A 54,053-nucleotide genomic window follows, 5' to 3' on the forward strand; every position below is an offset into this window, starting at 1 on the left:
CCAAGCGGCTCGAGCACGATCCTTCTCCCCAGAGTTGTCGGAACCGACCATATACAGAGCGCGTCGACAAAGAGCACTCAATAGGTGGTTCCGGATTATTTCTGAAGGGGTAGTTGTGATCAAGAAGTTACTGGCGGTAGTCGGTGCCGTCCTGTTCCTCGCGACAGTGGCCAGCCTGCCCGCGTCCGCTTCACTTGCGTCCGGTAGTCAGCCCGGCTGCATCGGTATGACCTGCTGGTAGACGTTGGTCCGGGCCGGGTTGGACGTCCCGTAGACTGCGGGTGTGGCTCGTGGCGATGGTCGGCTGACTCATGAATTGGATCCGCAGGACCTTGGACCGCAGGATGCCTGCGGGGTGTTCGGGGTCTGGGCACCAGGCGAAGAGGTTGCCAAGCTCACCTATTTCGGTCTCTACGCCCTGCAGCACCGGGGGCAGGAGTCGGCCGGGATCGCGGTCAGCAACGGCTCGCAGATTCTGGTCTACAAGGACATGGGCCTGGTCAGCCAGGCCTTCGACGAGGCGACCCTCGCGTCACTGCGAGGACATATCGCCATCGGTCACTGCCGCTACTCGACCACCGGGTCGAGCGTCTGGGCGAACGCGCAGCCGACCTTCCGGTCCACCGCGACCGGGTCGATCGCGCTCGGTCACAACGGCAACCTGACCAACACCGGTGAACTGGCCGCCAGTCTGAGCGGTGAGGGCGAGCTCGATCTCGGCCTGAACGTCGAGGTCGAGCACGCGAGGGCGAACGCCAAGCACAGCGCCTCGTCGGACACCGACATCCTCACCTCGATGCTGGCCGGCTACCCGGAGCTCACCATCGAAGAGGCCGCGGCGAAGGTGCTGCCGAAGGTCAAGGGCGCCTACAGCCTGATCTTCATGGACGAGAACACTCTGTACGCCGCTCGCGACCCGCAAGGCATCCGTCCGTTGGTGCTGGGCCGGCTGGAGCGCGGCTGGGTGATCGCCAGTGAGACCGCGGCCCTCGACATCGTCGGCGCCTCGTTCATCCGTGAGGTCGAGCCGGGCGAGATCGTCGCGGTCGACGCCGACGGGCTCCGCTCGACCAAGTTCGCCGAGCCGGACCCGAAGGGCTGCCTGTTCGAGTTCGTCTACCTGGCCCGTCCGGACACCCAGATCTCCGGCCAGCGGATCTACTCCACCCGCGTCGAGATCGGCCGCCGGCTCGCTCGTGAGTACCCGGCCGACGCCGACCTGGTCATCGCGACTCCCGAGTCCGGCACGCCCGGAGCTATCGGGTACGCCGAAGAGTCCGGCATCCCGTACGGGTCGGGCCTGGTCAAGAACGCGTACGTCGGCCGCACCTTCATCCAGCCGAGCCAGACCATCCGCCAGCTCGGGATCCGGCTCAAGCTGAACCCACTGCGTGAGGTCATCGAGGGCAAACGTCTGGTCGTGGTCGACGACACGATCGTGCGCGGCAACACCCAGCGTGCGGTGATCCGGATGCTGCGGGAGGCGGGCGCCAAGGAGATCCACGTCCGGATCACCGCCCCGCCGGTGAAGTGGCCGTGCTTCTACGGCATCGACTTCGCCAGCCGCGCCGAGCTGATCGCCAACGGCCTGAACACCGAGGAGATCTGCCGCTCGCTCGGCGCCGACTCGCTCGGCTACATCAGCCTGGACGGCCTGATCGATGCGACCACGGTGCCGAAGGACCGGCTCTGCCGGGCCTGCTTCGACGGGATCTACCCGGTCGAGCTGCCGGATCCGGAGCTGCTCGGCAAGCACCTGCTCGAGGAGCCGATGAGCACCGACGTCGACGGCCTGGCCACGGTCTCCGGCGGTGCAGGCGCCGCGGATGCGCTCAGCCGGCCGTAGTCACCGGCGTACGTCGTACATAGGGAGAAGAACGTGACCGAAGGCGCCAGCTATGCCGCCGCCGGAGTCGACATCGAGGCCGGAGACCGGGCCGTCGAGCTGATGAAGGAGTGGGTGGCCAAGGCGACCCGCCCGGAGGTCGTCGGCGGGCTCGGCGGGTTCGCCGGGCTGTTCGACGCGACCGCGCTGACGTCGTACCGGCGGCCGCTGCTGGCGACCTCGACGGACGGGATCGGGACCAAGGTCGCGATCGCGCAGAAGCTGGACAAGCACGACACGATCGGGTTCGACCTGGTCGGGATGGTCGTCGACGACCTGGTCGTCTGCGGTGCCGAGCCGCTGTTCATGACCGACTACATCTGCACCGGCAAGGTGGTCCCGGAGACGATCGCGCAGATCGTGAAGGGCATCGCCGAGGCCTGCGTCGAGGCCGGTACGGCGCTCGTCGGCGGAGAGACCGCGGAACACCCAGGCCTGCTGGAGGCGGACGAGTACGACGTCGCCGGCGCCGCGACCGGTGTGGTCGAGGCCGACGAGGTGCTCGGCTCGGACCGGGTCCGCGCGGGAGACGTCGTCGTGGCGATGGCCTCGTCGGGCCTGCACTCGAACGGGTACTCCCTGGTCCGGCACGTGTTCTTCGAGCGGGCCAGGTGGACGCTCGACCGCGAGGTGCCGGAGCTCGGCACGACGCTGGGCGAGGTGCTGCTGACGCCGACCCGGGTCTACGCCAAGCACTGCCTGGAGCTGATCCAGGAGCTGAACGGCGACGACGGCCGGCCGCTGCACGCGATGTCGCACATCACCGGCGGTGGGTTCGCGGCGAACCTGGCTCGCGTCATCCCGAACGAACTGTCGGTCCGGATCGACCGCTCGACCTGGACGCCGGCACCGATCTTCGGTCTCGTCGGCCTGCTCGGCGATGTCGCGCTGCCGGAGCTGGAGAAGACGCTGAACATGGGCGCGGGCATGGTCGCCGTACTCGATCCGTCTGCCGCCGACGCGGCGATCGCGGCGCTCGCAGCCCGAGACATCCCCGCATGGGTCTGCGGTGAGGTCACCAACACGGCCGGCGGCACGGTCGTCCTCGACGGCGACTACGCCAAGTAGTCCAGAGCCTCGCAGCAGAAGCCTGCCCAGCCACCTGAACTGGGCAGGCTTCAGCGTATCGGCGGCACTGGTGTGGTGGAGCTCGTCGGGCGCACAGTCAACTGCTCAGGCACTCCAGGGGAGTGCTGAGCAGTCAGCCGAGCTGGTGTTGCTTACCGACGGGGGTGGTAGTCGTCGGCGTCGTCTCCGTCGCCGTCGTTCTCGCCGTTCGCAGAACGGTCGCCACCCTGGTCACCGGACAGCTCACGCTTGAGCTGATCCAAGTCGGTGTCCCAGGTGCGGTACTTCAGGTCGCGAGCGACCTTCGTCTGCTTGGCCTTTGCACGGCCGCGCCCCATAGCGTCGACCCCCTCGCACAAGTCAACCGGGTACGCAGCGTGGCGCCCACGGATCAGTCGTCAGTAATCGTGGTTAAAGGATACCCGGAGCAGAGGATCGACACACGCACCGGCCCCCTGGGTGGAACGTCGAGAGGTCCGATCACCGTGCCGAACGGGTCCGACGGGGTGGACCGGTCCCCTCAAACCGGTCCACCCCACCGCGTCCAGCCCCGATCTGATCAGGGTTACTTGACCTCGCGACGTGAGCTTGCCCACAGTCCGACGATGGTCGGCAGGACGATCCAGACCCCGACCGCGGTCAGCGTCTCGGGCACCATCCCGTGCAGGTCACGCTCCGCGATCCGGCCGAGTGCGCCGAACACGTCCAGGTAGTTCGCGTTGTCCTTGAACAACGCCGGCCCGGCCAGCGACCAGGCGGTCGGAGCGATGAAGAAGACCAGGATCGCAACCGCGGTCTGGGCGATCACGGCACCGAAGGCGGCTGCCATCACCACGTTCAGCGCGACGGTCAGGTAGGCCCCGGCGAGCTGTCCGCCGAGGTCGGCGTACGACATGGACCGATCGGCGAGTACGCCGGTCAGCGCCGTACCGGCGAAAGCGAGTGCGACGACTCCGGTCATCACGACGACGCTCAGCACGATCGCGGAGGCGAACTTGGCGAACTGGACCCGGATCCGGCGCGGCGACAGCGTGAACGTGGTCAGCGCGGTCCGCTGGGTCCACTCACTCGTCATCGCCATCACGCCGATGACGGGCAGGAGCAGCATGACGCCCGTGGAGGCGGCGCCGAGGAAGCCGTCGAAGCCGGCCCCCTGCTTCGGCAGGTGGGTGCCCTGCCAGGCGATGGCGGCGGCCGCGAGCAACAGGATCGCCGCGATCAGGACCCGGCCGCTGCGGGTGTTCAGGGACTTGCGCAGTTCGATGGTGACGAGTTTCAGGAAGGACTGCCCGCGGGCGGGCGGCAATGCGGTCGCCACCTCGGCCCGGTGCTTGGCCGGCGCGGCCGGTGCGATGTCTGTGACGGTCATGAGGATGTGCTCCTGGAAGTCTGTAGGGGTGATCAGGCCGCTGCGGCGGTCGGGCTGGTGAGCTGGAAGAACAGGTCCTCCAGGCCGGCGCCGTCGCTCTCGCGGAGTTCGAGCAGAATCTGGCCGGCGGCCGCGGCGGCGCGGCCGACCTGCTCGGCGGTGGCGTCGACGCGCAGCGAGCCGTCGGCGAGTGGCTCGAGGTCGAGGCCGGCCGCGGTCAGGACCTGGTTCAGGCCGATCGGGTCGAGGCCTCGGACCAACGTGCCGGTCCCGGCCAGCAGTTCGTCGAGCGAACCGTCGGCGACGATCCGGCCGCCACCGATGACGACCAGGCGGTCGACCGTGGCCTGCACCTCACCCAGCAGATGGCTGGACAGGATCACGGTGCCGCCGCGGGACGCGAAGTCCTGCAGCAGGCCGCGCATCCACCGGATGCCTTCCGGGTCCATGCCGTTGGCCGGCTCGTCCAGGATCAGTACGGCGGGATCGCCGAGCAGCGCGCTGGCGATACCGAGCCGCTGCCGCATGCCGAGCGAGTACTGCCCGACCCGGCGCTTCGCGGCCGGGGTGAGGCCGACGGCCTCGAGCATCTCGTCGGCGCGGCTCTTCGGGACACCGAGCAGGCTGGCGTTCAGCAGCAGCGTCTCCCGGCCGGTCCGGCCCGGGTGCTGCGCGGCGGCGTCCAGCATGACTCCGACGACCCGGCCCGGGTTCGGCAGGTCGGCGTACCGCTTGCCGGTGATGGTCGCGGTGCCGGAGGTGGGCGGCGTGAGGCCCGTCAGCATCCGCAGCGTGGTCGACTTGCCGGCGCCGTTCGGGCCGAGGAAGCCGGTGATGCTGCCGGGCTGGACGGTGAAGGAGACATCGGAGACGGCCGTGGTGCCGCCGTAACGCTTGGTCAGATTCTCGACGGTGATCATGACAACGAGTCAACCGTCACCGACCCCGGTCGCACATCGGACGACCGGCTGCTCCGACCCCCTACGAAAGTCGTCAGGGAGGACCCCCGAACCTAACCGCAAGGGGGACGTGATCGCGTCCATCGTCCAACTACGCTGACAGAATGCGACGATTGCGCCGGTGGTACGCCTGGTGGGTCAGGCATGCCCCGCGCCTGCGCGACGTCCTGTACGTCGCTTTCAGCCTGCTCAGCATTGTCGCCCAGGCGGCCACCGGCAACGGCTGGGGCCCGAAGGACTGGTGGATCCTGGGCGCCGGTGTGGTCGCGTCGCTCGTCCTGTTCTGGCGCCGGCGCTTCCCGGTGACCGTCACCGTGATCACCGTCCTGGCGTTGCTGTCCGCAACCATCTTCGTCCCGATGGGCCTCGCGCTACTGACCCTGGCGATCCGTCGCCGCGACCTCGTCCTCGCCGCCCTCAGCCTGTCCGCGTACGTCGCCTACATCCTCAGCACGGTCCTGACCAGTGACGGACAGTTCTGGGTCACCGTGTTCACCGGGCCGTTCCTGATCGGGACCTGGGTCGCGATCGGTGCCTATATCGGGGCCCGGCGCGATCTGATGGTGTCGCTGCGAGACCGGGCCGAGCGGGCCGAGGCGGAGCGGGAGTTGCGCAGCGAGCAGGCCCGGCTTGGTGAACGGGCCCGGATCGCCCAGGAGATGCACGACGTGCTCGCGCACAAGGTCTCGCTGATCGCCCTGCACGCCGGTGGACTCGAGGTGAACCCGGCCGTCGGTCCCGACAAGGTCGAGGGGTCGGCCAAGCTGATCCGGGAGACCGCGCGGCAGGCGATGGAGGACCTGCGCGAGGTTCTCGGCGTACTGCGTTCTGATGTCAGTGTCGACGGGGCCGACCTGGCGCCCGTACCGCAGGCCGCGGATCTCGAGCGACTGGTCACGGCCTCGCGGGATGCCGGGGTGACCGTGGCGGGCGAGTTCGTGCTGCCTGACGACGTACCCGTCTCGCTCGGGCGGACCATCTACCGCGTCGTCCAGGAGTCACTGACGAACGTGCACAAGCATGCGCGCGGAGCATCGACCGAGGTCAGGGTGCACGGCGCCCGGGGTGACGGCGTGACGGTCACGGTGACGAACGTGCGGCCGGTGGCTGCTGGTTCATTGCTCCCAGGTGCAGGCGCCGGGCTGGTCGGCCTGCGGGAGCGTGTGCAGCTGGTCGGTGGCCGGCTGACGACCGGGCCGACGGCGGAAGGCGGCTGGCAGGTCGAAGCCTGGCTGCCCTGGGAAGAAAATCGGCGAACCGCCGAGCCTGTGTTCGTGGATGAAGGGGAACTATGACCCGGCTGCTGATCGTGGACGACGAGGCGCTGGTGCGGGCCGGGCTGAAGATGATCCTGGAGTCCGACGAGGAGCTCGAGGTGGTCGCCGAGGCCGATGACGGCGCCGAGGCCGCGGCCAAGGTGAAGGAGCATCGGCCGGACGTCGTACTGATGGACATCCGGATGCCCCGGCTCGACGGCCTCGCCGCCACCCGTGAGGTGCAGGCGTTGCCCGATCCGCCGAAGATCGTCGTACTGACGACGTTCGACCTGGACGACTACGTGTTCCGGGCGCTGCAGGCGGGCGCGAGTGGGTTCCTGCTGAAGGACACGCCACCGCGCGAGTTGGTGCAGGCGATCAAGGTCGTGGCGGCCGGGGACGCGATGCTGTCACCGGCGGTGACCCGGCGGCTGATCGGGCACTTCGCCGCGGACCCGCGGGCAGACCGGCGGCGGCTGGCGCAGGAGCGGATCAGCAAGCTCACCGACCGGGAGAAGGAGGTCCTTGTCGCGGTCGGCCGCGGGCTGCAGAACTCCGACATCGGCAAAGCGCTGTTCATGAGCGAGGCGACCGTGAAGGCGCACGTGTCCCGCGCGCTGGTGAAGCTCGATGCGACCAACCGCGTGCAGGTCGCGATCCTGGCCTACGAAGCGGGCCTCCTGGACGCATGAGAAACCGACCCGGGGCCGTCGGAGGGGTGGGGACGACGGCCCGGGCCGGTTTCTGAGTCAGCGAGCCTGGGGGGAGAGACCGCTGACGAACCGGCGCGCCCTGGGACGGGCGCTCACCGGTAGGACTCAGACGCGGCCGAAGGCCACGCTGCTGGTCCAGATCTTCGCCTTGGCGACCGGACGACCCGGCTTCGAGGCGTGCCACAACATGTTCCCGCCGGCGTAGATGCCGACGTGGTACACGCCGCCGCCACCGCTCTTGAAGAACACGAGATCGCCGGGCTTGGCGGTCTTACGGGTGATGTGCTTGGTCGCGCTGTACTGCGACCGCGCCGTACGGGGCAGCTTCTTGCCGGCCTTCTTGTAGACGTAGCCGGTGTAGCCGGAGCAGTCGAACCCACGGGTGGTGGTGCCGCCGTACCGGTACGGCGTGCCCTTGAGCTTCGCCGCTTCCTTCAGCACCTTGGCGCGGAAGGTGGTGGTGCCGGAGCTCGCGGCGACGCCGCGGTTCCCGTAGAGCACCTTGTGCTTGGCGGCCCAGGTGAGCCGGCCCCAGGTGTTCTTGTCCATATAGCCGGTCGCGCGCAGACCCCACGAGGTCTGGAACTTCTTCAGCACGCGGACGGTGCTGTTGCCGAAGTAACCGTCCGGACCCAGGTGCAGAGCCTTCTGCACGTACTTGACGGTCGGGCCGGAGTCGCGGAACCGGAGTAGCGGCCGGCTCGGGATGCTCATGTGGCCGCGCGCCTGCGCTGCCGTCATGGTCGTCGCCGAGGCGGTGGCCGGCGTCGTGGCGACGCTCAGTGCGGCGCCACCTCCGACGGCGAGGCCGACCGAGAGGACGGCCGCCGCGGCCCGCGGGGTAGCGGGCTTGGTGGTCTTGCGGTGCTTCGCCAGGGTCCGGCCGGTAGGCCGGGAGGTACTGGACTCGCTGTGGCTGACGGCGCGCGAAAGCGACGTCCGCCGGGCAGTGACGGGCATGGTTGTCTCCCGACGCCTGTGAAGTTAGCTGTCGGGTTCGGGCTGGGATTCATAGCCCGGTCCGCTCCCGCGGACTTCACCCCAGGGTTTCGACCACTCACGGTCGAAGCCCAACTTCCTGGGTCCCCCACTCCTGCCAAAGTTGTTCGAGGGGAGCAGGCGGGCCTTGGCAGGACTCGGCGTTGACCCGACTGCGGTTCGTGGTTATTTACCGAACCGCCGACGACTGTATAACAGAACGATCACGACGCAAACCCTCAGATCCACAGGGACCCTCCCAAAAGGCCCTGGAGGGCTCTCTGACGGGTCAAGGGCCTGGGGTGAACACCAGGTGTCCTGAGCGCGTCTGAGCGGGGCGCAGGCGGCAGAGCAGCGTTCTGATGTGACGCCGGTCACATTTGAAGATTGCTTTCTGTGACAGTCGGCACAGTGGGTATTCAGGGCGCATTCCGGGCGCACTTGTAGCGCACTCAGTGCGCACTCGGAGCGCCCCGAAGGCGCGGTGGATTCAGCTGGTTCCGACCAGCTCGCGGAAGCGTTCCAGGCCGACGTTCCCGCCCGACAGGACGACTCCCACGCGCTCGGGCAGCCCGTGGATCCGTCCGGCCAGCAGTGCCGCCAGTGCGCACGCCCCACTCGGCTCGAGCACGATCTTCAGCCGCTCGAACGCGAACGCCATCGCGGTCAGGATCTCCTCGTCGCTGACCAGCTCGAAGCTCTCCACCAGCCGCCGGTTCACCCCGAAGGTCAGCTCGCCGGGCGTGGAGATCGCTTGTCCGTCCGCGATCGTCCGGGGTACGTCGATCTCCACCCGCTCGCCCGCGGCCAGCGACCGGGCGTGGTCGTCCCCGGCGGCCGGCTCGACGCCAATCATCCGGATCCCCGGCGACATCAGCGTCGCCGCCGTTGCGCAGCCGGCCATCAGCCCGCCGCCCCCGACCGGGACCAGCAATGCCCCGAGATGGCCGACCTCCTCGATCAGCTCCAGCGCGACCGTGCCCTGCCCGGCCATCACGTCGTAATGGTCGTACGGCGGAATCAGTGTGAGCCCCCGCTCGGTCGCCAGCTCCTTGGCCAGCGCGGCCCGGTCCTGGGTGTAGCGGTCGTAGCTGACCACCTCGGCGCCGTACCCGCGGGTGGCGGCGAGCTTCGTCGGTGGAGCATCCGACGGCATCAGGATGACTGCCTTCGTGCCGGCGATCCGGGCGGCCAGGGCGACGGCCTGGGCGTGATTACCCGAGGAGTAGGCCGCGACGCCGTACCCGAGCTGTTCCGGGGTGAGCCGGCTGATCGCGTTGAAAGCGCCGCGGAACTTGAACGCACCGATCCGCTGGAAGTTCTCCGCCTTGAGGAAGACCTTCGCGCCGACCCGCTCGTCCAGGGTCCGTGACGTGAGCACCGGCGTACGGTGCGCGACGCCGGCGATGCGGTCCGCGGCGGACCGGACGTCTGTGAGACTCAGCTCTGCCATGAGCTGACGTTATCTGCTCGGCGCGATCTGCTTCGGTGCGATCTGCTTCGGCGCGATGTCAAGATCGCCCGGGCGGCTCCGTACTGATGGACGAGAGGCGCCCACACCGGGCACCCCGGGCGAAGGAGACATCAAATGAAGTACCTGCTGGTCCTCAACATCAACCCCGACGTGCTGGCCGCGCTGAGCGAGGCGGAGCAGCAGGCCATCGGCGCCGGCCACGGGAAGTTCATGGAGACGATCAAGGCGTCGGGCGAGTTCCACAGCACGGTCGCGCTGAAGCTGCCGGACCAGAGTGCGGTGGTGAAGGTCCGCAACGGCGTACCGGCGGTGACGGACGGGCCGTTCGTGGAGTCGAAGGAGTTCCTCGGCGGCTACTACCTGATCGAGGCGGCCACTCCGGAGCGCGCCTACGAGCTGGCCGCGATGATCCCCGACGCGGGTATCGAAGGGCTCGGCGTCGAGGTCCGGCCGGTGGAGTTCTCCGACGGCCTCTGACGGTCCCGACTGTTCTGACGGCCTCTGACGGTCCTGACTGTTCTGACGGGTTCTGACAAGCAGAAGGGGTTCTCCACAGGTGTGGAGAACCCCTTGTTTTGCTGAGGTATCAGTCAGTCTGGTCGTCGACCTTCGCGTCGGGCGCGTTCTTCTTGATCGACTCGATGCCGTTCTCGGCCGCGGCCTTCGTCTTGTAGCTCTCGCTGCTGGTCGCGATCACTTCGCCGTTCCCGGCCTTCAGCCGGAACCGGAACTCGCCGGACTTGTCCTTGTACAGCTCGAACTTCCCCGCCATCGGTATACCTCCACCTGGATTGGTATGACTGCGCTTCGGAGCGTAGCGCCGTCAGCCCGCCGGGACCTCGCGCACCACGCCGGGTGGGCCGGACCAGCCAGGCCACGGCCCGGGTGGCGGGCCGTCCCCGTCGGGCCGCTCCTCTTCCACTGTCTTGTACGGCGTCAATCCGCGCGCCTGGTAGTTCTTGAGGGCGGCAGGCCCGTCGAGGGTGTTCGTGTTCACCCAGACCCGGGTGATCGGGTCCACGCCGGCGTGACGCTCGTGGAGGGTCCACGCGTTCCGTAGGCCGACTGTCAGCAGGTGACCGCCGATGCCGCGGCCGATGAACCCGCGCAGCAGTCCGAAGTTCTCGATCTCCACCTCGTCGTTCAGGCCGCGTATGGCGATGTAACCGGCCGGCACACCGCCCACCCACGGCACGTACGTCTCGAAGCCGGGCCGGCTCAGCCACTCGACCCACTGGTCCCAGTTCCAGCCGAGCTTGCCGATCCAGTGCCAGTGCCCGCCGACAGCGGTATAGAAGTACCGCGCGAACTCTGGGGAGACCTCTTCGACCAGTCTGACCTCTACCGGCTGCTCCTTCGCTGGAACGAGCTCGTCCGGGCTGTGCTGCTGCAGATAGGTGATGACGCTGATTGCCAAGCCGCTACTCCTTGTCCAGTACGCCGCAGATGCCGGCGACGACCAGTTCGATCCCCAAGGTGTAGTAGCGGTCGTTCGACGACGGACAGACCAGGGTGTCCGCAGCGGCGGTGATCAGCGGGTACTTCCGCGGTGGGAGGGCGCCGAGCGCCGCACGCTTCATCCGCAACGAATCCTCGCGCGTGTCCGGGTCATTGGCTTCCCGGGTGATCGGATCCGTGGTCACCAGCGTGATCAGCGTGCAGATCGACTGCCGGCCCACCTCGGCCGCGTCGTCGACCGAGAACCCGCCCTCGGTCAGCAGTTCCATCGTCCGCTCGGCCATGTCCAGTCCGGCCTCGGACACCAGGATGCGGAACAGGGTGAGGTCGGCCAGTCGCGGGTGCCCGCGTAGCGCGGTCACGAACGCGGTCAGCACCTTGTGCAGCTGCTTGTCCCACGGCTCGTCGGTCCGCTCCGGCAGCACGACGTCGGCCAGCAAGCGGTCCCCGAGCGCGGCCAGCAGGTCGTCCTTGTCCTTGAAATGCCGGTACAGCGCCATCGGCGTGACCTCGTGCTGAGCGGCCAGCCGCCGGAACGTGACGGCGGCCGGACCCTCCTCGTCCGCGATGGCCAGCGCGCTGTCGACGACCTTCTCCGGATCCAGGCGGCGGGCGGTCTCTTTGGTGATCACGTTGACAAGTTTACACCGTAGACTTACCGTCTACTACGTAAGCTTACGACGTATACATACGGCGTAGACTCTTCTTCCAGCGAGGTAGACATGCGACGCAGTCCTTGGGCCACCCTGGCGGTGCTGGCCCTGGCGCAGTTCATCGTGGTGCTCGACGTGACGATCGTGAACGTCGCGCTGCCCAACATCCAGGCGGACCTGAACTTCTCCGCCGATTCCCTGCAGTGGGTGATCAACGCCTACACGCTGCTCTTCGGCGGCTTCCTGCTCCTCGGTGGCCGGATGGCCGACCTGCTCGGGCCGCGGCGCGTGTTCGTGGCCGGCCTGGTCCTGTTCGGCGTGACGTCGCTCGTGGCGGGGCTGTCCAACTCACCGGAGTTCCTCATCGGTGCACGCGCCGTACAGGGTCTTGGTGGTGCACTGTTGTCACCCGCCGCGCTGGCGATCCTGACAATGACGTTCGCGCACGGCCGGGAGCGGAACATCGCCATGGGCGTGTGGGGTGGTCTCGCAGGTCTCGGTGGGACGCTCGGTGTGGTCGCCGGCGGCGTACTGGTCGATTCACTCAGCTGGCAGTGGGTGTTCTTCGTCAACGTGCCGATCGTGATCGCACTGGTTGCCGTGGTCCCGGTGTTCGTTCGCGACGTACGGCACTCGACTGGTCGGCGTACGTTCGACACCCTGGGCGCAGTGCTCGGTACGGCGGGCCTGATGGCGATCGTGTACGGCGTCGTGCGGTCGGAGCCGTCGGGATGGGGATCGGCTGAGGTTATCGGCGTACTGGTTGCCGGAGTGGTCCTGCTGAGTGCGTTCATCGTGGTCGAGCGGCGGTCTGCTGCTCCGCTGGTACCGATGCGGCTGTTCCGGTCGCGTGCCTTGAGTGTTTCGGGTGCAGCGCTCGGTCTGAACGGTGCTGCGTTCCTCTCCATGTTCTTTCTGACTGCTATCTACCTGCAGCAGGTCCGCGGGGACAGCGCGCTCGAGGCGGGTGTGCACTTCCTGCCGATGGGCGGTGCGGCGATCCTCGGCGCGGTCCTGGCCTCACAGCTCGTGCAGCGCCTTGGTACTCGGACAGTGCAGCTGGGTGGCGCCGTACTGAGTGTTGTCGGTCTGCTCCTGCTCTCGCAGGGGGATGCGACCGGAAGCTATGTGTCGCAGCTTCTGCCGGGCCTCATCATCTTCGGGTTCGGCATCCTCGGGGTCGGCGTTCCCGGTCAGATCAACGCGGTCTCCGAAGTCCGGCCCGCTGAGGCTGGTGCCGCGTCCGGTGTCGTCAACGCCATGTACCAGGTCGGTGGAGCGCTGGGCCTGGCGATCGTCACCACGCTCTCTATCTCTCACACCACGAGCGAACTGACACACGGCGCCAGCCAGCAAGCAGCCCTACAGTCCGGCTTCGAACGCGGCCTCCTGGTAGCCGCCCTCTTCTCAGTAGCCAACGTCCTCCTAACCCTGGTCACCCCCCAGCTGCAGCCCACCCCAGAACAACTAGCCGAAGCAACAGCCGCAGCCTGATTCTTCGTTCTGAGAAGCCCCGGACACATTGGCCGGGGCTTCTCAGCTGAGGTGATCGAGCAGGATCAGCGCGGCCTCATGGCGAGCCCGGGCGTAGATCTGGAGCGATTCGTCGACGGCGCTCGGGTCGTCGAGTGGCTCGGTCAGCGGGTAGGTCGACGCCACTGCGGCAATTTGGTCGCCACGCAGGAGCAGGTTCGGGCTGGGGGAGGCGGTCGGATGCTCGGCGAGCCGGCGATGGAGCCGGCCGAGTACGGCGCCGGCGGCTTCCCACCGGGCGCCGGTGAGCCCGCCCTCAGCGGTCTCGGCGTCGTCGACGTACTCCCACAACGACATCGGCGGCGACGCCTCGACCAGCTCGCATCAGCGACCCGATAGTTGACCGTCGCCGTACCCGCCTGAATCCGCACCACATCGACCGGACGCACGCCGTACGCCCGAATCAAGGCGTCACCGAGAGCACCTGCGAGCATGCGCCCGAGTGTCCCATGAGTGCACGAGACTCGACGGTTTCCCCGTGCGGGTGGGGTTTGGTCTTGCTCTGGATGGGGTGCGGGTTGAGGATGCGAAGGGTGAGGGAGGCCCGATGAGGATTCGTCGATTGGTGGTTGCCGCGACCGTTTCGTCCGCGTTGGTTGCGGGGGTGGTTTCGGTGCCTTTGGCTACTGCTGCGCCGGCTCGACCGGCATCTAGTGGGTATACGCCGCCGCCTGTGCAGTGGGGGGCGTGTGACGTTCCGCGGTTGGTGAGTGCGGGGGCACAGTGCGGGTATGTCGTCGTACCGCTGGACTACGACCGTCCGAATGGGGCGAAGATCCAGCTTGCGGTTTCGCGGGTCAAGCACAAGACGCCCGACGCGCAGGCGCAGGGGCCGATGCTGGTGAATCCGGGTGGGCCGGGTGGGTCCGGACTGATCTACGCGATCTTCGGTGACTTCGTCCCGAATGGGGCTGGTGACTCCTACGACTGGATCGGATTCGACCCGCGGGGTGTCGGCGAGAGCAAGCCGGCCTTGAGCTGTATCCCTGACTACGCCGGCTACAACCGGCCGTTCTATGTGCCGGTCACCCAGAAGCTCGAGCAGACGTGGCTCAAGCGGTCCAAGGCCTACGCGAAGGCTTGTGACGCCGACCAGCACGCACTGCTCAGCCACCTGAAGACCATCGACTCGGTGCATGACATGGAGAGCATTCGCAAGGCTCTCGGCGCACCGCAGATCAACTTCTACGGATTCTCGTTCGGCACCTACCTCGGTCAGGTGTACGGAACGCTGTACCCGAGCAAGCTGCGCCGCGCAGTCTTCGACGGTGTCGTGGACGCACGCCGGGTCTGGTACGGCGCCAACTTCGACCAGGACATCGCGTTCAACAAGAGCGTGAAGGTGTTCTTCCAGTACGTCGCCGCCCACGACTCGACCTGGCACCTCGGCAAGACCGAGGCAATCGTCGAGCTGCGGTACTACGCCGAGATGCACAAGCTGATCGGCCACCCGGCCGGCGGCAAGATCGGCCCGGACGAGTGGAACGACGTCTTCACGCAGGCGGCGTACTACGTGTACGGCTGGGTCGATGTGGCCAACGCGTTCGCCGCGTGGGTGCACGACCGTGATGCCGCCCCGCTGGTCGACCTGTACGGCGGTCCGCCGTTCGACGACAACGAGTACGCCGTCTACCTCGGCGTGACGTGCACCGACGCGCCGATGCCGAGCAACTGGAACACGTGGCGGCGCGACACCTGGCGTACGTACGTCAAGGCGCCGTTCCTGGCCTGGAACAACACCTGGTTCAACGCGCCCTGCGTGTACTGGCCGGCGAAGGCCGGTCGCCCGGTGAAGGTGGACGGCAGCAAGGTCAAGAGCGCCTTGCTGATCAACGAGACTCTCGACCCGGCCACGCCGTACTCGGGGGCGCTACAGACCCGCAAGACCTTCCCGCACTCGGTCCTGATCGAGGGTGTCGGCGGGACTACCCACGCCGGCTCCCTGTCGGGTGTTACCTGTACTGACGATCGCATTGCGGCCTACCTGCAAACCGGTGCGCTTCCCGCGCGCCGACCAGGCAACCGCTCCGACGTGCAGTGCGATCCGGTGCCCGCACCCGAACCGGCGGCCGCGACCGCTGCCAAGTCCGCGAGCACAACAGGCACCTCTGCTTTGCGGGTTGCCCTGTCTCCTCGCTGAGCATTGCCAAGAGCACTCCGCCTTTGTGAGCAGGCGGAGTGCTCTTTGTCAGCGTGCGGCTGTGAGCAGTGCGGCGTTCTTACGCTGGATGGCCTTGATCGCGCCGCTGGTCCAGCCCGGCTCCAGCGGTGCCGAGAGCGGGTCAGGGAAGATCTCCTCGTCCCCAGCCGCCAGGCCGTCGAAGATCGCGTGCGCAACCGACGCCGGTGACGCCTTCGCTATCGGGATGTCCTTCGACATCTCGGTATCAACCGGCCCAGCCAGCACGGCGTACACCCGGACGCCCTGCAGCGACAGGATCGCCCGCTGTGCCTGGGTGAGTGAGAACGCGGCCGCCTTGGAGATCGAGTACGCCGGATTCGTCGGCACGCTCGCGAGGGCCGCCACCGACGAGATGTTCACGACCGCGCCCTGCGATTGGATCAGGTGCGGGGTGAAGGCGGTGGTGGTGGCGAGTGGGCCGAACAGATTGACGGCCAGGTGCTGTTCGATCACGGTGCGGTCGCCGAGGTCGTCGTACAGCATCAGGCCGGCGTTGTTGATCAGCATGTCCAGGGCGTCGACGCTCTCGGCGGCGCTCTGGATCTGGGCTTCGTCGGTGACGTCGAGGGGCAGTGTGGTGACGCGCTCGTCCGGGTGATCGAGCGGCTTGCGCATACCGGCGTACACGCGGGAGGCGCCGCGTCGGAGTGCCTCCTCGACCAGGGCCTGGCCGATGCCTCGGTTGGCGCCGGTGATCAGGACGGACCGGCCTGCGATGGGGTCGTTCGACATCTTGCTCCTTCGGTCTTGGGCTTACCGAGGGACAGACACGACGGGATCGGAAAACTGGGCGGCGACCAGTTTTGTCGGCGGGCGGTGTCAGCATCAAGGACGAAAGGGGAGTCATGGCGGACGAATTGCTGCAGCGCGCTCGGGCCGGAGACCGAGAGGCCTTCGCGGAACTGGTCGACCCACATCGGCGCGAGCTGCAGGTGCACTGTTACCGGATGCTCGGGTCGTTGCAGGACGCGGAGGACGCGCTGCAGGAAACGTTGCTCTCGGCATGGGTTGGGCTGGCCGGATTCGAGGGCCGGGCTTCGGTGCGCACCTGGCTCTATCGGATCGCGACCAACCGTTGCCTCAACGTACTGCGATCTTCTGCGCGCCGGCCTGTTGCGGCGACCCCGCTCCCGGTCCCGCCGCCGGAGCCGTCGAGGCTGGGTGAGGTGCTGTGGTTGCAGCCGTATCCCGATCTGCTGCTCGACGGACTGCCCGATCAGGCGCCGGGACCCGAGGCGCGGTACGAGACGCGGGAGGCGATCTCGCTCGCGTTCGTGACCGCCGTACAGCTGTTGCCGCCGAATCAACGGGCGGTCCTGCTTCTGCGCGACGTACTGGGGTATCGGGCTCGGGAGGCTGCTGAGTTGCTGGGGTTGAGTGAGGACGCTGTCAACAGTGCACTCAAGCGGGCTCGGGTGACGATGGACGCGACGGACACGACGAGTCGCACTGCGGACGGACCCGAGGAGCGTGCTCTCGTGGACCGTTTCGTCACGGCCTTCTCCAGTCAGGATGTCGAGGCTGTGCTCGCCTTGATGACCGATGATGCCTGGGTGCGGATGCCCCCGCTTCCCTTTGAATACAGGGGAACCGAGGCGATCCGCCGCTTCTTCACCGCCATCGAGGCCCACCGCCAGCAGATCGTCAACGTGGTCCCGACCCGGGCCAACGGACAGCCGGCGTGGGGTGAGTACCTGCGCGATCCGGTCACGGGCATCCAGCACATCATCGGCATCCTCGTCATCGGCATCTCGGCCGGCCGTGTCGACGAGATCATCCATTTCGAGACCACGTTGGCGCCGTACTTCGGTCTGCCCCGCACCCTGGATTAGTTTGGTTCGTTATGACTGCGCTGACGTGGCCTGGCTGCCGTAATGTCCGAGACCTCGGTGGAACGCCGTTGGCCGACGGCGGGCAGGTGCGTGCGGGGGCGCTAATCCGCAGCGACAACCTCGATCAGCTGGACGACGCCGGGCTGGCTGCGGTCGATGCCGCCGGCATCAGTCGGTTCGTCGACGTCCGTAGTGCGTGGGAGTGCGCGAAGTTCCCGTCGCCCTTCGCCGCCGACGATCGCTGGCTCAACGTCCCGCTGACCGATCCCGACGATCCGGATGGTCCGGATCTGTTCGAGCAGTACCTCGTCCTCATCGACGATCGCTCGGACCGGTTCGCAACGGCCATCGGCGCTATTGCGGACGCCCCTCCTGGGTGCGTTGTCGTCAACTGTCACGCCGGCAAAGACCGCACGGGTCTCGTAATAGCGCTGGCCCTCGACGTTGTCGGCGTACCGCTCGAGGTCATCGCCAGCGACTACGCCACCACCACCTACGAGTCGGACCCACCCCGACCCGAGACCATCCTCCGCATCCTCACCCATCTGCAGACCCGGTACGGCGGAACTGCCCGCTACCTGCAGGCATCCGGCGCAACCGCGGCCCAGCTCGCGTCCCTGAGATCCCGCATGACGTCTTAGTGGGTGCCCGGGGGAATACCCCGATGTGTTCGTGGCTCGACTTCGTGAGGGTTGAGGAAACGACACTGGGGATCGGAGTTGGAATGAAGTTGGCGGCGCGGGGTTTGGTTGCTGTAGTGACGGCGGCCGTGGTTGGGGTGGTGCCGGGCGTGGCTTTTGCCGGGTCGGATCGCGGGGCATTGCAGGAGAAGCTGGACGGGGTGACGGCGACCAGTGCGGTCGGGGCCGTGGCGGAGGTGCGGGACGGGCATCGGGTCTGGCGTGGCGGTAGCGGAGTCGCTGTACGAGAGACATCGCAGCCGGTGCCGATTCGGGGGCAGTTCAGGGTCGGGAGTGTCACCAAGACCTTCGTGGCGACGGTTGTCTTGCAACTCGTGGCCGAGGGGAAGTTGCGGCTGGACGACTCGGTCGAGCACTGGCTGCCGGGCGTGGTGCCGAACGGTCAGAACATCAGCGTGCGCGAGTTGCTCAACCACACCAGCGGTCTGTTCGACTACCGCCTCACCCTGCCCCGACCGGGCTCACCGGAGTTCCTCGATCTTCGGTGGCGGACGTTGACGCCGGCCGAACTGATGGCGCCGGCGCTCGCACATAAGCCGGATTTCGAGCCAGGCAAGGGATACTCGTACTCGAACACCAACTACCTCCTCGTCGGCGAGATCATCAAGAAGGTCACCGGTCACTCGTACTCCGATGAGGTCGAGCGCCGGCTGATCAGGCCGCTGGGATTGAGCGGTACGACGATGCCGCGGACGTCGCCGTGGATCCGCGGCGCGCACATGCATGGATATCTGCCGACCGACGCCGGGATCATCGACTACACCGACATGAACCCGACGCTGTTCGGCGCCGGTGGTGACATGATCTCGACGGCTTCGGACCTGAACCGATTCTTCGACGCACTCCTCGGCGGACACCTCCTGCCGGCCCGGTTGCTCAAGGAGATGAAGAAGCCGGGCATCGAGGAGAGCACCTACGGTCTGGGCCTGTCCTGGCACGACACGTCGTGCCACATCCCCGTCTACGGCAACGACGGCGATGCCCTTTCGTACCAGGCGTACTCGTACTCCACCGAGGACACCCGCAAGCAGATCACGGTCGCAGTCACCCCGAACTTCATCAACAACCCCGACGCCGCCGTCGACGCAGTCATAAACCAAGCAATCTGCAACTGACCGAGATCCACACACCTCAGTCTGACCGTTTGGCACTGCTGCGGAACGGTCAGACTGGGAGGGGAGGCCAGGCGCTGCGGGGAGGGGGCTCGGGACGTTGGAACTCGCGACGCTCGGCACCGACGAATGGCAGGTGCTGCGAGAACTCCTGCTCCGAGCCCTCAAGGATTCCCCAGCCGCCTACATCTCGGACTACGAGTCAGAAGCCGCACGAACAGAGACAGGCTGGCGAGAGCGATTCGTCAACGTCCAATGGGTCGTGGCGCGGCTTGGTGATCGAACGATCGGCCTGGCCGCGGCAAGGCGGGTCGAGGATCGTGCGCCGGACGAGCGGCACATCGAATCGGTCTGGGTCGATCCGAGACATCGACGTACGGGCGTTCTGCGCGCGATGCTGAGGCACCTGATGGAGATGGAGCCGAGCGTCCGGACCTGGCTCGTCTGGGTCCTGGACGACAACCTGCTGGGGCGCCGGGTGTACGAACGCCTGGGTTTCCGCTCAACCCTGGAGAGCCAGCCCCTCGAGGACGGCACCGGCCGCCGGGAGCTCCGCCTCGGGTTCTGGATCGCTCCACGGTCCGGCTGACCTGACCTCGGCGCCGTACCCGTACGAGATCCATTTCTCCAGCCCGAGCTCGCTCAGGGCGTCAGGCTCGCTGAGCACCGAGGTGTAGCGCCCGAGCACCCGCTGCCAGTGGAGCTCGTCCTCCTGCCAGCTCTCGATGAAGTCGACACAGAGCTCGGGCGTGATGCCCTGTGCCTGCTTCCTGGCCTTGCGGAGCGACTCTTCCGCATCGAGCACCGTGCGGTTGTCCACGCTGTACTCCGCCTGGGTCAGGCGATCCATGGTCCGCTGGATCATCGTGCGGCGACTGGCCGCAAAGTCCTCCCAATGGCCCTTCCGGCCCGCAGCTGCCAATTGCTCCTTGAACTCCCAGCCGGGCGTGCGCTCGAACAACGCGTACAGCCCCTCTGCCAGCAGATCCCCGAACTCCTCCCGCGCTGCACGCTCAGGGTCGTAGAAAGGCAGGTACTCCGCCTGCTTGACCTCGCCGATCTTGGGCAATGAGCGCGCGGCAGCGTGCCGCGCGAAGAACAGCCAGTCCTCGTTGTAGATGTCCGGGAAGAACGACAGGTTCGGGTGCCGCAGGTTGACCCCGAGCGAGGCACCACTGACGAAGACATCCTGAGCGAGGCCGGCCAGACGCCGCGCATGACAGACCACAGAGTTGTCAGGGAACTCCCGGCTGACCATCGACGCCACCGGATGACGATCGAGGACGCTCGTCAGCCGCTCGATCTGCAACTGCTTGAACTGGGTGATGTCGTCGTCGACGAAAAGAAGGCTGTTCCAGCCCAGCATCCGGCCCAGCAGCAGACCGAGATTGCGTTTCACACTGAGGTCACTGGCACGGTCGAAGCTGGCCTCGCGGAACCGCTCCGCCGACGTCAGCTCTGGGCCGTCCGGTAGTTGATAGTGCCTGGGCACCTCGACCACGAGAGCACGCGCGCCGAACGTCCTGCCCACCCGCTCCGCGACCCGCTCGACTTGTGCGTATTTGCTGCACAGTACGACGAGTGGCACGGACAGCCTGGCAGACAAGGCGATCACGTGCTTCAACGAGGACGACGGTCTCGCCGTCGGCACCACGATCGCGTCCAAACGACTGCGGCTCTTCGGGACCACGGTGGCGGACACATCGCGGAGTAGAGATGCGTGGGACTGGTTGTGCCTGAGTTGGCGGCTCACTCCGCGGCCTCGTCACTCGAAGGCCACTCGAAGAGCCGGTTCTCGGGGTTCTCCAGGTCGGGCGAGATTGCTTCGCCATTCACCACCGGCACGCGGAGGACCATGACGAAGGACCCGCCGGGGAACTGACTGGCGACGTACGCCTCATTGCGTTCGCGGACTGCGAGGTCGGTGAAGGTGCGGACCGCGCCCAGTACGCCTCGGCTGTAAACACCGTTGCAAATAGTGATGGTGCGGCGGTGGTTGAACGGATTTGGCAGCCGTGCGACCAGCCCGACATCCTCGATCAGATCGTGCCGTTTGCCGTTGCGCCAGACGTCATCCATCTGCGCGCTCTTGAGTTGCTTGGCGCTTGGGAGTTCCGTTGCGGCGCCTTCGCGTGGCTCCCACTCCGGACGGAACTCTTCGCCGTCCGGCCGCCTGAAGATCTCGCCGTTCTCCAGGTCGGAGACCTTGACCTGCTGGACGGGGAGTTCGTTCAGGACGCGCTGGAGCCGATTGGTGACCTGGTTCCACGCGATGCCGCCGAGCACGATCAGATGGCCGGACAGGTCGTCGGCAACGATCTCGGCGGGGAGCCGATGACCCACCTTGAGCTCTGGGTTGGAGGCCCGGATGTGTCCCCACAGCTCGACCAGCGAGTCGAGATCCGCGTAGCGATACATCCGCGTGTGATTGGGGTTGTCTTCTGCCGCCATCGGCGACCGGCCCTCGACCGGCGCCTCGGGACAGATGATCGTGATCGGGCCATGCTCGAAGTCGTAGAGATACGAGCCACCGATCGACGAGCCGACCTGGCCACGCACCGCGTCGCGCAACCCGATGAGCTCTCGGTGCAACGTGTTGAAGCGCTCCTGAGCAGCCGCGTTCAGATCCTGCTCGCGGGGGAGTTGAGTTGCGTCATCGGTCGTAGAGAACAGCAACGCGTACGAACGAAGCCGCTCGGCCGGTGGCAGCTTGGGGTTGCCGGCCGACTCCCATGAGCTGATCGTTGCCATCGCGACCCGGGTGTCGTCACCGCTCAATGCCTGCGCGAGGGCCTTCTGGGTCAGCCCTCGGGACTCGCGCAGGTCGCGGAGTCGCCTGGCGAGTACTACGGCCTCTGCTGAGGGGGCCACTGAATCACTCCCAAAGGGCGCAAGTGTCCAAGATTCGGTCACCCTATACCTATCTACCGCTCTACACCGACTTCATCTGAAGTCCAAGACGGCAATCTTTACGGTGTGGTGATCTACGGCGCGCGCTCCTGACTCAGTGCACCTCTCTATGAGCAAGTTGTGACAACACGCCTCCGATTGACCGGATAGCACCGTAGTTCTACCGTAGTACTGAAGTCAGGTTGTAGCCAGTTGAAGCCACCCAGTACTCGAAAGACAGGAGAACCGGCGGACCCCACCGGTGTGAATCGCTTGACCGAAGCAGGTGCCCCTCATGAGCTGCTCTACCCCCGCAACACAGACGCTCACCCCGACGCCTCCACCCATCGCCGACCCGCTACGGCCATGACCACCGCTCGGGGGGAGGCCGCGGCGATCGAGGCACTGGAGCTCGGTCACTGGCGGCAGGCCGCGCGCGTACTTCGGGAAGGACAACTGGCCGATGCCTACCTCGGCGCCGATCTCCGCACGATTGCCCGGGCGATGGCCTACCGCGCGGCCGGCGACCATGGATTGGCCTGGACGACTCTCGGTCTTGCCGCGGCGAGCAGGCATCGCCGGCAGCCGGGGCTCCCGGTCCTTCCGGCCAAAGGCGATGTTGTCCGGCTGGCGCTGCCGCCTCGTATCGGTGGCGCGGCTGAACTCGCCTTCCGTACTGTTCGCCTGATCTGGCGTGAGCAGGGTGAGTTGAGCCTCCTGCGCCGGCAGGCCGCCGATCACCCGATCGGCAGCACGCAGGATCGCCACATCCTGGTGCTCGTCTTCGTCGAGTACCTCTGCTGGGTCGAGGCCGATCGCGACACCTGGCTCCAGGAGCCCGCGCCGGATGACGAGAGCGCGGCGGTCGAGGCGCGCATCGACGAGTTCCGGGAACGCCGCCGCGACGGCTTTCTCCGCAGCGCGACCGACCTGCGCCAGCTCGCTCGTCCGGCGGCCGGCCGGATGACGAAGTCCGTGTGGGATCGCGCCGACCAGTACTACGGTCTGCGGCGACTGGCTACCCGCGAGTTGGCCGCGCGCAAGGCGCCACCGTGGGTCGACACCGCGACGTCGGCCGACTGCCCGGTCCGCGCGAACGCCCAACACGCGTGGTCGATCGCGACCGGGCACTGATCGCTACTGTTTTTACACGGCCTTTACCAGCGAATCCTTCAGACTTAACCTTTGGGGAACCGTGGTCCATCGCACGGTCGGCCGTCGATGCCGTTGACATCGTCAACAATCTCGACAGCCGGCACCGGCAGCGCGCGAAGGAGGTTCGACCTGATGATCGTCGCCCTGACCGCGTCCGGCACCGGCGAGCCCGACGTGCGGATCACCGAGTCGCAGCCTGCCGACCTGGTCGGGGAAACCGAGCTGGAGCCAGGCTTCAGCGTCGAGATCGACCTGGCTGCGCCAGAGCGATGGCATTCGGTCACCGTGCGGAGCTGGGATGATGTCGACCCTGCGCTGGCGGACGCGGTCCTCGGAGCGGACGCCGTACGACGTATTTCTGCCAATCGCCCGGCGGATCGCCTTCCGCTTGAGGTGGCGCCGGAGGGGCCCTGGCAGCGGATCGCGGTCATCGACGCCTTGGACAAGTGGCTGCAGCTACCTCTCAACCAGGCTTTGCTGAACGCCGAACGTGCAGTTGCCCGGGCGCGGGCCGCGCGATCGTTGCGCCGAGGGCCGTCCCGGGAAATGCTCACCGAGCACGCAATGGTGCTCGCACGACGTTCGTCTGACGAGCTGGCTCGCTGTTTGGCCGAGCTGTCGGACTCGGCGGCATCGTTGCCGCGGGCACTCTTCTCCGGCCTTTCGCGGCTGACCAACGGATACGCGACCCTGGCCCGTGAGGTAGACGGTCCGGACCAGGCCTTCGCGAGTGTGGCCGAGGCGTGGGTCAAGCTGAAGGCGGCGGTGCGGGTTGCTGGGTCATCCCGGCTCGCTGACAGCTCCGCGTCGTACGAGGTGGACCATTTCGGCGAGCTCGCGCTGAGTAGTGCGGTGGATCCTCGGCAGGTGCGTGCGCGCATTGTCGACACCGATCTGCGGGGGCCGGAGATCCGGTTGGTGATGACGCCGGAGAAGTCGGCGGTGCGGGCGATGGTGCCGGCGTACGGTCCCTATCCGCCCTCGGCGGTCCACGCGGATCGGTTGATGATCCGGCTGGTGGACAGCCGGTCGGGTACGGCGTACGAACCTGTCTTGCTGACGTTGAAGTCCGGGCGCGAGGCTGAGCGGTTGGGCGCTCGTACGCCGGTCTTCACCGAAATGGTGCCGCTGCGTGGTGCGCGTCTCGAGGACCTGCGGGCGGATGTCTTCGATCCTGAGAGTGAGGCGCCGCCGGCCTGGACGGATACCGACGACGACCTGTTGCGTCGGCGGCGGGCGCAGTTTGTGCTTGGGGAGTGGCGGCGGGTGGCTGCGGAGGCGCGGTTGTCGCGGGGGCTCAAGTTGCGGAATCGGCGGTTGGCGCGGATGGTCGACGTACTGCTGGAGACGTTGCCTGACGCGGGTACGCCGGCCTTCGCGGGCGGGCCTTCTCCGGCAGATGTTGCGCGGTTGATCGAGACAGGGACGCTCGGGTCGTCCCAGTGGTTTGCCAGCACGCGTGGAGCCGGCGAGCCGTTGGTTGCGGAGCTCGCGGCGGCGTATTCAGGTCGGTGAAGGTGGGGACGGTGCCGTCGCGGCATCGTTGTTCGCCTTACCCTGCAGGGCAATCGCCTAATGGAGGCCAGACGCGCGTCCGCGATCCGATGCGGACGTAGCTCCGTCGAGTGAGGAGCGCAGAGGAGTGGCCGTCCGCCGAGCAAACAGTCTGAGCACCAGGCGCGATCTGGTGCTGGTCCGTCCGTCCCGCAGTACCGACAACCAGCGATCCGATGGGGTGAAGCAGATCGGATCGCGGATCGCGTCGCGGCCCGCGACCGCGATGTGGTTCCTGATGGCAGCCGACCTGGCAACGGTTGTCTGGATGTACACCGTGGGTTCGTGGCTCGACCACACGTCGAAGTTCACGGCTACTGCGACGCTGGGCGGTCACCACATCATCTTGCTGGTGATCGCAGCTGTTGCTTTCGCGACGCTGGCAACGCTTGCTGTGCTGACGGATGGGTTCAGTCAGGTGACGCCGAGGTTGGCGTTGGCGAAGAACCTGGCCTGCATTCTGTCGGTCGTTGCGCTGACTGGGTTCATCGCCCTCATCCTGGCTGGGTTGGTGAGCCGGGTGCTGTTTGGGCAATTGCGACCGTGAAGCGACAAAACGCCGTACTCGCCGCATCTTAGGGGTATGAGCTCTCGTGCGTACTTGATTCCCGCCATCGTCGTCGGGCTTGTTGTGGCTGCGTGCGGGAGCGAGGTGCCGACTGGCTCGGCTGGTGTGACGCCTAGTACGACGGCCTCTTTGAGTGGTGTGCCGGCGTCGGGTAATCCGGCAGTGATCCCGGCAGTCCCGGCGCCGCCGGAGTTCGTCGACCGGGCGAAGGTCGTGGCAGATGCCGTCCGGGCTGCCGGGATCCCGAAGCCTCCGGAAGGGATCTTCCTGCGCGGGACTCGTTCGCCGGGCCTCGCATTCGACACGACCGAGCAGAAGCTGGCCTGGTCGGCGGGCAATGTTGTCATCGCGCCTGGCGTACGGATTCCGCCAGGCGGCGGTTCCCGCGTCGATTTCGCCGACGGATCAAGCGTCCCGACTACCGTTCTCGACGCTCGTCCTGCTTTGGCCGGCGAGATCGGCTCGCAGGCCAGCAATTGCCGGAGCATCCCGGCCGCGCTGTGCAAACTCACGATCACCGCTGTGACGCTGGGAACGGCCAAGATCGACACCACCCGCGGCCCGGCGACAGGCCCTGCTTGGTCCTTCACCGTCAAAGGGCTCTCGATCAAGATCGTCGTACTCGCGGTTCCCCAAGACGTGCTGAAATCCCCGGCACTCCCTGTCCCTCCGACAAGCCTCCCCACGCCGTCGCGAAATCTACTCTCGCCCGACGCTCTCAGGCGGGCCGACGGCAACATCCTCACGTTCACCCTTAACCACGGCGCGTGCGACCCTAACCTCGCATCCCATGTCGTCGAATACGACGACCTGGTGGTCATCGGAGGAACCCACACCGCCTTCTCCGGCGGCTGTATAGCGGTCCTCCGCAGCACCCCCACCACCATCACCCTGACGCAACCCTTGGGCGACCGCGCCGTCATCACCGCCGACACCGGCATCCGCCTCTTCGTCGACCCGCCAAGGTGATCCCTCGCTAGCAAAACTCCGAGGTGGAATTGGCCTGCCGCAATAGACTTGTCATGTGAGCATCTTCTGGGTGGGCGGTCCAGCGGCGGCAGGCAAGACCACGGTGAGCCGCCTGTTCGCGCGAAAGTACGGATTTCTCTGGTACAGCGTGGATGCGCATGCATTCGACCATGAGAAACGCGCCGCCGCAGCCGGTCTCCACGTCCTCGGCACCGGCCCAGGAGATTTCGACCGCCGACCAATGATCATGGAAGATATTCAATCCGTGCGTACGTCGGTAGTCGTCGAAGGCGCCTTCGTCACGCCCCAGATGGCCGGCGTCGCCGAGAACGCCGTCTGGCTGATGCCTTCCAAAGAAGAACAACGAGCCAGATTGCAACACAGAAACCCAGACACCAACCACGAAGGCTACATCTGGGGCTGGGACCTGATCCGATCCCAACTCAAAGACACTAACGCAACCATCATCCCAGTAGACGGCCAATCCATCGACCAAACCCTCAAAGCCGTCGAACACGCCTTCAGTGCAATCCTGGAACCCAGACATATTCACGACACCAAATGATGAGGTACATCTATCTGGTTACGCATCCTGAGGCGCAGCATCATGTTGACGGGATTGTTGGTGGCTGGCACGACTCGGAGTTGACCACCCGTGGGCGCCTGCAGGCCGAACGGATCGCCGACGTACTGGCAAGCAGGATTGGATCCCAGCCAGTTGAGGTCTACTCGTCTGATCTTCGTCGAGCTAGTCAAGCAGCAGAGCGAATCGCCGGCAGGTTCTCCGTCGAAGTTCATACCGATCCGCGCCTTCGCGAGAGATCAAACGGAGAAGCCGACGGTCGTCCCCAATCGTGGCTGGACGAGCGCCGCATCCCACTCCCCGAGTACGGCGACCGGCTGGGCCACCACGACGGACCAGCCGGCGCGGAAACCCGAATGGCCTTGGTCGAACGCCTGTACCCAGCCCTCGACGACATCCTCCGCCAACCGGTCGCAACCCAGATCGTCGTATCCCACGGATCCGCCTCGAGCTACCTGATCGCGGCCTGGATCGGCATGCCAATGACCTCAACAGACCGAGTCTTCTTCCCCCTGACCTCCGGCAGCATCACCACGCTTCGCCGCAACGACACCCACCACAGCCACCAGGTCCTCGCCCTCAACGAAACCGAACACCTACAGGCCGTGTGAGCGCCGTACGGCGTCAGCGGGTTTCCGGAGCCGGTGCGTCATGCGTCGGAGTGGTGGCCGCAGGTGGTGTCCGCCGGGCCGCCCGCAGTACCCCGGTCACGGCGCCGATGAGCCACAGCGCGACGGCCACGGACGCCATGCCCCCGCTCCAGAAGCCGGACAGGCACAGTACGACGACGGCGTACGACACCCAGACCGCCCACCTCGGGAGGACACCTGCCTGCTGGGCGATCCGCGTCGTCACGGCGACCAGTACGCCGCAACCGATCAGCCCGGTGAGTGCGACGACCTGCCCTGCCATGCCGAGCGCGCGGACGGTGTTCGGATCGGCGGTGAACTCGTCCGACCATGCAGCGAACGCGCTGCCCAGATCAAGTGAGACACCGGTGATCATCAGCCCACCGAACAGCGCTGCGGCCGGCACGGTCGCGTGCGCGAGCGGGTCGCCGCCAGACAGCCGGTCCAGTACTCGGCGCAGCCCGGTGGCGAACCAGAGCAGCAGCGCCACCCCGGCGGAGAGGACGGGCAGGCCAACGCCGGCGGCGGCCTGCCGTGCGTCGTTGTTGAGCCTCGCAAGGATGTCCTCGTCCGACATGCTTGGATCGTCGACACCGACCAGGTAGCACAGCGCGACCGCGACCACGAGCAGCACGATTGAAGCGGCGCCCGCCCACCCCGCGCGCCGAAGAGCTTGTGACTCGTCCATGCCGCCTCCCCACGGCCATGGGAGGTCGGAGATCCCCCCGGCGCGAAGTAGCGCCGGTTCGAGTGTGCGCGCGTACCGGGCCGTCCGACAACCGGTCAGAACGGGCTGGCGGCGTTGAGTTTCGCGGCGACCGGGCTGAGCTCGACGACGAGTTCGTCGATCTCGTGCGGCTCGAGACAGGTGTACGCCGGAGCCGCCAACTCGTCGGTGAGTTCCTCGATCTCGGTCCTCAGCTTCCGGCCCGCCGGTGTGAACCCGCCGGCCGCGTCGACCAGGCCGCGGAGCCGGAGACCGTCGACGACCGCTTCCAGCTGGTCGTCGGTGAGCGGGTCGAGCCGGCCGAAGTCTCGCGGCTTCATGTCCGAGTAGAGCGCTTGCAGTACGTGCGACTCCTGCCCGTCGATGGCAGCTGCGACCAGGGCGGTCACGTGACCGTCACCTCGGTGTTCGCGGAGCAGGGTGGCCGCATGCCAGAGGCGAGCAAGGGGCTCCTCGGGTACGGGCAGTGAGCGGAGTCCGGCGTACAGCATCCTGCCCTCCATCGGCGCGTTGAACGCGGCCCTCAAGGCGAGCTCGGCGGTCCGTGCGATCGCGGGGCTGTCGGCCAGCTCGCCGAGGATCCGGCGGAGCGCCTTGACGCAGCCACGCTCGCGGGCGGCGAGGACGGCCTCCGGCGTGGCGACCTCCCAGACGCTCGGGATGCACGCGGCTACCTCGCCTGGGGTGAAGTTGTAGAACAATGCGTCCACGACCTCGGCCGGTACGCGCCCGAGTGGCGCCGACCTTGAGGCGAAGTACAGCGGCCAGTAGCTCTCGTACCCGAGCGCCTGCAGCTCTTCGTCCGGCTCGTCGGCCATGTAGGCAACTTCATGGATCGGTACGAACAGCTCCTTGAGTCGCCGCGCCACGCTTTCCATCTCGGTTCTCCAGTCGTCGAACCGGCCTGTCACCGGTCTCTCAACCTACCTACGAACCTCCCGTACCCCTTTCGACACCGCCCTGACGAATTTCTTGCTCAGGGCGACCGCTTTAGGCCGCGCTCTGTTGATTCGACCGCCTGTTAGCGTGCGCGGGTGGAAGATCTGGGACATGTGGCCTGGCCGCCTGAGCCGATCAAGACCGAGAGACTCGTACTCCGTGAGTCCGAGAGCCGGGATCGCGCGGTGTTCGTCGAACTGCTGGCGTCGCCGGAGGTGCACACCTACCTCGGTGGCGCCCGCGCGCGTGACGAGCTCGAGCGCGAGATGCCTGAGGTGCCTGGGCGGTGGCCCGGGAGTTTCGTCGTTGAGCTCGACGGGACGATGATCGGCCATGTCCTGCTCCGGAGAGGAACGGAGCACAGTCGCCCGGCTGCTGCGGGAAAGGCCGATCTCGGCTACCTGTTCTTACCGCAGGCATGGGGATTCGGCTACGCCACCGAGGCCTGCACCGCAGCACTCACCTGGTTCGACACCGTCCTCCCCGGCGAACCAGTAGTCCTAACCACCCAGTCCGCCAACACCCCCTCGATGCGCCTAGCCACCAAACTAGGCTTCACCGAACTAGAACGCTTCGAAGCCTGGAACGCCAAACAATGGCTGGGCCTCCGCGCCCCGTCCACCTGAGCCCTGACGGAGCCGCCGGCTAAGGGTAATCGGTGGGCGTCGAGCTCCGGCTCGGTCTCAGGCTGCGTGGTCTGTACGAGGCGACGAACGGCCTCTTTCACTCGGTACGTGTGGCGACGACTTGCCTTGGGGAGGTGGTGGTCAGGGCCGGTCTCGAATCGCTGGCCTTCCGCTTTCAGAGCGACTGCGATGCCGAGGTGCTGGCGGGTAAATGGGTGGTCTGGCGGGGCCCTCGACGCCGAAGATGACTGCGATGACTACTACTTCCCCCCGAACGGTTCGCTTCGTCGAGATGACCAGTACGGCGCTGAGCGCGTTGCTCGTCGACGACCGTCCCGCGGCGCAGACCGAGCTCGGCTTCCCACTCGGCGACGAGTTCCTCACCGACCGGGCCAAGTGGCTCTGGCAGTACCGCCTCGATCAGCTGACCCGGGATCCCAGCACCTTTGGATGGCTCGTCAAGCTCGTCGTGGCCGATGGGATCGTGGTCGGGTATGCCGGTTTCCACGGTCCACCGGACGCGGCCGGCATGGTGGAGATCGGCTACACGGTCGACCCGGCGTACCGGAGACAGGGTTTCGCCAGGGCGATCGTGACCGCGCTCCTGGAGCGCGCGGCCGCCGAACCCGCAGTACGGACCGTCCGGGCCACAATCAGCCCTACCAACCAGGCGTCACTGGCCACCATCGCCGGCTTCGGCTTCGTAGAGAACGGCGAACAGTGGGACGAGGAAGACGGCCTAGAACTAATCTTCGACCGCCCCACCCCCTGACCCGTGTCGGGTGGAGTCGTCCTCCGTGGGTGACCGTTGCGGTCTACGTTGCGGTCACCGCCCGGTCCCTCGAACCCGCGGGTCCCGTTCGTGCACCGATCGACCGATGCTGTCCGGGCTGTGCAGAAGGTCTCAGCAGTTACCACTGCAGCGTCTGTCGACCGGTGAGAAGTGAGTAGCACAGGCTATGTGTCCACGATCGAGAGCGGTACGCGTGATCGGGGTCGTTCGAGTGGGGGCCGGCATGCGTGCCCAGGGAAAGAAAATCCCTCCCCGGCTGCCGGAGAGGGTGTGGTGGTCAGGGGCGGTCTCGAACCGCCGACCTTCCGCTTTTCAGTTCGCCGGAGCTGTCCGGGCGGGGAGGCTGCTCCGTTGCTGAGAGCCGTCCACCGGCGATTCCAGACGGCCCCTGATGGTCGGCGTTGCTGGACCTGCCGCTGGACCCGCCGCACCTTAGCCAATCTCGATAGGCTCCGACAGTTTCGGCTTGCTCGGCAGCTTCCCGTCAGCAACCTCGTATGTCAGGACCCGATGCGTGACCGGGTTGTGCTGGAGCCATTCTGCGGCGCTGTGTAGGGCAGCCGTCACGACGGCAGCGTTCGGCGTCTCAGCGTTCTGATCGCAGCGAATCAACACTCGGACGAGGACCTTCGACCCATCAAACCAGTGATCGAATTGGGCGGTGACTGGTCGCTGCACACCCTTCTGTTGACGCATCCTGCTCCACAGCCGCTCAAGCGCAGGCTGCACGATCTGTTCGTAGATCTGCTTCCCGAGACCTTCGATGGTCGGCTCGACGAGCTTCTTCACAAGGTAGAGGCCGAGACCGATCAGGGCTCCCTCGATGAGAATCGTCGCCTTCGGGCCTTGCTGCGGCGGGAACGGGGGAGCGTCCGGGTATCGAGCCTCGACTGTCCCGCCGTCCTCATTCGTGATGCCCAGTCCTTCCAGCGCTGGGATGACCTCCTGCTGGAATGGCAACCCGACCTCGCGGAAGTCGTGCAGTTTGCCGCCGATGATGCCAACGACCATGGAGCCATCGACAGCCAGTTCCGAATCACTCATGGGCCGAGCGTATTTCTTACCTCAGACAGAGTCACTGGCTCAGCCGGGCCACGCGTGGAGTGCGCACGGCGGGCGACGTGGTCCTGGCTGAGCGCTGCGAATGTCACGCGACTGATGGTGCTTTCGCGACCTAGTGTCCACGGATAGCTCACCTCCATACTGAGGGCACGCTCGCATTGGAGGGGAAACTATGACCCGCTGGCAGAGGCAGGCTCGACACACTTTGGGCCTTGTGTTCACGGTAACTGGCGCGCTCCTCCTCTGGCGCGCAACTCTTCTGACAGAGGAAGAGGAAGAGGAAGAGGAAGAGGAAGAGGAAGAGGAAGAGGAAGAGGTAGCGGGTGATGTAGGTGGGGCAGAAAGGCTCCGACTTGCTGGTGGCCCCCTGCCGAAGTCCTCGCCGACTGCTAGGAGGAGGTCTGATCAAATCCCAGCCCTGCGACCGCACCAGCGGCGCTACCTGGCCGCGGTTGATCGAATCATCATCACCTACAGCGGACTTGCGGCCCGCAAGTTGCGCAGAGCTCGCAATCTCGAGGCGCTCACCTTGGTCTTCGCAACGACTGTTCCTGTCGCTATCGCAGCTCAATTGTCAGGCTGGGTCGCCGCCTCGCTGGGCGCTGCTGCAGCCGTTGCTCAGGGGTTACAGCAAGTCTTTCAGGACCGGCGTCACAGTGCCGAGATGCACGCGATGGCTGTCGAGCTAACACGAGCACGCAGGCGCCTGGGGTACAAACTCGGCCAGCAGGCAGACGAGGGGGCGCGCAGCCGAACGTTCGACGGATTTGTAGAAGAGGTAGAGGGAGCCTCCGGTGACATCGGCGGACGACTGCTGGACATCCTGCGACCTGATCAGGGAGTCAGCAGTCCTCGGGAGGTCGGTAAGGCAACCTGACGTGTCCTGCCGGCGACTCTTGTGACTAAGGCTTTCGGGTAAGCACGCCTACACTCCCTGCCATGCCCACAGTTCATGAGCCGTCCGCGATGTCGCTGTACCTCTCGATGAGCGTCAACGGTGCACCTCTGGCCAACGGGACGGGAGTCGTCGTCGGACATTCGGGCAAGTTCTGGCTTGTCACCGCTGGTCACAACATCACCGGTCGCGACGCCGTGACTGGCGAGTTGATCTCTCAAAGGACGGGGGCCTGGCCGGACGCCGTGGCGATCCGTCACACCTGGATGGGCCAGCTCGGACAGTGGACAGACCGCGTCGTGCCGCTGTTCAAGGACGGCCAGCCGATCTGGCTGCAGCATCCAAGCGGACCCGTGGTTGACGTAGTAGCGGTACCGCTGCTGGAGCTGGATACGGTCGCCACCATCTATGCCGTCAACCTCGATGCGCCCGGGCTCGCCGAACTGGCTGTTCCCGACGAGGTGAGCATCGTCGGGTACCCATTCAACATCACAAGCGGGGAAGGGTTCCCGGTGTGGACTCGGGGGACCATCGCAACCGAACTCGACTTCGATCACGACGAGCTGCCGATGTTCTTGGTCGACAGCCGGACGCGAACTGGACAGTCTGGGGCGCCGGTCTTCTGGTACTCCAGTCACGGCATGATTCCCGTACGAGGGGGATGGAAGCTCAACGACGGACAGAACCCCCCTCTCACGCTTCTTGGTATCTACTCCGGCCGCACTGATCAACACAGTGACCTTGGCCGAGTGTTCAAGATGTCCGCAGTGAGAGAGGTCATCGAGCACGGGAAGCCGCCCGATGGTGTATCCCCCATCGAGGCATAAGCAGCCGGCTATGCGTTCGAAGGGCAGAGTCGCGACTCCAGCCGCGGCGGCGAGCGGCGCGGGCATGGCCAACTTGGCCGCGCAGTAGGTGCTATTCGCCACGAGTCTCGACGCCTGATCGGTACGGCGATCGAGCCGGACAACCTGCGGCGGGTCTGGTACCCGCTGCGGGAGGCGGCCGGGCTGGGTGACATGCGCTTCCACGACCTGCGGCACTCGTGTGTGACCTTGCTCCTGCGGCTGAAGGTGCCGCCGCACATCGTGCAGGCGATCGTGGGCCACGCGGACGTACAGGTAACCATGGCGATCTACGCTCACGCATCGCTGGAGGACCAGCGGAAGGCGCTGGACCAGCTCGCGGACGCCGTCGCCGGGTAGACGTTGCTGGATTAGCGGGAGGATCGGCGGTTCTCAGAACGAGAAACCGCAGGTGACAAGGGTGGTCAGGGGCGGTCTCGAACCGCCGACCTTCGCTTTTCAGTTCGACAGGAGGCCGCCGTTGCCGGGATGGCGGCGTCGTGACGCGGGCCGGTGAGGCGGTCTATGACGCCGCGCGTGCTTAGCTGTTGCTGGACTGATCCCCTTTGGCGTGTCCAAATCAAGGGGTGCCGGTCAGTCGCGCGCGAGCCATTGCATGTCGGATGAACGCACCTTCTCGCCTGACGCAAGCTGGACCTGCGCTGTCACGGTAATGAGAGTGGCGTCTCCGAGTTTAGCCAGCATCTCGAGTGTTTCCGCCTTCATTAGCCAGCGGACTGCGTCGCCCTCAGGTAGGCGATATGGCAACGGCGGGTTCGAAGGCGGAAAATCGTTGCGTCCCAACAGTGCCGATTCGAAGACCTCTTCGCTGCCTGACTTCCGATAGCCAAGGTAGAAGGCGACGTCCTCGACTGACACGGAAGTTGAGCCGACATTGCGGATGTTGACGAATATCAGCCGAGGATTGGATGACAGCGAGGGATTTAGCGACTGAATGCCTTTGAGGTCGTCTAAGGACATGGCGGCGATTTCGGACGGATTCAGGGCAATGCCGGCCAGTAGATCAACTTCGACCAGTCGTACAGGTGTCTGTGCCGCCATGAACCTCTCAAGAATGTCTTCCAGGTTCGCGTCGTTAAGTTGACGATTGAGAGCTTGCAGGCCGTCGGTTGGCTCGTTTGCCTGCTTCCATTCCTTGAGTACATCGACTGGATACTCATTGGGCCTGATCCGATCGACTAGCTTGTGGTGCGGCGTGCAGAGCAGAATTAGGTTTCCGAACGATGCGCGCTCTAAATCAGACATGGATGAATCGAACCGAGCAGACCCTTCCTTGGCGCCGCAGATGTGAGCGATCTCAACGGCAACGATCGGCTCGCCGCTCTCGTAGGTCATGATCGGCGTCGAGCATCCTGGGAAGTAGCAGGTGGCGTCCGCCAGTCTGAACAGTGCGCGTTCGGTTCCTGTGCTGTAGTCCCGAGGCCCTTTAGTCACAACCCGACTCTACCCGGCTACGATTCTTCGCCGATTGAACCGGCCACAGATTCAGCCGGGCGTTCAAGGGTGGATCGACCCAAGTCACCGACCGCTATTCGGCTCGACTCAGGAGATCCGAGTGCGGAACGGTCAGGTGGCGCGAGCTGCCCTTGGGTTGCCCCGATGCCGAGGGAGCGCCTTTGCTTTGCCTCGATACCGGAGCGGCCCAAGGGCTGGGCACTTCCCGTAGGACGGATCTATCCTCAAATATGGCACCCCGCCCGCGCTGGTATCACCAACTCCAAGCATCCAAGACCGAAGCCACGCTTGCCGTCGACCTCTACAACCGTTCCGGCACTGAACGACAGCTCGAAGCCTTCATTGTGCACATGTGCATGGCATGGCTCAAGCTCCTGCAGTCGAAGGTCGAACGTGACGGCGGCGACCTCTACATCCGAAACCATCGAGGCCAGCGGCAGCGGAGCGCAGACGGCGACTGGCTACATAAGCCGTTGGCGACATTGCTTGCTGAAGAGTTTTCAGATAATGATCCCAGGCGAGTGAATCTGAACTTCTTCGTGGGGTTAAGGAACCGTATCGAGCATCGCTACGAACGAGATATAGCGGCCCTCATTGCTGGTCGAACCCAAGCCTTCCTGTTGAACTATGAGCAGACGCTAGTGGGAATGTTTGGCGCAGATCAGTCTCTCGGTGAGAATTTGAGATTCCCGCTGTTTTTGTCATCTATCACCGATGATGCCGCGGAAGCGCTAAAGGCTTTGCGTAAGCGAGTACCGAAAGGTGTCCTGGAATGGGTGCAAGACTTCGATGCAAATCTGGAGCCTAGTATCAATGACGATCAGAGATTTGACTTCCGCATCTATTTGGTACCTTATACCGGACCCAAGACTGAAGCGGATGCTGCGATGACGTTTGTTCGGATGGATGAACTCACGGAAGACCAGCGCGGCAAGTTGGATGAGGTGCAGACCATCATTCGTGAGAAGCAGGTGTCCGTGTCAAGCCTAGGTACGCTTCGGCCGGGTGAGGTGGTCAAACGTGTGCAGTCGCAGATCTCGTGGCCGTTTAACATGAATCATCACACAATGGCGTGGCGATTTTATAAGGTTCGGCCGTCAAGTGGGGCTGACGACAAAGAACTTACGAAGTCAGATTTTTGTCGTTGGAATAGCACCTGGCGGCAGTATGAATATACGGAAGCTTGGGTTGCTTACCTGGTGCGCAAGTTGAGTGATGAGCAGACCTATAAGGAAGTGATGGGGGTTTCTGATGGCGGCAAAGATGCGCCTGATGCGACCGCCGATCTAGCCGCGTCGGCCTAGGTGCGTTGAGGCATGCTGTCAGTGGATGGCGGCCGCCAGGTCGAACATGCTGATCAGGATGGCATCAGCTCCAGCCGCTTCGAACGCTTCGCTCTTCCCTGGTTTATTGGCGTATCCGATCGTCGGGACACCTGCTGCTCGACCAGCGGTTATGTCAGTCGTTTGGTCACCGACAAAGACGCATGAGGTCGCACTGATGCCCAGCGTTCTGATCGCTCGTTCGATGAGATGGGGATCGGGCTTCATCAACGTCGGATCGGCCGGGTTGCGCCCCTCTATGTGCGCCACCTGTCCTGAGAGTCCAACTTGTGAGAGGTATGCAACGACGGCTTCCGCGTAATTGTTGCTCACGATCGCCGTGAGACGCCCGCTAGCGGCGCAGGCTGCAACGGATTCGGCTGCGCCTGGAGTTGGGCGGGCGGTCTCGGTCGCCGCTAGTTCAGCCTTCTGGAGAGCGGCTTCTAGCTGGCGGGCCAGCCCCAGATCGCCAGCCGCAGCAAGTAGCAACTCGTGCGGGCTAGAGGCCTGCTCTAGTCCTGGTCGTAAGTCGCCGCGTATCTGGTAGGCCAGCTCCAGAAGCTCGCGCGTGATCTGAGGAGCTGGGTATCCGTCGAAGAGCGAGCAGATTGGGCCGTCGAAGTCGAAGAGGACGGCTTCTGCTGAGCTGAGGATCTTTGTCAGGGGATTGGTGGTCACAGGTCGCGGACCTGGCCTAGCGTCTGCCAGAGGCTGTCGAACCATCGGCGCGCCTGGTCGACGTACTGCGAGCCTGTTGCTCGGTCATCGTCGCTGATGGAGTGGTGGAAGAGGACAGTGTCCTTGCCGACGGCATCGAATGTTGAGACGGGTTTGCCGTCGATTTCGACCTCGCGCTCTACGACTGGGTAGAAGCCGAAGAACACCTCTTCTTCGTTCAGTGCATAGAGCTTGAACATCATCGGCAGGCCGACGACGCGGACCTCAGCGGTCACCTTCGAGACCAAGCCCAGCTCGCCAAGTTCGCGGATTGACTCAAGGATCTCTCCGGCCGACCGGTTCGCGATCTTCTCCACGCGTGCTCGCACAGATGGGTCGTCACCAGGGTCCTTGCCGGCGCGGGAAGGCACGGCCATAGGTTGGGAGAGATCCGGTAGGAGCATCCGGATAGTGATCGACTGGGGAGTGAGGCGGCCGCGCCTGATGCGGTCGATGGGCTCTTCGAGAGCGCCGAGCAGCGTCTCGCCGGTTAGGCCGGCAAAGTCGATGGTGACTGAGTCGCGCTCGAAAGCCTTCTCGATGTGGGGACGGAGCCCGACCGCCTGGTCGGCCTGCTCGCGGACGTACACGCCGCTGCCGACGCGCGACACGATCAGGCCCTCATCCCGCAGGATCCGCAGAGACTGCTGGATGGTCATGCGGGCGACGCCGTACTGCGTGGCGAGGTCGTTCTGTGAGGGGAGTTTCTCCCCGGCCTTGAACTTGTGCGTGAGGATCGCCGCGCGCAGCGCGTTGGCGACCTGCTTGTACGGCGGGCGCGGGTCAGTCGGGTCTAGCTGCTGCTCCATGACCCGGATTCTACTACCTGACTAGGCAGGCTAGGCGAGCTGTTCCGAAAAGCTTGACCTGGCTAGCCAGCCTATGTAACTTAGCCACATGACGACCTGGCTAGTCAGGCTAGTCAGATCGAAATCAGCTTTGAAGCGACGCCCCGGCGGCTGTCACCGCCGAGGCGTCTGGGTCGCACTAGTCCATTGCGTAGAGGAGCACAACCCAATGAGCATCATCCACCTTTCGTCCGTCAGTGACGAAGGACCGTCCGAGGCGGATCTCGCCAAGATCGATCGTGAGTGGCCGCTGATCGCGGCCGACCTGGACGTCCTGAACGCCCAGATTGCCCAGCTCAACGCCGGCCCGTTTGCCTCCGACCTCGACTGGCGTCGGCTGCGGCGCGCTGAGCGTCGCGTGTTGGCGGTACAGCGGCAGCTGGCCGAACGCGCCGGTGGCGGGGTCCATCCCTGCGCCTGCCCGTCCGGCGTCGTCACGAGCACGCTGCGCGACGGTGGCGAGCAGTGCTCATCGTGCGGTTCGACCTGGGACCGCAATGACCAGATCATCGTCTGGCGTGGCTTCGACGACGAGGTCGCGTGATGAGCTGCCGTCGCTCGACTGGTCTCTGTGCGGTCCTTGCTGAGCGCTTCGGTGTCGCTGAGGACCAGGTACACGACGAGCTTGAAGCCCGTCTGGGTGCGCTGTGGGCGACGTTGACCGGCGACGCCCCGGCCGATTCCGCGCAGGTCGCTACCGCACACGGCGACTTGTGGGCGCTGTCGGGGTTCGTCGCTGACGCCCGCCGCGTCCTCGCTGGCGAGGAGGTTGCGGCATGAGCACGCCACTGCGCAGCAGCTACCCGGTCCCGGTAGCGGACCTGATCCCGGCCGCCCGCAAGCTCGCGGAAGACCTGGGCACGGTCCCGTCTCGGAACCGGATCATGAAGGAATACCGGATCGGCGCCGACAAGGCGCGGGCTATCCTCGACGCGCTTACCGAACCCACCCCGGAGCCGACGCCGGACCCCGGGCCGGAACCGACCGAGCCGCACCTGCGGGCGGTGGAGAACCTGCCGGACCCGGACCCGACCGAAGCTGCGGGAGAGATGCCCTCCGCGCCGGGGGAGGGGGCATTTCCGCAGGTCACGGCGCCTGTAGACCCGGTGATGGTTGCCGAACCCACCTCTACCGTGGTGGTCCCCGCGGCTTCCCTCCCGCAGCCTACGGACCAGCCGGCTGAGACCGCGCGCCCGGTGCGGTCATGGCCGGTCCTGCTACTGGCCCTACCCGCGTTTGTCGCGGTCTGGTCCGGGTGGGTCGGACTCGGCACCCTCACCGGTTTCGGGGTCGTCCACCCGCTGCCCGGCATCGCGGACGACTTCACCATCAACTCCGCCATCACCCTCCCCATCGGGGTCGAGACCTATGCCGCGTTCGCGCTGCGGGTCTGGCTGTCCGGGCAGGTGCCGGCATCGGCCCGCAGGTTCGCCAAGTGGTCCGCGCTGGCCTCGCTGGTGCTGGGTGCGCTCGGTCAGGTCGCCTACCACCTGCTGGAGGCATCCGGGGTCACCCGAGCGCCGTGGCAGATCACCACTGTCGTGGCCTGCCTGCCCGTCGCCGTCCTGGGCATGGGCGCCGCCCTCGCTCATCTGGTCCACGCCGGACCGCAACCGGTCCGCCCACCGGGCCGGTTCCGCCAGCTCCGCGCCCGCCTGTTCAAGAACGGGGAGAAGTAGCCATGACCGAGCCTCTGACCGACGCCGTCCCTGAGCCGATCGACCTCGACGCGCACCGTGCCCGCCGCGATGACACCTCCCAGACCCCGGACGACAACGCCGGCGTTGCGGTGCCGCTGTCGGCCGGTGAGGTCGAGCGGATGGATACCGCCTATGAAGTCGTCCTGGATGACGAGACCGACGCTGCGCCGGGGGCGGGCAAGGTGCTGATCCCGGTGGACAGTGCTGCTGCCGCGCCGGTGGCTGTGGCTGTGGGTGAGCGGTTGCCGATCATCCCGGTTCACCTGCGCCCGGAGAACCTCCGCGCAACCGTCCACCGCGCGCTGATCCGGTCGGGCCACGTGGCCGCGTTCCATGCGGTGCGGTCGCCTTGGTACGGCTGCAAGCTCGGTTGGTTCGCCGGCCGTGGGCTTGCCCGCGTGGTGCGTAATCAGTTGCGGTGGTGGTGGGTGCCGAACTCGTTTGCCCTTGAGCAGAAGGCCGCTGACGGCAACGAGCTGAAGGAGTGGGAGAAGATCCACCGCGAACTGAAGCGCACCCGCCTGTGGCGTGGCTTCGTTCTCGCGGCTCAGAACCTGGGCCTTGCCATCAGTGCCCCGATCGCCCTGAACGCCGCTCCTACGGTCGCTGTAGCGGCTGCGGCCGCCAGTTTGGTCGCTGCTGCCGCGCACTACGGCCGTCCGGCCGGTCAGACGCTGGTGGGTACTGCGGTCGTCGCACCGAGGTTCCGGAAGCTGAACTCTGACATCGTCTTGCGGGCCTACTACGCGGCCGGACTCGGCAAGCCCGACAAGACCGACCAGGAGGTGCGGTTCGGGTCGCAGATGTCCCGCGATGCCCGCAACACCGGGTCTCAGGTGCTGGTGGATCTCCCGTACGGCAAGGGCTGGACCGACGTGGTCAACTGCCGGGAAAAGATCGCCTCCGGCCTGGATGTGCACGTGAACCAGGTGTTCCTGACCCCGGACAAGACCTCTAGCCGCCGGCACACACTGTTCGTGGCCGACCGCGACCCGCTCGCCGTCCCGGTGGGCCGCACATCGCTGCTGGACTGCAAGCGCCGCTCGATCTGGAAGGCATTCGTGATCGGCCGCGACGAGCGAGACTCGCCGGTCAAGCTGTCGCTGATGTGGAACTCGCTGCTGGTCGGAGCCCAGCCGCGTAAGGGAAAGACGTACTTCGCGCGCCTGCTGGCCCTGTACGCCGCACTGGACCCGAACGTGCGGCTGATCGTGGTGGACGGGAAGAACTCGCCGGACTGGCTGGCGTTCAAGAAGGTTGCCCACCGCATCGTTTTCGGCACTCACCCCAACCCCAACACCGATGACCCGATCGAGACGTTCCGCGCGATCCTGGACGAGATCCTTGCCCACATCGACCGCGTGAACAGCATCCTGACCACGCTGCCGGTCGAGCTGTGCCCCGAAGGCAAGCTCACCGAAGAACTGCACAATGATCCCCGCTATCCGGACCTTCACGTCCTGGTGCTGGTGATGGAAGAGTTTCAGGTCTACTTCGAGACCGAGGACCAGAACGTCAACAAGGAGATCGCCGCCAAGCTGTCCCGCATCCAAGCCGTAGGCCCATCGGCCGGGGTGATCATCGAGTCCAGCTCGCAGAAGCCGTCCGGTGTCGGCGCCGGCGACGTGGCCCGACTCTTCAACCGGTACAGGGATAACCACACGCTGCGGTTCGCGTTGAAGTGCGGCAACCGGGTCGTGTCCGAGGCCATCTTGGGCGGCGACGCCTACCAGGAAGGCTTCGACGCGGCCACCCTGCCGGTCGGGGACGAGTACCGAGGCGTCGGCTACCTGTACGGCGCATCCGATGCGACACCGACCGTGCGGACCGAGCTGGCTGACGCCACGGACGCGGACAAGATCCTGACCGCCGCCCGTGTGCTGCGGGAACGGCTCGGGCTGCTGTCCGGCATGGCGGCCGGCGAAGAGATGCAGCGCGGCAGCCGTGACGTCCTGGCCGACATCTTGACCGTGATGGGCGCCGACACCGCCGCGCACTGGGACACGATCGCGGGGCGGTTGGCCGACCAGATGCCTGAGCAGTACGACGGCACCACCCCGGACGCGATCTCGGCTCAGGCGCGTGGGTTGAACGTGTCCAGCGTCAACGTCAAGCGCGACGGCGTGACCCGCAAGGGCGCCAAGGCCGACGACATCCGCGCCGCCATCGCCCGCCGCAACACCTAGACCGGGATCTACAAAGAGTCACCAACTCAAGAGGGGTGCGGGGTGAGTTGAAGTAGCGGCCCGGCCGCTACCGGTAGCGGCAACGCTACCCGTCCCGCTACCCCGCAACCCAGACCTGACCAGGCCGTTCATCCCCGCGTAGCGGGTAGCGGCCACGGCTCCTCACGCCCAAAAACAGCCCTCTGGAGGCTCCTCGTGTCCAGTACCCCCGCTACCGCTATCCCAGGCGCCGCTACCCACGGTAGCTACCTGGGTAGCGCCTCGATCGACCTCACCACCGCTGTGCAGACGGCCGGACAGGTGGCCACTGTCGCACTCATCGTGACCGCCGTCGCTGGCTTCTACCTGCTGACCTGTGCTGTCTGGCCGTTCGGGAAGTGCCGCCGCTGCACGGGCGCCGGCAAGTTCAAATCCCCGTTCGGCAACGCCTACCGCCACTGCGGCAGGTGCGACGGCTCCGGCCTGCGAGTCCGGTTCGGCCGGAAGGTCATCTCCTACTACCGCCGCACCCACACCGCCGCCACCAACTCCACCAGCAAAGGCGCCCGCAAATGACCGACCACCGGCTGCACCTGGTGTCCCTGTGCGCCGGGATCGGCGGCATCGACCTCGGGTTCCACCGCGCCGGCATCCCGACCATCGCCGCTGTGGAGATCGACCCGGCCGCTCGCGGTGTCCTGGGCGACAGGTTCCCGGCAACTGTCCTGTTCGAAGACCTGACGAAGGTGACCGCCAATGACCTCATTGCAGTTGGAGTTGTTCCCGAACGAACCATCGTCGCAGCCGGATGGCCCTGTCAGGGCAACTCATCTCGGGGCCGTCGTGGCGGCCTGGGTGACCCACGCACGGGCTTGTGGTTGCACGTCGCGCGACTGCTGGCGCAACTACATCCCCGTTGGTTCGTCGGCGAAAACGTCCCTGGCCTTCTCTCGGTCAACGACGGTAGAGACTTCGGTGCGGTCCTCGGGGACCTGGCCAACCTCGGGATGGACGCAGCCTGGCGGGTTCTGGACGCTCGCGGTTTCGGAGTACCCCACCGACGCCGCCGCCTCGTCCTTGTCGGACATTCTGGAGACCGGACCGCACCTGTCCAAGTACTCCTTGAACCCCACAGTGTGCCGGGGAATGCTCACCCGCACCGAGCGACGACGACGCAACCTCCCGGCACCGCTACGGCAGGCGCTGGAGCAGACCGCAGCGAGCGAACCGGCCACCGAGGCAGCGGCATGACGGCGTGGGCGCCGGCGTCGGCGTACGCGCTGGTCAGTCACGGCGGCAACGACAAACAGGACCCGTCGATGGTCACCTACGTCGTCCAGCCCCACACCGGGCCACGACGCCTCACCCCGCTGGAATGCGAACGGCTGCAAGGGTTCCCGGACGGCTGGACCACCATCGCGAACGGTGCCCCGCAGACCGACGCGGCACGGTATGCCCAGCTCGGCAACTCGGTGCCGGTGCCGGTGTTCGAGTGGGCCGCCCGCCGGATCGTGGCCGTCGAAGCGATGAGGGCTGCGGCATGACTACGCGGCTGATGGACAAGGCGAGCCTGCACCCGGCAAGGGCGCGCTGGGTCGAGCTGTGGAACGGCAAACAAGCCCTCGGCTGGGACCACCACGGCACCCCGGTCTTCAAGTTCAAATGGGCACCCGGTGGACTCGCGACCCGCCGGCAGCTCCGAGCCATGCGGATGTGTCCGGGCGGGCAGGAACCGTACGCGCTGCTGGTGTGGCGCAACGGGCAGCGCTGGGCCTGGCTCTACCGCCTCGACCTCGCCCGCCCGTCGCGGGTGCCGTCACCGGCCCAGCTCAACGCGCTCGACAAGGCCATGGAAGCGCGCCGTACCTGCGGGCAGTGCGGCACGGTCGCCGACTACTGCATCCCCACCTCAGATGGCCGCTGCGTCGAGTGCATGACCGGCGACTACCGCACCGCCATCCCCAACGCCTACGCCTACGCCGCCTGACATTCGTCGAGGGGAGATCTACCGATGAACGAGATCCTGACCGCTGCACTCGCCGCCGCCGGCCGTGGCTGGCCGGTGTTCATGCTCGCCCGGTCCAAGCGGCCCGTAGCCAACTGCCACGCCTGCCGCCTGGCCGATCACGACCCCGCGACCTGCGGACACCTGACCTGCCACGGCTTCTACGCCGCCACCACCGACCCTCACCGGATCACGGCGCTCGTTGCCGCTGTCCCGTACGGTCAGCTCGCCGTCAGGACCGGTGCCGTCTCCGGGCTCCTGGTGGTCGATATCGACCCCGCCCACGGCGGCAACGACAGCCTTCACCAGCTCGTCAACGAAGGGCTACTGCCGCGCACGCTGCGGGTCATCACCGGCTCCGGTGGACAGCACCTGTACTACCGCCACCCCGGCCAGCCGATGCCCTCACGCCCGATGCCTGGACGACCGGGAATCGACATCAAAGCCGATGGCGGCTACGTCGTCCTCCCACCCTCGATCCACCACCGCACAGGGCTGCCGTACCGATGGGCGACCACCACCGGACCCGACGTGGAGGAGATGCCCCCCGCCGCCCTCGTCGCCGCCTGCCTGCCACCTGTGCCGGCCGAATCGTCCACCCCGCAAACCAGCCCAGCCACGACACAACCGGGCGGGGGCATCTCCCACCCCGCCAAGCTCCTGGACGCCCACTTGGACGCCGTACGCCGCGCCCCCAAAGGCAGACGCCGCACCACCCTGTACGGCGCCGCACGTGGCGTCGCTCGGATGGTCGCGGCCGGCGTCATCGACCAAGCCGACGCCATCACCGCACTGATCTACGTAGGACACCAAGCCGCCCAAACCGACCGGGACATCAGGACCGCCATCACTGGCGGTTTCCGTGACGAAGGGATCGCCGCATGACCGACCACGACCACGACCAGGGCGACGCCATCGACGGCGCCGAACTGCTGGACGCCGTCAGGGCCACCGTCGCGCGCTACGTCATCTTGCCCAGCACGTCCGCGATGGTCGCAGTCGTGTTGTGGATCGCTGCCACACATGCCGTTCCGGCGTGGAACTGTGCGCCCCGGTTGGTGATCCGGGCGCCAGAGAAGCGGTGCGGGAAATCGCGGCTGTTGGACATGGTCGAGGGCATGTGCCACCGGCCGCTGATGACCACCAACGCATCACCGTCAGCGGTCTACCGCTCCATCGGCAAACAGCCCTCCGATCCGCCGACGCTGCTGATCGATGAAGCCGACACCATCTTTGGCGCCAAGGCAGGCGACAACGAAGACCTACGCGGCCTGCTCAACGCCGGTCACCAACGCAACCGGCCGACCCTGCGCTACAACGCGGGCAAGGACGACGTGGAAGACATTCAGACGTTCGCCATGGCCGCGCTTGCGGGCATCGGCGTCATGCCGGACACCATCGAAGACCGTGCTGCGATCATCCGTATGCGCCGGCGCGCCCCCGGCGAAAGTGTCGAGCCTTACCGGATCCGTCGCGATGGCCCGCAGCTAGGTGAGTTGCGTCAGCGGCTGAACGAGTGGCTCACGGCGCACCTGGACGTGCTCACCGCTGCCGCGCCGGACATGCCGTTGGAAGACCGCGCTGCCGACACGTGGGAGCCGCTGATTGCCGTTGCCGACCTCGCCGGCGGTATCTGGCCACGCGCCGCCCGCAAGGCCGCTGTAGCGCTCACCAGCGACCGGGACGCAGGCGACGAAGCGTCACTTCACACCCGACTCCTGGCCGACTGCCGAATCGCCTTCCAAGACGCTGACGCGCTGCCCACCGCAGTCCTGCTCGACCGGCTCAAAGCCGATCCCGAAGCGCCTTGGGCAACCCACGGACCGAACGGGCTGACCCCGGCGAAGATGGGCGCCTTGCTGCGGGACTTTGAGATCCGTAGCGCGAATATCCGGTTCACCACCGGGCAGGCCAAGGGCTACACCCGCAGCGATTTCGCCGACGCGTGGAACCGGTATTGCCCGGAGCCAAAGCCTGCCGAGGGGGAAGGCGTCCCAGCCGTCCCAGGCGTCCCTTCGCAGGTCAGCACGGGGACGGCTTCACCCCCTGGGACGGCTCAAGCCGTCCCAACCACCCAAGCCGTCCCGGGCCTGACCAGGGAAGTTACGTCTGGGACGGCTGGGACGGCTTGGGGACCCCGACCTGTTCCTGCCCTGACTGACGACACCCGAGAGACCGCATGAGCACGCCCGGACAGAACGGAGTCACGCCTCTTATGACCACGATCCCGATTGCCGAAGCGGACCGTTTGCTCATCACCACGGAGGACGCTGCCGCGCGGCTCGGCATTCATCGGTCGACCCTCTACGACCTCATCCGCAGCAAGAAGTTGAAGACCCTCAAGATCGGCAGCCGTCGGCTCATTCGAATCGCGGCACTGGAAGAAGCTATCGAGCTTCTGGAGCAAGAGGAGGCCGCAGCGTGAAGGCAGCAAATGGCGATGGCTCGATCTACTGGCGCGAGAGTCGGGGACTGTGGGTTGCGTCCGCCTATCTGCTGATGGCTGATGGGACCTACCGTCGAAAGGAGGTGTCGAGCAAGACGAGGGACATAGTCGTCCGGAAGTTGCGCGATCTCCAGGCTAAGTCGGACAAGGGCATTCCGGCCGAGGCGACCAATTGGTATCTGGACGCCTACCTGAAGTACTGGCTGGAGCACATCGTGAAGCCGTCGAAGAAGCCGAAGACGCATCAGGGCTACGAATTAGTGGCGCGGGTGCACCTCATTCCTCATCTCGGTCGGAAGAAGCTCCACAAGCTGAACGGTGCCGATGTGCGGCTGCTCATCAAGCGGGTTCGGAGCACCTGTCTGTGCTGCATGCACGGATACGACCAACGGCGCGTTGCCGAGGCGAAATGCTGCGCTATCGGTCGGTGCTGCGAGCGGCGACCATCGGATCGGCTTGTGGAACAGATTCACGCCGTACTGCGGAATGCTTTGCAGGCGGCTGTTCGTGAAGAGGTGTTGCAACGGAACGTGGCCAAGTTGGTCCAGATCGAGGGTGCGCAGTACGACACCAATCGGGGAGCGACCGAGGATCAGGCGCGACTGTTGCTGAAGGCAGCCAAACCCACCCGGCTATATGCGCTGTTCGTCTTGGCGCTGTTCATGGGACTGCGACGCGGCGAGCTGCTCGGGCTGAAGTGGGAGGACATCGATTGGGTTGAAAAGACCCTGACCGTACGGCGCACCCTGCAACGTGTCGATGGGGCACTGCGAGCGGTCACCCCGAAGACCAGGAAGTCTCGCCGGACAGTGCCGCTCATCGAACTCTGCCTAGACGTGCTTAGGACTCACAAGGCGCTGCAAGCGAAGGAGCGCCTGGCGGCCGGCGCAAAGTGGGTTGATACCGGTTACATCTTTACGACCGAGATCGGTACGCCGATCGAGCCGGACAATCTGCGGAGGGATTGGTACCCGCTTCGGGTGCTGGCCGGGCTGGGGGAGATGCGCTTCCACGATCTTCGGCATAGCTGTGTGACCTTGCTCCTACGGCTCGGAGTGCCGCCCCACATCGTGCAGGCGATCGTCGGTCACGCGGACGTGCAGGTGACGATGGCGATCTACGCGCATGCATCGCTTGAGGATCAGCGGAAGGCGCTGGATCAGCTCGCAACGTCGGTCGCGGGGTGACGTTGCTGGACCTGTTGCTGGACTAGCGGGTGAGTCGGCGGATCTCAGACCGAGATCCACGCTCAATTATGTGTGGTCAGGGGCGGTCTCGAACCGCCGACCTTCCGCTTTTCAGGCGGACGCTCTACCAGCTGAGCTACCTGACCGGGGAGAAAGTTCGGCGGCGGTGTGTTTTACACCGCCGCCTTCTCCTGGCGACCCAGACGGGACTCGAACCCGCGACCTCCGCCGTGACAGGGCGGCACGCTAACCAACTGCGCCACTGGGCCAGATTGACTCGATGATCCTACAGCATCTTCGAGGTGGTTCTGACACCGGTCTTTCGACCGTATCCCCAACGGGATTCGAACCCGCGTTACCGCCTTGAAAGGGCAGCGTCCTAGGCCACTAGACGATGGGGACTCGGACCCGCGGGAGCCGAAGCTCCAGGGACAGCCGTAAGCATAGAGGACGTCGGGCCGGGCTCCAAAACGAGTTCTCGATGCGGTCGGAGAGCAGTCGAAACGGCCGGCCAAGACCAAGCCAAGACCCCGGTCAAAGGGGTGGGCGCCGTACGGCGGGAGGGTCGGCGTACGGCGCCCTGGGGAGGGGGCAGGTCCAGCGTTAGAGGTCAGGCTGGGGCGTCGGGGGCGATCAGGCGGGGGTAGTGGGCGGCGAAGAGGTGGAAGACGACTCGGGACGGGAGGATGTGGCCTCGGGGTGGGATGGTGACGGCGACGCCGTAGCCCCAGAGGGCGGCCTTCATGCGTTGGTTGGGGGTGCCGTGGTGGCCGGCGGCATCGAAGCCGCAATCGCCTAGCTGGTAGAACATCTGGCCGAACTCGCGGACCGACTTCCAGTGCATCCCCTCGCCACGGGCGTGGGTGAGGAAGTACGCGCTGAACGAGTCAGCCATCAGCTCCGCCCACCGGGACGCCTCGGGCGCGGTCAGGTCGGGGCGCATCAGCGAGTCGGCGAACTGGACGTGGTGACCGAACTCATGTGCAAGGATCGCCTGCGGCGCGACGCTGCCGAGTCCGACGAGGGAGAACCCCTCCATCACGCCGTCGCCGTACGCGATCCGCTTGGGCGACTTGCCGTACCCGGGGATGTCCTCGCCACCAGGAGCGGCGAACGCGTTGAACGTGAAGATCGGCAGGTCGCCGTACCCGAGGGCCGGGCTGTTCAGCTCGTGCGCGACCAGATCGGCCGAGACGCGGGACTGGGCCGGGTCGAAGCCGTACAGGGTGGTGAAGACGCGGTAGTTGACCTCCGCGTCGAGCATCACGCGGCCATGCGCGGGCACGAGCTGGATGCCCCGCGACGGGATGTCCCAGAACTTCTGCAGGTCCTTGAAGGTGCGGGTGACCGTGCGCGTGTACTGGCCGTGCGAGCCGAACGTGAACGGGCCGGTCTGCGGCAGGTACGCCGCATCCATCAGCGCCATGTTGAACAGCAGCACGTGTACGACGGCCAGCCGTTGCTCGGTCGTCCAGTTCGTCACGTCGGGCATCACCGCGGCCACTACGGGCGGGGTGGCGTCGGAGCACTCGTACTGCGTGGGATCGATCGCATCGAGTACGGCGTCCTGCACCGGGTTGTCCTTCACCCCGAGCTTGGCCTTCACCGCCTCAGCCTTCGCACGCATCGCCGGCAGCTCGTCGAGGATCTGCTGGGTCTGAGCCGAAGGCGTGGCGGGAGAGGGGGCCGCAGTGGCGGCAGACGGGGTGGTGAGACCGAGTGTGAGGCCGAGAGCGGCGACCACCGGCCAGATCAGGCGTTTTCTCATCGGGGACTCCTGGAAGCGGCAGGGAGTGGGCGGCATCAGTAGACCCCGCCACAGTGGGCTGCTGGGGCGTTTGGAGCTGTCAGAAACCGGCATGGCGAGAACCTGACGACGGTGGTACACAAAGGCATGGAAGCGCTCCAGGCGCTCGGCCTGTCCGCCGCGGCCGAGACACTGCTCCTGCACCTCCTGCAGAACCCCGACACCACGCCGACCGATCAGGGCCCGGTCGACGAGCTGATCGCCCTAGGACTGCTGGAGCGCGTCGACGAGACCCTGGTGGTCCGCCCGCCGCGGCTGGCCATGGACGCGCTCGCGGAGCAGCACACCAAGCAGGCGGCCCTGGCCCGGGAGAGCGCCGACCTCCTGACAGAGCTCTGGAAGTCCGCCGCAGGTCGTCAGGACTACCTTGAGGTGCTTCCGACGTACGCCGCCTCCCAAGCGGTCCTGAACTCCGTCCAGAAGGACGCACAGGACCACGTACGGGCGATGACGATGGGCAACCTCGCCGCCCGCGAACTGCAGATCGTCGAGGGCATGTTCGACGCACTGGACCGTGGTGTCCGGTACGAGGTCATCTACGGCGCCCACGTCCTCCAGGACGCGAACGCGCTGCACATGGTCCAGGCGTGCATCGACGCCGGTGAGCAGGCCCGGGTGTTCCCGTCCGTACCGCTCAACATCACCATCGTCGACGACCGCTGGGCGCTCGTCGGAGCTCGCTCGGAGGTACGACGGGGTCCGGAGTTCGTCGCGATGGTGGTGCACGATTCACCGCTGCTCGCCGGGCTGGCCCGGATCTTCGAGGCGTTGTGGCGGATCGCCGTACCGATCACCGGCGGGACCGAGCTGAACGACGTGACGGCCGCGCCGAGCCTGGAGGCGAAGCGGCTGCTGACGTATCTGAGTGCCGGTCTGACCGATGAGTCGATCGCGCGCGAGTTCGGCGTCAGCGAGCGGACGATCGCGCGCCGGATCGGCCGGTTGCAGGAGGCGCTCGGTGCGCAGACCCGCTTCCAGTTGGGTGTTCAGGCCAGCCGACAGGGCTGGCTCTAGTCACTACGCTGGCGGTGTGATGGAGATGAGCCGGGCGAACTTCGAGGCGCTGGTCTCGCAGGCACTGGACGAGATACCCGAGGAGCTCGGGCTGCTGATCGAGAACGTGGCCGTGTTCGTCGAGGACGATCCACCGGCCGACGGTCCGGACCTGCTCGGGATCTACGAAGGCATCCCGCTGACCGAGCGCGGCAACGACTACGGCGGCGTCCTGCCGGACCGGATCACGATCTACCGGAACCCGACGCTGGCGATCTGCGAGACCTTCGGCGAGGTCCTCGACGAGGTGAACGTCACCGTGGTGCACGAGATCGCGCACCACTTCGGCATCGACGACGCCCGCCTGCACGAGCTGGGCTACGACTGAGTCAGGAGCGCGAGAACAGCAGCTTCCACGGCATCAGGGCCGACTCGAGCTGCACCTTCAGGCTCATCTTCGAGGCACCCGCCGTGCGCTCCTCGAACCGGATCGGTGTCTCCGCGATCCGGATGCCGCGCTTGACCGTCCGGTAGTTCATCTCCACCTGGAACGAGTACCCGTTGCTCTCGATCGAGCCCACGTTGATCCAGCGCAGCGTGTCCGCCTTCCAGGCCTTGAACCCGGCCGTGGCGTCCTTCACGTGCAGCCGCAGGAGCGTGTTCACGTAGAAGTTGGCCCACGCGGACAGTGCCCGCCGGTGCCAGCCCCACTCGGCCGCCGCTTCGCCGCCCTCGACGTACCGGGATCCGATCACGACGCCGGCATCCGTCGTACGCAGGATGTCGACCATGGTCGGGATGACCGAGGCCGGGTGGGACAGGTCCGCGTCCATCTGGATGACGATGTCGGCACCCTCGTCGAGGGCGCGGGTGATCCCGGCGATGTACGCGCGGCCGAGACCGTCCTTCACGGTCCGGTGCAGTACGCCGACCTGCTCCGGCGACGCCTTGGCCAGCTCGTCCGCGACGTCACCGGTCCCGTCCGGAGAGTTGTCGTCGACGACGAGCATCTCCAGGCCGGGCAGGTTGAGGTCGGACAGCAGCCCGGCCAGCACGGGCAGGTTCTCCCGCTCGTTGTAGGTCGGCACGACGACCACGATCTTGGCTAGCTCACCCATGACTTTCCTTTGTCGGAGACCCCGGACGCTATCGCATCCATAGTCCTAGGGTGACCAACGCCCTCACAACGCGGCGAGTGCCTCGGCCGCGGTGGCGTAGATGCGGAACTGGGTGCCTAGGCCGGTTACGGACAGGGGGCGGTCTACCGGGCGGCCTACGCCGACCAGGGCGAGGGTGATGTTGTGTTCGCCGGCGAGGGTGCGGGCTTCTACCAGGTTGCCGAGGCCGGCGGAGCTGCAGAAGGTGACCGCGGAGACGTCGATGAGGACGAGGCGGGCCGGCGGGGCGACCGCGGCGCGGATCGATTCGGAGGCGAAATCGGTGGTCGCGATATCGATCTCACCGGACATCCTGACCAGCAGTACTCCCGGTTCCAGTTCCTCGGTCACAGCGTCGAAAGTGGTTCTGATCATTTCGCCGTCCCGCGGCTCTGGGTGGCTTGTCACGCCGGAATCTCCTCGGGTAGCGCCACAGACGTTCGGTCGGTCCTGGCGGGTGGAACTGCCCTGCTCTCACCGTATGCCCCAATGACCAAGCGTCACAACGGGACCCAGCGCGGTGATAGACAAGAACTGTGGGCGTACTCGACGGCAAAGCGGCTGCGCGCCGCCGGAGTGCTGTTGCTCTGAGCACCGCTGACCTGATCGCCGATGTCGACGCCGCCGCGGATCCAGCCGTGGCGGAGGTGCTGTCGCGGTACTTCCAGCTCAAGCCCGGTGGGTACGGTCACGGCGACCAGATGATCGGCGTGAAATTGTCGACGATCCGCGGCATCCTCAAGCCGTACCTGCGCGCCGACCTCCCGCTGCCCGAGCTCGAGCAGGCCCTCACCAGCCCGATCCACGAGCACCGCCTGACGATCCTCTGCCTACTCGCCGACCGTGCGTCCCGCAGTCTCAAACCGCGTACGGCGAACCCCGCCGAACTTGCCGCTGTCCACGAGCTGTATCTGCGCAGTACGGCGTACGTCGACAACTGGGACCTGGTGGACTGCAGTGCTCCCCAGGTGGTCGGCGGCTACCTGCTCGACAAGCCTCGGGACGTCCTCTACACCCTGGTGCGGTCGGCATCGTTGTGGGAACGCCGGATCGCGCTGGTGGCGACGCAGTTCCTGATCGGGGTCGGGCAGACCGCGGACACGTACGCGCTCGCCGCCGAGGTTCTCGATGATCGGGAGGACCTGATCCACAAGGCGTCCGGCTGGATGCTGCGTGAGGCCGGCAAGCGGGTCTCGGAGCAGGAACTGCTGGACTTCCTCGACCAGTACGCACCGCAGATGCCCCGAACGATGCTGCGCTACGCGATCGAGCGGCTGGACCCCGCCGTCCGCAAGAGCTACCTGGCCGCCCGCTAGCTGGTTGCCGCCAGCAACAAGTCAGCTCGCGGTCGACGGTGTCCGGGAGTCGGCGTACGGCGGGGCTTCGAGCGCGCAATGGGTGTGGTGGTTCACCTGGACCGTGGGCTTCTTCGTGTGGTCCCCGATCGTGAACCACGCGATCACCGCACCCGCCGCCGCGAGCACCGCCGAGATCCACAGCGCCTTGCCGAACCCGCTGTGGAAGGCCTCCGGGTCGCGGTACGTGTCACCGGTGATCCCGGCCGCCATCGGGATCGCGGCGACCGCCATCAGCTGCGCCGACCGGGCGACCGCGTTGTTGACGCCGGACGCGATCCCGGCGTGGTGATCCTCCACCGAGGACAGCACGGTCGCGGTGAGCGGCGCGACCGTCGAGACCAGGCCCAGCCCGAGTACGACGACAGCGGGCAGAACGGTGGTGAAGTACCCGGATCCCGGCTTGATCCGCAGCATCAGAAGGAAGCCGCAGGCCATCAGGAGCGGGCCGACCGTCATCGGGATCCGGGCGCCGATCCGGTCGGACAGACTGCCGGCGTACCCGGACAGGCCGAGCATGAGCGCGGTCATCGGTAGCAGGGAGGCGCCGGCCCAGAGGGCGCTGTAGACGAGGACGGTCTGCAGGTAGACGACGACGAGGAACGTCGCGGTGCCAAGAGCGCCGTACACGACCACTGTGACCAGGTTGGCGCCGGTGAAGCGGACGTTCTTGAAGATGCCTGGCGGCAACATCGGGTGCGAACTGCGCCGCTCGACCTCGACGAAGACCGCCAGCGCGGCCACACCGATCACCAGGCTGGTCGGGACGCGTGGACTGGTGAAGCCGCCGTCGCCCGCGCCGATCAGGCCGAAGGTGAGTCCGGCGAGGCCGATCGTCGCCAGGATCGCGCCGTTGATGTCGAGCTTGCCGCCCGCCGACTCGTCGCGGGTCTCGGGGACGTGCCGGAGGGTGACCAGGACGGTGACCACCGCGATCGGTGCGTTGAGCAGGAAGATCAGCCGCCACGAGCCGCTGTCGACCAGGCTGCCGCCGACGAACGGGCCGATCGCCGCGGCGACCGAGGTGAGCCCGGACCAGGTGCCGACCGCCTTGCCGCGATCGGAGTGCTGGAAGGACGTCTGCAGGATGGCCAGGCTGCCTGGGGTGAGCAGGGCGCCGCCGATGCCCTGCAGGACCCGGCCCGCGATCATCACCTCGACGTTCGGCGCGACCGTACACAGCACCGACGCGGCCGCGAACCAGATCACGCCGGCGACGTACGTACGCCGCCGTCCGAGCCGGTCGCCGAGCGAACCGCTGAGCAGGACCAGCGAGGCGAGCATCAGCATGTAGCCGTTCACGATCCACTGCAGACCGGCCATGTCGGCACCGAACTCTTCACCCATCGCGGGCAGTGCGACGTTCACGACCGTGCCGTCCAGGAACGCCATCCCCGACCCCAGCGCCGTCGCGGCGAGGACCCAACGGCCCCGGCTGGTCCCTAGCGCGATCCGCTCATCGGTCATG

At 66.2% G+C, this 54,053-nt stretch carries 59 protein-coding genes, 3 tRNA genes, 1 pseudogene and 1 riboswitch; of the genes and pseudogenes, 38 read left to right on the forward strand and 25 right to left on the reverse strand.

The annotated features are described in order from the left end of the window. Positions 1-283: 283 nt before the first annotated feature. Positions 284-1,846, forward strand: a complete 1,563-nt coding sequence (purF, locus tag AB0L70_RS08665; RefSeq protein WP_363681549.1) for an amidophosphoribosyltransferase — start codon at positions 284-286, stop codon at positions 1,844-1,846. Between the two features lie 33 nt (positions 1,847-1,879). Beyond that, the gene (gene purM, locus AB0L70_RS08670; protein ID WP_363681551.1) at positions 1,880-2,953 is read left to right on the forward strand and encodes a phosphoribosylformylglycinamidine cyclo-ligase; all 1,074 of its coding nucleotides are present in this window, start codon (positions 1,880-1,882) and stop codon (positions 2,951-2,953) included. A 152-nt stretch (positions 2,954-3,105) separates the two neighbouring features. On the opposite strand, the gene AB0L70_RS08675 is transcribed toward purM, so the two are convergent. The 3 genes from AB0L70_RS08675 to AB0L70_RS08685 form a co-directional block, all read right to left on the reverse strand. After that, on the reverse strand, positions 3,106-3,291 hold the full coding sequence (locus AB0L70_RS08675) for a DUF3073 domain-containing protein (protein WP_130387089.1): 186 nt from the start codon (positions 3,289-3,291) through the stop codon (positions 3,106-3,108). Between the two features lie 227 nt (positions 3,292-3,518). Further along, on the reverse strand, positions 3,519-4,322 hold the full coding sequence (locus AB0L70_RS08680; protein WP_363681554.1) for an ABC transporter permease: 804 nt from the start codon (positions 4,320-4,322) through the stop codon (positions 3,519-3,521). Between the two features lie 32 nt (positions 4,323-4,354). Continuing rightward, the gene (locus AB0L70_RS08685; RefSeq protein WP_363681556.1) at positions 4,355-5,242 is read right to left on the reverse strand and encodes an ABC transporter ATP-binding protein; all 888 of its coding nucleotides are present in this window, start codon (positions 5,240-5,242) and stop codon (positions 4,355-4,357) included. Between the two features lie 143 nt (positions 5,243-5,385). Between AB0L70_RS08685 and AB0L70_RS08690 the strand changes: the two genes are divergently transcribed. Together AB0L70_RS08690 and AB0L70_RS08695 are read left to right on the forward strand one after the other, a co-directional pair. Next, entirely contained in the window at positions 5,386-6,576 is a 1,191-nt protein-coding gene (locus AB0L70_RS08690) for a histidine kinase (RefSeq protein ID WP_363681558.1), read from the forward strand. Next, complete coding sequence (locus tag AB0L70_RS08695) at positions 6,573-7,229, forward strand: response regulator transcription factor (protein ID WP_363681560.1); 657 nt, start codon at positions 6,573-6,575, stop codon at positions 7,227-7,229. Before AB0L70_RS08690 ends, AB0L70_RS08695 begins: the two co-directional genes overlap by 4 nt. A 126-nt stretch (positions 7,230-7,355) precedes the next feature. Here the strand turns inward: AB0L70_RS08695 and AB0L70_RS08700 are convergent, their stop codons facing one another. Then, complete coding sequence (locus tag AB0L70_RS08700) at positions 7,356-8,210, reverse strand: NlpC/P60 family protein (RefSeq protein WP_363681562.1); 855 nt, start codon at positions 8,208-8,210, stop codon at positions 7,356-7,358. Beyond that, positions 8,210-8,402: riboswitch (cyclic di-AMP (ydaO/yuaA leader) on the reverse strand. (Overlaps the previous gene by 1 nt.) 316 nt (positions 8,403-8,718) lie before the next feature. Further along, positions 8,719-9,681 (reverse strand): pyridoxal-phosphate dependent enzyme, encoded by a 963-nt coding sequence (locus tag AB0L70_RS08705; RefSeq protein ID WP_363681564.1) that lies wholly within the window; start codon positions 9,679-9,681, stop codon positions 8,719-8,721. 135 nt (positions 9,682-9,816) lie between these two features. Between AB0L70_RS08705 and AB0L70_RS08710 the strand changes: the two genes are divergently transcribed. Continuing rightward, the gene (locus AB0L70_RS08710) at positions 9,817-10,179 is read left to right on the forward strand and encodes a YciI family protein (RefSeq protein ID WP_363681566.1); all 363 of its coding nucleotides are present in this window, start codon (positions 9,817-9,819) and stop codon (positions 10,177-10,179) included. 109 nt (positions 10,180-10,288) lie between these two features. Here AB0L70_RS08710 and AB0L70_RS08715 read toward each other — a convergent pair whose 3' ends face one another. From AB0L70_RS08715 to AB0L70_RS08725, 3 genes are read right to left on the reverse strand one after another with little or no spacing between them, the layout of a single operon-like run. Next, complete coding sequence (locus AB0L70_RS08715) at positions 10,289-10,474, reverse strand: YegP family protein (protein ID WP_363681568.1); 186 nt, start codon at positions 10,472-10,474, stop codon at positions 10,289-10,291. A 51-nt stretch (positions 10,475-10,525) separates the two neighbouring features. Continuing rightward, positions 10,526-11,119 (reverse strand): GNAT family N-acetyltransferase, encoded by a 594-nt coding sequence (locus AB0L70_RS08720; RefSeq protein ID WP_363681570.1) that lies wholly within the window; start codon positions 11,117-11,119, stop codon positions 10,526-10,528. Between the two features lie 4 nt (positions 11,120-11,123). Beyond that, on the reverse strand, positions 11,124-11,792 hold the full coding sequence (locus AB0L70_RS08725; RefSeq protein ID WP_363681572.1) for a TetR/AcrR family transcriptional regulator C-terminal domain-containing protein: 669 nt from the start codon (positions 11,790-11,792) through the stop codon (positions 11,124-11,126). A 90-nt stretch (positions 11,793-11,882) separates the two neighbouring features. Between AB0L70_RS08725 and AB0L70_RS08730 the strand changes: the two genes are divergently transcribed. After that, positions 11,883-13,307: a DHA2 family efflux MFS transporter permease subunit gene (locus tag AB0L70_RS08730; protein WP_363681574.1), complete on the forward strand. Its 1,425-nt coding sequence runs from the start codon at positions 11,883-11,885 to the stop codon at positions 13,305-13,307. A gap of 42 nt (positions 13,308-13,349) precedes the next feature. On the opposite strand, the gene AB0L70_RS08735 is transcribed toward AB0L70_RS08730, so the two are convergent. Next, positions 13,350-13,643, reverse strand: a complete 294-nt coding sequence (locus AB0L70_RS08735; RefSeq protein ID WP_363681576.1) for a hypothetical protein — start codon at positions 13,641-13,643, stop codon at positions 13,350-13,352. 250 nt (positions 13,644-13,893) lie between these two features. On the opposite strand from AB0L70_RS08735, the gene AB0L70_RS08740 reads away from it, so the two are divergent. Continuing rightward, on the forward strand, positions 13,894-15,486 hold the full coding sequence (locus AB0L70_RS08740; RefSeq protein WP_363681578.1) for an alpha/beta hydrolase: 1,593 nt from the start codon (positions 13,894-13,896) through the stop codon (positions 15,484-15,486). 48 nt (positions 15,487-15,534) lie between these two features. Here AB0L70_RS08740 and AB0L70_RS08745 read toward each other — a convergent pair whose 3' ends face one another. Beyond that, positions 15,535-16,260, reverse strand: a complete 726-nt coding sequence (locus tag AB0L70_RS08745) for an SDR family NAD(P)-dependent oxidoreductase (protein WP_363681580.1) — start codon at positions 16,258-16,260, stop codon at positions 15,535-15,537. Between the two features lie 113 nt (positions 16,261-16,373). Here AB0L70_RS08745 and AB0L70_RS08750 point away from each other — a divergent pair, with 113 nt between their 5' ends. The 4 genes from AB0L70_RS08750 (at position 16,374) to AB0L70_RS08765 (ending at position 19,762) form a co-directional block, all read left to right on the forward strand. Then, entirely contained in the window at positions 16,374-17,360 is a 987-nt protein-coding gene (locus tag AB0L70_RS08750) for a sigma-70 family RNA polymerase sigma factor (RefSeq protein WP_363681582.1), read from the forward strand. Between the two features lie 11 nt (positions 17,361-17,371). Next, on the forward strand, positions 17,372-18,001 hold the full coding sequence (locus AB0L70_RS08755) for a tyrosine-protein phosphatase (protein ID WP_363681584.1): 630 nt from the start codon (positions 17,372-17,374) through the stop codon (positions 17,999-18,001). 83 nt (positions 18,002-18,084) lie between these two features. Then, a complete protein-coding gene (locus AB0L70_RS08760; protein ID WP_363681586.1) occupies positions 18,085-19,176 on the forward strand; it encodes a serine hydrolase domain-containing protein in 1,092 nt (363 codons plus the stop codon). A 97-nt stretch (positions 19,177-19,273) separates the two neighbouring features. Continuing rightward, complete coding sequence (locus AB0L70_RS08765) at positions 19,274-19,762, forward strand: GNAT family N-acetyltransferase (protein WP_363681588.1); 489 nt, start codon at positions 19,274-19,276, stop codon at positions 19,760-19,762. Here the strand turns inward: AB0L70_RS08765 and AB0L70_RS08770 are convergent. Further along, a complete protein-coding gene (locus tag AB0L70_RS08770) occupies positions 19,676-20,875 on the reverse strand; it encodes a hypothetical protein (RefSeq protein WP_363681590.1) in 1,200 nt (399 codons plus the stop codon). The two genes, AB0L70_RS08765 and AB0L70_RS08770, sit on opposite strands and share 87 nt — an antisense overlap. 47 nt (positions 20,876-20,922) lie before the next feature. After that, positions 20,923-22,044 carry a helix-turn-helix transcriptional regulator gene (locus AB0L70_RS08775; RefSeq protein ID WP_363681592.1) on the reverse strand — a complete coding sequence of 374 codons (1,122 nt, stop codon included), beginning with the start codon at positions 22,042-22,044 and terminating at the stop codon, positions 20,923-20,925. A 384-nt stretch (positions 22,045-22,428) separates the two neighbouring features. Between AB0L70_RS08775 and AB0L70_RS08780 the strand changes: the two genes are divergently transcribed. From AB0L70_RS08780 to AB0L70_RS08805, 6 genes are all read left to right on the forward strand, one after another. Then, positions 22,429-23,196, forward strand: coding sequence for a hypothetical protein (locus tag AB0L70_RS08780; protein ID WP_363681594.1), 768 nt, complete (start codon positions 22,429-22,431; stop codon positions 23,194-23,196). 153 nt (positions 23,197-23,349) lie between these two features. Further along, entirely contained in the window at positions 23,350-24,732 is a 1,383-nt protein-coding gene (locus tag AB0L70_RS08785; protein ID WP_363681596.1) for a hypothetical protein, read from the forward strand. 127 nt (positions 24,733-24,859) lie between these two features. Further along, positions 24,860-25,318 carry a hypothetical protein gene (locus tag AB0L70_RS08790; protein WP_363681598.1) on the forward strand — a complete coding sequence of 153 codons (459 nt, stop codon included), beginning with the start codon at positions 24,860-24,862 and terminating at the stop codon, positions 25,316-25,318. Positions 25,319-25,477: 159 nt separating this feature from the next. Continuing rightward, a complete protein-coding gene (locus tag AB0L70_RS08795; RefSeq protein WP_363681600.1) occupies positions 25,478-26,308 on the forward strand; it encodes a hypothetical protein in 831 nt (276 codons plus the stop codon). 55 nt (positions 26,309-26,363) lie between these two features. Beyond that, entirely contained in the window at positions 26,364-26,873 is a 510-nt protein-coding gene (locus AB0L70_RS08800) for a hypothetical protein (protein ID WP_363681602.1), read from the forward strand. Further along, positions 26,873-27,502: a histidine phosphatase family protein gene (locus tag AB0L70_RS08805; protein WP_363681823.1), complete on the forward strand. Its 630-nt coding sequence runs from the start codon at positions 26,873-26,875 to the stop codon at positions 27,500-27,502. Before AB0L70_RS08800 ends, AB0L70_RS08805 begins: the two co-directional genes overlap by 1 nt. Before the next feature lie 13 nt (positions 27,503-27,515). On the opposite strand, the gene AB0L70_RS08810 is transcribed toward AB0L70_RS08805, so the two are convergent. Both AB0L70_RS08810 and AB0L70_RS08815 read right to left on the reverse strand, forming a co-directional pair. Beyond that, entirely contained in the window at positions 27,516-28,208 is a 693-nt protein-coding gene (locus tag AB0L70_RS08810) for a hypothetical protein (RefSeq protein WP_363681604.1), read from the reverse strand. A 95-nt stretch (positions 28,209-28,303) separates the two neighbouring features. Continuing rightward, positions 28,304-29,125 carry a MarR family transcriptional regulator gene (locus AB0L70_RS08815; RefSeq protein ID WP_363681606.1) on the reverse strand — a complete coding sequence of 274 codons (822 nt, stop codon included), beginning with the start codon at positions 29,123-29,125 and terminating at the stop codon, positions 28,304-28,306. A 156-nt stretch (positions 29,126-29,281) separates the two neighbouring features. Here AB0L70_RS08815 and AB0L70_RS08820 point away from each other — a divergent pair, with 156 nt between their 5' ends. Next, positions 29,282-29,812, forward strand: a complete 531-nt coding sequence (locus AB0L70_RS08820) for a GNAT family N-acetyltransferase (protein WP_363681608.1) — start codon at positions 29,282-29,284, stop codon at positions 29,810-29,812. A 253-nt stretch (positions 29,813-30,065) separates the two neighbouring features. Next, entirely contained in the window at positions 30,066-30,584 is a 519-nt protein-coding gene (locus tag AB0L70_RS08825; protein WP_363681610.1) for a GNAT family N-acetyltransferase, read from the forward strand. A gap of 453 nt (positions 30,585-31,037) precedes the next feature. Here AB0L70_RS08825 and AB0L70_RS08830 read toward each other — a convergent pair whose 3' ends face one another. Further along, positions 31,038-31,649: a hypothetical protein gene (locus tag AB0L70_RS08830; protein ID WP_363681612.1), complete on the reverse strand. Its 612-nt coding sequence runs from the start codon at positions 31,647-31,649 to the stop codon at positions 31,038-31,040. A 190-nt stretch (positions 31,650-31,839) separates the two neighbouring features. On the opposite strand from AB0L70_RS08830, the gene AB0L70_RS08835 reads away from it, so the two are divergent. The 3 genes from AB0L70_RS08835 (at position 31,840) to AB0L70_RS08845 (ending at position 33,767) form a co-directional block, all read left to right on the forward strand. Continuing rightward, the gene (locus tag AB0L70_RS08835) at positions 31,840-32,544 is read left to right on the forward strand and encodes an SLATT domain-containing protein (RefSeq protein ID WP_363681614.1); all 705 of its coding nucleotides are present in this window, start codon (positions 31,840-31,842) and stop codon (positions 32,542-32,544) included. A 62-nt stretch (positions 32,545-32,606) separates the two neighbouring features. Beyond that, positions 32,607-33,389, forward strand: coding sequence for a trypsin-like peptidase domain-containing protein (locus AB0L70_RS08840; protein WP_363681616.1), 783 nt, complete (start codon positions 32,607-32,609; stop codon positions 33,387-33,389). Positions 33,390-33,533: 144 nt separating this feature from the next. Then, on the forward strand, positions 33,534-33,767 hold the full coding sequence (locus AB0L70_RS08845) for a tyrosine-type recombinase/integrase (RefSeq protein WP_363681825.1): 234 nt from the start codon (positions 33,534-33,536) through the stop codon (positions 33,765-33,767). Positions 33,768-34,001: 234 nt separating this feature from the next. On the opposite strand, the gene AB0L70_RS08850 is transcribed toward AB0L70_RS08845, so the two are convergent. After that, positions 34,002-34,862: a hypothetical protein gene (locus AB0L70_RS08850; RefSeq protein ID WP_363681618.1), complete on the reverse strand. Its 861-nt coding sequence runs from the start codon at positions 34,860-34,862 to the stop codon at positions 34,002-34,004. 251 nt (positions 34,863-35,113) lie between these two features. Between AB0L70_RS08850 and AB0L70_RS08855 the strand changes: the two genes are divergently transcribed. After that, positions 35,114-36,187, forward strand: a complete 1,074-nt coding sequence (locus tag AB0L70_RS08855) for a DUF3644 domain-containing protein (RefSeq protein ID WP_363681620.1) — start codon at positions 35,114-35,116, stop codon at positions 36,185-36,187. Positions 36,188-36,205: 18 nt separating this feature from the next. On the opposite strand, the gene AB0L70_RS08860 is transcribed toward AB0L70_RS08855, so the two are convergent. Both AB0L70_RS08860 and AB0L70_RS08865 read right to left on the reverse strand, forming a co-directional pair. Continuing rightward, positions 36,206-36,883, reverse strand: coding sequence for an HAD-IA family hydrolase (locus tag AB0L70_RS08860; protein WP_363681622.1), 678 nt, complete (start codon positions 36,881-36,883; stop codon positions 36,206-36,208). Beyond that, positions 36,880-37,731 (reverse strand): GntR family transcriptional regulator, encoded by an 852-nt coding sequence (locus AB0L70_RS08865; RefSeq protein ID WP_363681624.1) that lies wholly within the window; start codon positions 37,729-37,731, stop codon positions 36,880-36,882. The genes AB0L70_RS08860 and AB0L70_RS08865 overlap by 4 nt, the downstream gene beginning before the upstream one ends. Positions 37,732-37,939: 208 nt before the next feature. Between AB0L70_RS08865 and AB0L70_RS08870 the strand changes: the two genes are divergently transcribed. The 12 genes and pseudogenes from AB0L70_RS08870 (at position 37,940) to AB0L70_RS08925 (ending at position 47,273) form a co-directional block, all read left to right on the forward strand. Further along, the gene (locus tag AB0L70_RS08870) at positions 37,940-38,314 is read left to right on the forward strand and encodes a DUF6284 family protein (RefSeq protein ID WP_363681627.1); all 375 of its coding nucleotides are present in this window, start codon (positions 37,940-37,942) and stop codon (positions 38,312-38,314) included. Further along, positions 38,314-38,550 carry a hypothetical protein gene (locus AB0L70_RS08875; protein ID WP_363681629.1) on the forward strand — a complete coding sequence of 79 codons (237 nt, stop codon included), beginning with the start codon at positions 38,314-38,316 and terminating at the stop codon, positions 38,548-38,550. Before AB0L70_RS08870 ends, AB0L70_RS08875 begins: the two co-directional genes overlap by 1 nt. Beyond that, positions 38,547-39,449 (forward strand): ABC transporter permease, encoded by a 903-nt coding sequence (locus AB0L70_RS08880; RefSeq protein WP_363681631.1) that lies wholly within the window; start codon positions 38,547-38,549, stop codon positions 39,447-39,449. The genes AB0L70_RS08875 and AB0L70_RS08880 overlap by 4 nt, the downstream gene beginning before the upstream one ends. 2 nt (positions 39,450-39,451) lie before the next feature. Continuing rightward, on the forward strand, positions 39,452-41,656 hold the full coding sequence (locus tag AB0L70_RS08885) for a cell division protein FtsK (protein WP_363681633.1): 2,205 nt from the start codon (positions 39,452-39,454) through the stop codon (positions 41,654-41,656). Positions 41,657-41,851: 195 nt separating this feature from the next. Next, positions 41,852-42,211 (forward strand): hypothetical protein, encoded by a 360-nt coding sequence (locus AB0L70_RS08890; protein ID WP_363681635.1) that lies wholly within the window; start codon positions 41,852-41,854, stop codon positions 42,209-42,211. Further along, a pseudogene (dcm, locus tag AB0L70_RS08895) lies at positions 42,208-42,684 on the forward strand (DNA (cytosine-5-)-methyltransferase); the annotation flags it as partial. The gene AB0L70_RS08890 and the pseudogene dcm, both read left to right, overlap by 4 nt. 198 nt (positions 42,685-42,882) lie before the next feature. Next, positions 42,883-43,179, forward strand: coding sequence for a DNA cytosine methyltransferase (locus AB0L70_RS08900; RefSeq protein ID WP_363681827.1), 297 nt, complete (start codon positions 42,883-42,885; stop codon positions 43,177-43,179). Next, the gene (locus AB0L70_RS08905) at positions 43,176-43,622 is read left to right on the forward strand and encodes an RRQRL motif-containing zinc-binding protein (RefSeq protein ID WP_363681637.1); all 447 of its coding nucleotides are present in this window, start codon (positions 43,176-43,178) and stop codon (positions 43,620-43,622) included. Before AB0L70_RS08900 ends, AB0L70_RS08905 begins: the two co-directional genes overlap by 4 nt. Before the next feature lie 24 nt (positions 43,623-43,646). After that, entirely contained in the window at positions 43,647-44,525 is an 879-nt protein-coding gene (locus tag AB0L70_RS08910) for a bifunctional DNA primase/polymerase (RefSeq protein WP_363681639.1), read from the forward strand. Further along, on the forward strand, positions 44,522-45,823 hold the full coding sequence (locus AB0L70_RS08915) for a DUF3631 domain-containing protein (RefSeq protein WP_363681641.1): 1,302 nt from the start codon (positions 44,522-44,524) through the stop codon (positions 45,821-45,823). Before AB0L70_RS08910 ends, AB0L70_RS08915 begins: the two co-directional genes overlap by 4 nt. Before the next feature lie 32 nt (positions 45,824-45,855). Further along, positions 45,856-46,065: a helix-turn-helix domain-containing protein gene (locus AB0L70_RS08920; RefSeq protein WP_363681643.1), complete on the forward strand. Its 210-nt coding sequence runs from the start codon at positions 45,856-45,858 to the stop codon at positions 46,063-46,065. After that, complete coding sequence (locus AB0L70_RS08925) at positions 46,062-47,273, forward strand: tyrosine-type recombinase/integrase (RefSeq protein ID WP_363681645.1); 1,212 nt, start codon at positions 46,062-46,064, stop codon at positions 47,271-47,273. Before AB0L70_RS08920 ends, AB0L70_RS08925 begins: the two co-directional genes overlap by 4 nt. 73 nt (positions 47,274-47,346) lie before the next feature. Here the strand turns inward: AB0L70_RS08925 and AB0L70_RS08930 are convergent. The 4 genes from AB0L70_RS08930 to AB0L70_RS08945 all read right to left on the reverse strand — a co-directional run bounded on the left by AB0L70_RS08930 (position 47,347) and on the right by AB0L70_RS08945 (position 49,041). Then, a tRNA-Phe gene (locus AB0L70_RS08930) sits at positions 47,347-47,419 on the reverse strand. Positions 47,420-47,465: 46 nt separating this feature from the next. Beyond that, positions 47,466-47,542: transfer RNA gene (locus tag AB0L70_RS08935), tRNA-Asp, on the reverse strand. A 60-nt stretch (positions 47,543-47,602) separates the two neighbouring features. Continuing rightward, a tRNA-Glu gene (locus tag AB0L70_RS08940) sits at positions 47,603-47,675 on the reverse strand. Positions 47,676-47,883: 208 nt separating this feature from the next. After that, complete coding sequence (locus AB0L70_RS08945) at positions 47,884-49,041, reverse strand: hypothetical protein (protein ID WP_363681647.1); 1,158 nt, start codon at positions 49,039-49,041, stop codon at positions 47,884-47,886. Positions 49,042-49,167: 126 nt separating this feature from the next. Between AB0L70_RS08945 and AB0L70_RS08950 the strand changes: the two genes are divergently transcribed. Then, positions 49,168-50,094, forward strand: a complete 927-nt coding sequence (locus tag AB0L70_RS08950; protein WP_363681649.1) for a hypothetical protein — start codon at positions 49,168-49,170, stop codon at positions 50,092-50,094. Between the two features lie 16 nt (positions 50,095-50,110). Continuing rightward, entirely contained in the window at positions 50,111-50,461 is a 351-nt protein-coding gene (locus AB0L70_RS08955; RefSeq protein ID WP_363681651.1) for a metallopeptidase family protein, read from the forward strand. Between the two features lies 1 nt (position 50,462). Here the strand turns inward: AB0L70_RS08955 and AB0L70_RS08960 are convergent, their stop codons facing one another. After that, positions 50,463-51,191, reverse strand: coding sequence for a polyprenol monophosphomannose synthase (locus AB0L70_RS08960; protein ID WP_363681653.1), 729 nt, complete (start codon positions 51,189-51,191; stop codon positions 50,463-50,465). 63 nt (positions 51,192-51,254) lie between these two features. Next, positions 51,255-51,605, reverse strand: a complete 351-nt coding sequence (locus AB0L70_RS08965; protein ID WP_363681655.1) for an STAS domain-containing protein — start codon at positions 51,603-51,605, stop codon at positions 51,255-51,257. A 161-nt stretch (positions 51,606-51,766) separates the two neighbouring features. Here AB0L70_RS08965 and AB0L70_RS08970 point away from each other — a divergent pair, with 161 nt between their 5' ends. Continuing rightward, the gene (locus tag AB0L70_RS08970) at positions 51,767-52,546 is read left to right on the forward strand and encodes a DNA alkylation repair protein (protein WP_363681657.1); all 780 of its coding nucleotides are present in this window, start codon (positions 51,767-51,769) and stop codon (positions 52,544-52,546) included. 21 nt (positions 52,547-52,567) lie between these two features. Here the strand turns inward: AB0L70_RS08970 and AB0L70_RS08975 are convergent, their stop codons facing one another. After that, positions 52,568-54,052, reverse strand: a complete 1,485-nt coding sequence (locus AB0L70_RS08975) for an MFS transporter (RefSeq protein WP_363681659.1) — start codon at positions 54,050-54,052, stop codon at positions 52,568-52,570. Between the last annotated feature and the right edge of the window lies 1 nt (position 54,053).

The sequence above is a fragment of the Kribbella sp. NPDC051952 genome, from assembly GCF_040680855.1.
Lineage (GTDB): Bacteria > Actinomycetota > Actinomycetes > Propionibacteriales > Kribbellaceae > Kribbella.

What these genes read in the sequence shown, in the direction of transcription:
- AB0L70_RS08945 (WP_363681647.1), bottom strand. Translation starts at nt 49,041, where the DNA reads ATGAGAAAACGCCTGATCTGGCCGGTGGTCGCCGCTCTCGGCCTCACA.
- AB0L70_RS08755 (WP_363681584.1), top strand. Translation starts at nt 17,372, where the DNA reads ATGACTGCGCTGACGTGGCCTGGCTGCCGTAATGTCCGAGACCTCGGT.
- AB0L70_RS08865 (WP_363681624.1), bottom strand. Translation starts at nt 37,731, where the DNA reads ATGGAGCAGCAGCTAGACCCGACTGACCCGCGCCCGCCGTACAAGCAG.
- AB0L70_RS08960 (WP_363681653.1), bottom strand. Translation starts at nt 51,191, where the DNA reads ATGGGTGAGCTAGCCAAGATCGTGGTCGTCGTGCCGACCTACAACGAG.
- AB0L70_RS08825 (WP_363681610.1), top strand. Translation starts at nt 30,066, where the DNA reads ATGACTACTACTTCCCCCCGAACGGTTCGCTTCGTCGAGATGACCAGT.
- AB0L70_RS08875 (WP_363681629.1), top strand. Translation starts at nt 38,314, where the DNA reads ATGAGCTGCCGTCGCTCGACTGGTCTCTGTGCGGTCCTTGCTGAGCGC.
- AB0L70_RS08700 (WP_363681562.1), bottom strand. Translation starts at nt 8,210, where the DNA reads ATGCCCGTCACTGCCCGGCGGACGTCGCTTTCGCGCGCCGTCAGCCAC.
- AB0L70_RS08830 (WP_363681612.1), bottom strand. Translation starts at nt 31,649, where the DNA reads ATGAGTGATTCGGAACTGGCTGTCGATGGCTCCATGGTCGTTGGCATC.
- AB0L70_RS08730 (WP_363681574.1), top strand. Translation starts at nt 11,883, where the DNA reads ATGCGACGCAGTCCTTGGGCCACCCTGGCGGTGCTGGCCCTGGCGCAG.
- AB0L70_RS08705 (WP_363681564.1), bottom strand. Translation starts at nt 9,681, where the DNA reads ATGGCAGAGCTGAGTCTCACAGACGTCCGGTCCGCCGCGGACCGCATC.
- AB0L70_RS08835 (WP_363681614.1), top strand. Translation starts at nt 31,840, where the DNA reads ATGACCCGCTGGCAGAGGCAGGCTCGACACACTTTGGGCCTTGTGTTC.
- AB0L70_RS08920 (WP_363681643.1), top strand. Translation starts at nt 45,856, where the DNA reads ATGACCACGATCCCGATTGCCGAAGCGGACCGTTTGCTCATCACCACG.
- AB0L70_RS08810 (WP_363681604.1), bottom strand. Translation starts at nt 28,208, where the DNA reads ATGGACGAGTCACAAGCTCTTCGGCGCGCGGGGTGGGCGGGCGCCGCT.
- AB0L70_RS08735 (WP_363681576.1), bottom strand. Translation starts at nt 13,643, where the DNA reads ATGTCGTTGTGGGAGTACGTCGACGACGCCGAGACCGCTGAGGGCGGG.
- AB0L70_RS08885 (WP_363681633.1), top strand. Translation starts at nt 39,452, where the DNA reads ATGACCGAGCCTCTGACCGACGCCGTCCCTGAGCCGATCGACCTCGAC.
- AB0L70_RS08805 (WP_363681823.1), top strand. Translation starts at nt 26,873, where the DNA reads ATGAGGTACATCTATCTGGTTACGCATCCTGAGGCGCAGCATCATGTT.
- AB0L70_RS08880 (WP_363681631.1), top strand. Translation starts at nt 38,547, where the DNA reads ATGAGCACGCCACTGCGCAGCAGCTACCCGGTCCCGGTAGCGGACCTG.
- AB0L70_RS08815 (WP_363681606.1), bottom strand. Translation starts at nt 29,125, where the DNA reads ATGGAAAGCGTGGCGCGGCGACTCAAGGAGCTGTTCGTACCGATCCAT.
- AB0L70_RS08905 (WP_363681637.1), top strand. Translation starts at nt 43,176, where the DNA reads ATGACTACGCGGCTGATGGACAAGGCGAGCCTGCACCCGGCAAGGGCG.
- AB0L70_RS08760 (WP_363681586.1), top strand. Translation starts at nt 18,085, where the DNA reads ATGAAGTTGGCGGCGCGGGGTTTGGTTGCTGTAGTGACGGCGGCCGTG.
- AB0L70_RS08740 (WP_363681578.1), top strand. Translation starts at nt 13,894, where the DNA reads ATGAGGATTCGTCGATTGGTGGTTGCCGCGACCGTTTCGTCCGCGTTG.
- AB0L70_RS08915 (WP_363681641.1), top strand. Translation starts at nt 44,522, where the DNA reads ATGACCGACCACGACCACGACCAGGGCGACGCCATCGACGGCGCCGAA.
- AB0L70_RS08785 (WP_363681596.1), top strand. Translation starts at nt 23,350, where the DNA reads ATGATCGTCGCCCTGACCGCGTCCGGCACCGGCGAGCCCGACGTGCGG.
- AB0L70_RS08910 (WP_363681639.1), top strand. Translation starts at nt 43,647, where the DNA reads ATGAACGAGATCCTGACCGCTGCACTCGCCGCCGCCGGCCGTGGCTGG.
- AB0L70_RS08780 (WP_363681594.1), top strand. Translation starts at nt 22,429, where the DNA reads ATGACCACCGCTCGGGGGGAGGCCGCGGCGATCGAGGCACTGGAGCTC.
- AB0L70_RS08870 (WP_363681627.1), top strand. Translation starts at nt 37,940, where the DNA reads ATGAGCATCATCCACCTTTCGTCCGTCAGTGACGAAGGACCGTCCGAG.
- AB0L70_RS08675 (WP_130387089.1), bottom strand. Translation starts at nt 3,291, where the DNA reads ATGGGGCGCGGCCGTGCAAAGGCCAAGCAGACGAAGGTCGCTCGCGAC.
- AB0L70_RS08715 (WP_363681568.1), bottom strand. Translation starts at nt 10,474, where the DNA reads ATGGCGGGGAAGTTCGAGCTGTACAAGGACAAGTCCGGCGAGTTCCGG.
- AB0L70_RS08900 (WP_363681827.1), top strand. Translation starts at nt 42,883, where the DNA reads ATGACGGCGTGGGCGCCGGCGTCGGCGTACGCGCTGGTCAGTCACGGC.
- AB0L70_RS08690 (WP_363681558.1), top strand. Translation starts at nt 5,386, where the DNA reads ATGCGACGATTGCGCCGGTGGTACGCCTGGTGGGTCAGGCATGCCCCG.
- AB0L70_RS08685 (WP_363681556.1), bottom strand. Translation starts at nt 5,242, where the DNA reads ATGATCACCGTCGAGAATCTGACCAAGCGTTACGGCGGCACCACGGCC.
- AB0L70_RS08975 (WP_363681659.1), bottom strand. Translation starts at nt 54,052, where the DNA reads ATGACCGATGAGCGGATCGCGCTAGGGACCAGCCGGGGCCGTTGGGTC.
- AB0L70_RS08695 (WP_363681560.1), top strand. Translation starts at nt 6,573, where the DNA reads ATGACCCGGCTGCTGATCGTGGACGACGAGGCGCTGGTGCGGGCCGGG.
- AB0L70_RS08710 (WP_363681566.1), top strand. Translation starts at nt 9,817, where the DNA reads ATGAAGTACCTGCTGGTCCTCAACATCAACCCCGACGTGCTGGCCGCG.
- AB0L70_RS08855 (WP_363681620.1), top strand. Translation starts at nt 35,114, where the DNA reads ATGGCACCCCGCCCGCGCTGGTATCACCAACTCCAAGCATCCAAGACC.
- AB0L70_RS08950 (WP_363681649.1), top strand. Translation starts at nt 49,168, where the DNA reads ATGGAAGCGCTCCAGGCGCTCGGCCTGTCCGCCGCGGCCGAGACACTG.
- AB0L70_RS08840 (WP_363681616.1), top strand. Translation starts at nt 32,607, where the DNA reads ATGCCCACAGTTCATGAGCCGTCCGCGATGTCGCTGTACCTCTCGATG.
- AB0L70_RS08680 (WP_363681554.1), bottom strand. Translation starts at nt 4,322, where the DNA reads ATGACCGTCACAGACATCGCACCGGCCGCGCCGGCCAAGCACCGGGCC.
- AB0L70_RS08750 (WP_363681582.1), top strand. Translation starts at nt 16,374, where the DNA reads ATGGCGGACGAATTGCTGCAGCGCGCTCGGGCCGGAGACCGAGAGGCC.
- AB0L70_RS08965 (WP_363681655.1), bottom strand. Translation starts at nt 51,605, where the DNA reads ATGATCAGAACCACTTTCGACGCTGTGACCGAGGAACTGGAACCGGGA.
- AB0L70_RS08745 (WP_363681580.1), bottom strand. Translation starts at nt 16,260, where the DNA reads ATGTCGAACGACCCCATCGCAGGCCGGTCCGTCCTGATCACCGGCGCC.